This is a genomic window from Halochromatium salexigens (assembly GCF_016653295.1).
In the GTDB taxonomy this organism is placed as follows: domain Bacteria; phylum Pseudomonadota; class Gammaproteobacteria; order Chromatiales; family Chromatiaceae; genus Lamprobacter; species Lamprobacter salexigens.
Genome location: NZ_NHSF01000008.1, coordinates 1 through 53,285, shown reverse-complemented (window position 1 = coordinate 53,285; position 53,285 = coordinate 1). Strand labels below are relative to the sequence as shown.

At 63.0% G+C, this 53,285-nt stretch carries 67 protein-coding genes, 1 tRNA gene, 1 pseudogene and 1 riboswitch (1 of these 70 running past the window's edge); of the genes and pseudogenes, 15 read left to right on the top strand and 54 right to left on the bottom strand.

Going from position 1 to position 53,285, the window contains the following annotated elements:
• The 4 genes from gcvPA to CCR82_RS00870 all read right to left on the bottom strand — a co-directional run.
• Positions 1-269 carry the start of an aminomethyl-transferring glycine dehydrogenase subunit GcvPA gene (gcvPA, locus tag CCR82_RS00885; RefSeq protein WP_201243315.1) on the bottom strand. It extends 1,105 nt beyond the left edge of the window, so only the first 269 of its 1,374 coding nucleotides appear in the window; its start codon is at positions 267-269; the stop codon falls past the left edge of the window.
• A gap of 3 nt (positions 270-272) precedes the next feature.
• Positions 273-665: a glycine cleavage system protein GcvH gene (gene gcvH / locus CCR82_RS00880; protein ID WP_201243314.1), complete on the bottom strand. Its 393-nt coding sequence runs from the start codon at positions 663-665 to the stop codon at positions 273-275.
• A gap of 137 nt (positions 666-802) precedes the next feature.
• Positions 803-1,894, bottom strand: a complete 1,092-nt coding sequence (gcvT, locus tag CCR82_RS00875) for a glycine cleavage system aminomethyltransferase GcvT (RefSeq protein ID WP_201243313.1) — start codon at positions 1,892-1,894, stop codon at positions 803-805.
• A 213-nt stretch (positions 1,895-2,107) separates the two neighbouring features.
• Positions 2,108-2,198: riboswitch (glycine riboswitch) on the bottom strand.
• Positions 2,199-2,344: 146 nt separating this feature from the next.
• Positions 2,345-2,890, bottom strand: coding sequence for a zinc ribbon-containing protein (locus CCR82_RS00870; RefSeq protein WP_338073065.1), 546 nt, complete (start codon positions 2,888-2,890; stop codon positions 2,345-2,347).
• A 171-nt stretch (positions 2,891-3,061) separates the two neighbouring features.
• On the opposite strand from CCR82_RS00870, the gene leuS reads away from it, so the two are divergent.
• Genes leuS through CCR82_RS00835 form a run of 7 tightly spaced genes read left to right on the top strand, consistent with a single transcriptional unit; the run spans position 3,062 to position 10,208 of the window.
• On the top strand, positions 3,062-5,689 hold the full coding sequence (gene leuS / locus CCR82_RS00865; RefSeq protein WP_201243362.1) for a leucine--tRNA ligase: 2,628 nt from the start codon (positions 3,062-3,064) through the stop codon (positions 5,687-5,689).
• A gap of 26 nt (positions 5,690-5,715) precedes the next feature.
• Positions 5,716-6,210 (top strand): LPS-assembly lipoprotein LptE, encoded by a 495-nt coding sequence (locus tag CCR82_RS00860; protein ID WP_201243311.1) that lies wholly within the window; start codon positions 5,716-5,718, stop codon positions 6,208-6,210.
• Between the two features lie 2 nt (positions 6,211-6,212).
• Complete coding sequence (gene holA / locus CCR82_RS00855; protein ID WP_201243310.1) at positions 6,213-7,289, top strand: DNA polymerase III subunit delta; 1,077 nt, start codon at positions 6,213-6,215, stop codon at positions 7,287-7,289.
• A gap of 49 nt (positions 7,290-7,338) precedes the next feature.
• Positions 7,339-8,616, top strand: a complete 1,278-nt coding sequence (locus tag CCR82_RS00850) for a glutamate-5-semialdehyde dehydrogenase (RefSeq protein ID WP_201243309.1) — start codon at positions 7,339-7,341, stop codon at positions 8,614-8,616.
• Positions 8,617-8,649: 33 nt separating this feature from the next.
• Positions 8,650-9,297, top strand: coding sequence for a nicotinate-nucleotide adenylyltransferase (gene nadD / locus CCR82_RS00845; RefSeq protein WP_201243308.1), 648 nt, complete (start codon positions 8,650-8,652; stop codon positions 9,295-9,297).
• A gap of 31 nt (positions 9,298-9,328) precedes the next feature.
• Positions 9,329-9,694 (top strand): ribosome silencing factor, encoded by a 366-nt coding sequence (rsfS, locus tag CCR82_RS00840; RefSeq protein WP_201243307.1) that lies wholly within the window; start codon positions 9,329-9,331, stop codon positions 9,692-9,694.
• Entirely contained in the window at positions 9,681-10,208 is a 528-nt protein-coding gene (locus CCR82_RS00835) for a dihydrofolate reductase (protein WP_338073064.1), read from the top strand. The genes rsfS and CCR82_RS00835 overlap by 14 nt, the downstream gene beginning before the upstream one ends.
• 37 nt (positions 10,209-10,245) lie before the next feature.
• Here the strand turns inward: CCR82_RS00835 and CCR82_RS00830 are convergent, their stop codons facing one another.
• The 13 genes from CCR82_RS00830 to cutA form a co-directional block, all read right to left on the bottom strand.
• Positions 10,246-11,079 carry a symmetrical bis(5'-nucleosyl)-tetraphosphatase gene (locus CCR82_RS00830; protein WP_201243306.1) on the bottom strand — a complete coding sequence of 278 codons (834 nt, stop codon included), beginning with the start codon at positions 11,077-11,079 and terminating at the stop codon, positions 10,246-10,248.
• A 25-nt stretch (positions 11,080-11,104) separates the two neighbouring features.
• The gene (gene apaG, locus CCR82_RS00825) at positions 11,105-11,491 is read right to left on the bottom strand and encodes a Co2+/Mg2+ efflux facilitator ApaG/CorD (RefSeq protein ID WP_201243305.1); all 387 of its coding nucleotides are present in this window, start codon (positions 11,489-11,491) and stop codon (positions 11,105-11,107) included.
• 63 nt (positions 11,492-11,554) lie between these two features.
• Positions 11,555-12,331, bottom strand: a complete 777-nt coding sequence (gene lpxA / locus CCR82_RS00820) for an acyl-ACP--UDP-N-acetylglucosamine O-acyltransferase (protein WP_201243304.1) — start codon at positions 12,329-12,331, stop codon at positions 11,555-11,557.
• A 35-nt stretch (positions 12,332-12,366) separates the two neighbouring features.
• Positions 12,367-13,956: a bifunctional phosphoribosylaminoimidazolecarboxamide formyltransferase/IMP cyclohydrolase gene (gene purH / locus CCR82_RS00815; protein WP_201243303.1), complete on the bottom strand. Its 1,590-nt coding sequence runs from the start codon at positions 13,954-13,956 to the stop codon at positions 12,367-12,369.
• A 47-nt stretch (positions 13,957-14,003) separates the two neighbouring features.
• Entirely contained in the window at positions 14,004-14,282 is a 279-nt protein-coding gene (locus tag CCR82_RS00810) for a helix-turn-helix domain-containing protein (RefSeq protein WP_201243302.1), read from the bottom strand.
• Entirely contained in the window at positions 14,283-15,443 is a 1,161-nt protein-coding gene (gene dusB, locus CCR82_RS00805) for a tRNA dihydrouridine synthase DusB (RefSeq protein WP_338073063.1), read from the bottom strand.
• Positions 15,433-16,329 (bottom strand): 50S ribosomal protein L11 methyltransferase, encoded by an 897-nt coding sequence (prmA, locus tag CCR82_RS00800; protein ID WP_201243301.1) that lies wholly within the window; start codon positions 16,327-16,329, stop codon positions 15,433-15,435. Before prmA ends, dusB begins: the two co-directional genes overlap by 11 nt.
• A 32-nt stretch (positions 16,330-16,361) precedes the next feature.
• Positions 16,362-17,702, bottom strand: a complete 1,341-nt coding sequence (accC, locus tag CCR82_RS00795) for an acetyl-CoA carboxylase biotin carboxylase subunit (RefSeq protein ID WP_201243300.1) — start codon at positions 17,700-17,702, stop codon at positions 16,362-16,364.
• The gene (accB, locus tag CCR82_RS00790) at positions 17,699-18,148 is read right to left on the bottom strand and encodes an acetyl-CoA carboxylase biotin carboxyl carrier protein (protein ID WP_201243299.1); all 450 of its coding nucleotides are present in this window, start codon (positions 18,146-18,148) and stop codon (positions 17,699-17,701) included. Before accB ends, accC begins: the two co-directional genes overlap by 4 nt.
• A gap of 52 nt (positions 18,149-18,200) precedes the next feature.
• Entirely contained in the window at positions 18,201-18,647 is a 447-nt protein-coding gene (gene aroQ / locus CCR82_RS00785) for a type II 3-dehydroquinate dehydratase (RefSeq protein WP_201243298.1), read from the bottom strand.
• A gap of 190 nt (positions 18,648-18,837) precedes the next feature.
• Complete coding sequence (locus CCR82_RS00780) at positions 18,838-19,404, bottom strand: TlpA family protein disulfide reductase (RefSeq protein ID WP_201243297.1); 567 nt, start codon at positions 19,402-19,404, stop codon at positions 18,838-18,840.
• Positions 19,401-21,761 carry a protein-disulfide reductase DsbD gene (dsbD, locus tag CCR82_RS00775; RefSeq protein WP_242513149.1) on the bottom strand — a complete coding sequence of 787 codons (2,361 nt, stop codon included), beginning with the start codon at positions 21,759-21,761 and terminating at the stop codon, positions 19,401-19,403. The genes CCR82_RS00780 and dsbD overlap by 4 nt, the downstream gene beginning before the upstream one ends.
• A gap of 95 nt (positions 21,762-21,856) precedes the next feature.
• Positions 21,857-22,204 carry a divalent-cation tolerance protein CutA gene (gene cutA, locus CCR82_RS00770; RefSeq protein ID WP_201243295.1) on the bottom strand — a complete coding sequence of 116 codons (348 nt, stop codon included), beginning with the start codon at positions 22,202-22,204 and terminating at the stop codon, positions 21,857-21,859.
• Between the two features lie 196 nt (positions 22,205-22,400).
• On the opposite strand from cutA, the gene CCR82_RS00765 reads away from it, so the two are divergent.
• The 6 genes from CCR82_RS00765 (at position 22,401) to CCR82_RS00740 (ending at position 27,031) form a co-directional block, all read left to right on the top strand.
• Complete coding sequence (locus CCR82_RS00765; RefSeq protein ID WP_242513148.1) at positions 22,401-22,829, top strand: FxsA family protein; 429 nt, start codon at positions 22,401-22,403, stop codon at positions 22,827-22,829.
• A gap of 226 nt (positions 22,830-23,055) precedes the next feature.
• Positions 23,056-23,346 (top strand): co-chaperone GroES, encoded by a 291-nt coding sequence (gene groES, locus CCR82_RS00760; protein ID WP_201243294.1) that lies wholly within the window; start codon positions 23,056-23,058, stop codon positions 23,344-23,346.
• Between the two features lie 68 nt (positions 23,347-23,414).
• Positions 23,415-25,058, top strand: a complete 1,644-nt coding sequence (gene groL / locus CCR82_RS00755) for a chaperonin GroEL (RefSeq protein ID WP_201243293.1) — start codon at positions 23,415-23,417, stop codon at positions 25,056-25,058.
• A gap of 159 nt (positions 25,059-25,217) precedes the next feature.
• A complete protein-coding gene (locus tag CCR82_RS00750; protein WP_201243292.1) occupies positions 25,218-26,087 on the top strand; it encodes a serine hydrolase in 870 nt (289 codons plus the stop codon).
• 14 nt (positions 26,088-26,101) lie between these two features.
• Positions 26,102-26,866 (top strand): type III pantothenate kinase, encoded by a 765-nt coding sequence (locus CCR82_RS00745; RefSeq protein WP_201243291.1) that lies wholly within the window; start codon positions 26,102-26,104, stop codon positions 26,864-26,866.
• A gap of 89 nt (positions 26,867-26,955) precedes the next feature.
• Positions 26,956-27,031: transfer RNA gene (locus CCR82_RS00740), tRNA-Thr, on the top strand.
• Positions 27,032-27,856: 825 nt separating this feature from the next.
• Here the strand turns inward: CCR82_RS00740 and CCR82_RS00735 are convergent.
• The 20 genes and pseudogenes from CCR82_RS00735 to CCR82_RS00650 form a co-directional block, all read right to left on the bottom strand.
• Positions 27,857-28,147 (bottom strand): hypothetical protein, encoded by a 291-nt coding sequence (locus tag CCR82_RS00735; protein WP_201243290.1) that lies wholly within the window; start codon positions 28,145-28,147, stop codon positions 27,857-27,859.
• A 5-nt stretch (positions 28,148-28,152) separates the two neighbouring features.
• Positions 28,153-28,614: a hypothetical protein gene (locus CCR82_RS00730; protein ID WP_201243289.1), complete on the bottom strand. Its 462-nt coding sequence runs from the start codon at positions 28,612-28,614 to the stop codon at positions 28,153-28,155.
• A 319-nt stretch (positions 28,615-28,933) separates the two neighbouring features.
• On the bottom strand, positions 28,934-29,569 hold the full coding sequence (locus CCR82_RS00725; protein ID WP_201243288.1) for a hypothetical protein: 636 nt from the start codon (positions 29,567-29,569) through the stop codon (positions 28,934-28,936).
• A 1-nt stretch (position 29,570) separates the two neighbouring features.
• A complete protein-coding gene (locus CCR82_RS00720; protein WP_201243287.1) occupies positions 29,571-29,939 on the bottom strand; it encodes a hypothetical protein in 369 nt (122 codons plus the stop codon).
• A gap of 224 nt (positions 29,940-30,163) precedes the next feature.
• Positions 30,164-30,758 (bottom strand): annotated as a pseudogene (locus tag CCR82_RS18340) (ISAs1 family transposase); the annotation flags it as partial.
• Between the two features lies 1 nt (position 30,759).
• The coding region (locus CCR82_RS18335) for an ISAs1 family transposase (protein ID WP_242513146.1) at positions 30,760-31,201 on the bottom strand (442 nt) is incomplete at its 3' end.
• Between the two features lie 37 nt (positions 31,202-31,238).
• A complete protein-coding gene (locus CCR82_RS00710) occupies positions 31,239-32,600 on the bottom strand; it encodes a capsular polysaccharide export protein, LipB/KpsS family (RefSeq protein WP_242513145.1) in 1,362 nt (453 codons plus the stop codon).
• A 5-nt stretch (positions 32,601-32,605) separates the two neighbouring features.
• On the bottom strand, positions 32,606-33,790 hold the full coding sequence (locus tag CCR82_RS00705) for a glycosyltransferase (RefSeq protein WP_201243285.1): 1,185 nt from the start codon (positions 33,788-33,790) through the stop codon (positions 32,606-32,608).
• 9 nt (positions 33,791-33,799) lie between these two features.
• Positions 33,800-34,132, bottom strand: a complete 333-nt coding sequence (locus CCR82_RS00700; RefSeq protein WP_201243284.1) for a glycosyltransferase — start codon at positions 34,130-34,132, stop codon at positions 33,800-33,802.
• Positions 34,133-34,162: 30 nt separating this feature from the next.
• Complete coding sequence (locus tag CCR82_RS00695) at positions 34,163-34,366, bottom strand: hypothetical protein (RefSeq protein ID WP_201243283.1); 204 nt, start codon at positions 34,364-34,366, stop codon at positions 34,163-34,165.
• A 99-nt stretch (positions 34,367-34,465) separates the two neighbouring features.
• Positions 34,466-34,636, bottom strand: a complete 171-nt coding sequence (locus tag CCR82_RS00690; RefSeq protein WP_207190885.1) for a hypothetical protein — start codon at positions 34,634-34,636, stop codon at positions 34,466-34,468.
• A gap of 307 nt (positions 34,637-34,943) precedes the next feature.
• A complete protein-coding gene (locus tag CCR82_RS00685; protein ID WP_201243282.1) occupies positions 34,944-35,369 on the bottom strand; it encodes a helix-turn-helix domain-containing protein in 426 nt (141 codons plus the stop codon).
• On the bottom strand, positions 35,369-35,668 hold the full coding sequence (locus CCR82_RS00680; RefSeq protein ID WP_201243281.1) for a type II toxin-antitoxin system HigB family toxin: 300 nt from the start codon (positions 35,666-35,668) through the stop codon (positions 35,369-35,371). Before CCR82_RS00680 ends, CCR82_RS00685 begins: the two co-directional genes overlap by 1 nt.
• 144 nt (positions 35,669-35,812) lie before the next feature.
• Positions 35,813-36,850, bottom strand: a complete 1,038-nt coding sequence (locus CCR82_RS00675; RefSeq protein WP_201243280.1) for a hypothetical protein — start codon at positions 36,848-36,850, stop codon at positions 35,813-35,815.
• Positions 36,851-36,880: 30 nt separating this feature from the next.
• Entirely contained in the window at positions 36,881-37,795 is a 915-nt protein-coding gene (locus CCR82_RS00670; RefSeq protein ID WP_242513144.1) for a KpsE/RkpR family capsule polysaccharide export protein, read from the bottom strand.
• A gap of 159 nt (positions 37,796-37,954) precedes the next feature.
• A complete protein-coding gene (locus CCR82_RS00665) occupies positions 37,955-38,683 on the bottom strand; it encodes an ABC transporter ATP-binding protein (RefSeq protein WP_201243279.1) in 729 nt (242 codons plus the stop codon).
• Entirely contained in the window at positions 38,680-39,465 is a 786-nt protein-coding gene (locus tag CCR82_RS00660) for an ABC transporter permease (RefSeq protein WP_338073062.1), read from the bottom strand. The genes CCR82_RS00665 and CCR82_RS00660 overlap by 4 nt, the downstream gene beginning before the upstream one ends.
• Positions 39,462-40,865, bottom strand: coding sequence for a polysaccharide biosynthesis/export family protein (locus CCR82_RS00655; RefSeq protein WP_242513143.1), 1,404 nt, complete (start codon positions 40,863-40,865; stop codon positions 39,462-39,464). The genes CCR82_RS00660 and CCR82_RS00655 overlap by 4 nt, the downstream gene beginning before the upstream one ends.
• A 12-nt stretch (positions 40,866-40,877) precedes the next feature.
• Positions 40,878-41,129, bottom strand: a complete 252-nt coding sequence (locus tag CCR82_RS18330; RefSeq protein WP_242513142.1) for a hypothetical protein — start codon at positions 41,127-41,129, stop codon at positions 40,878-40,880.
• On the bottom strand, positions 41,126-41,506 hold the full coding sequence (locus tag CCR82_RS00650; protein ID WP_201243278.1) for an RT0821/Lpp0805 family surface protein: 381 nt from the start codon (positions 41,504-41,506) through the stop codon (positions 41,126-41,128). Before CCR82_RS00650 ends, CCR82_RS18330 begins: the two co-directional genes overlap by 4 nt.
• A 54-nt stretch (positions 41,507-41,560) precedes the next feature.
• On the opposite strand from CCR82_RS00650, the gene CCR82_RS00645 reads away from it, so the two are divergent.
• A complete protein-coding gene (locus CCR82_RS00645) occupies positions 41,561-41,992 on the top strand; it encodes a hypothetical protein (protein ID WP_242513141.1) in 432 nt (143 codons plus the stop codon).
• On the opposite strand, the gene CCR82_RS18325 is transcribed toward CCR82_RS00645, so the two are convergent.
• Entirely contained in the window at positions 41,978-42,661 is a 684-nt protein-coding gene (locus tag CCR82_RS18325) for a capsular polysaccharide export protein, LipB/KpsS family (protein WP_242513140.1), read from the bottom strand. The genes CCR82_RS00645 and CCR82_RS18325 overlap by 15 nt on opposite strands.
• Positions 42,579-42,839, bottom strand: coding sequence for a capsular polysaccharide export protein, LipB/KpsS family (locus CCR82_RS18850; protein WP_338073070.1), 261 nt, complete (start codon positions 42,837-42,839; stop codon positions 42,579-42,581). Before CCR82_RS18850 ends, CCR82_RS18325 begins: the two co-directional genes overlap by 83 nt.
• 43 nt (positions 42,840-42,882) lie before the next feature.
• Between CCR82_RS18850 and CCR82_RS18320 the strand changes: the two genes are divergently transcribed.
• A complete protein-coding gene (locus tag CCR82_RS18320) occupies positions 42,883-43,113 on the top strand; it encodes a hypothetical protein (RefSeq protein ID WP_242513139.1) in 231 nt (76 codons plus the stop codon).
• Between the two features lie 288 nt (positions 43,114-43,401).
• Here CCR82_RS18320 and CCR82_RS19205 read toward each other — a convergent pair whose 3' ends face one another.
• From CCR82_RS19205 to CCR82_RS00575, 15 genes are all read right to left on the bottom strand, one after another.
• Entirely contained in the window at positions 43,402-43,554 is a 153-nt protein-coding gene (locus CCR82_RS19205) for a helix-turn-helix domain-containing protein (protein ID WP_201243277.1), read from the bottom strand.
• A gap of 136 nt (positions 43,555-43,690) precedes the next feature.
• Positions 43,691-43,936, bottom strand: a complete 246-nt coding sequence (locus CCR82_RS00630; protein ID WP_201243276.1) for a hypothetical protein — start codon at positions 43,934-43,936, stop codon at positions 43,691-43,693.
• Between the two features lie 103 nt (positions 43,937-44,039).
• A complete protein-coding gene (locus tag CCR82_RS00625; RefSeq protein ID WP_201243275.1) occupies positions 44,040-44,276 on the bottom strand; it encodes a hypothetical protein in 237 nt (78 codons plus the stop codon).
• Between the two features lie 420 nt (positions 44,277-44,696).
• Positions 44,697-44,825 (bottom strand): hypothetical protein, encoded by a 129-nt coding sequence (locus tag CCR82_RS18845; protein WP_276570511.1) that lies wholly within the window; start codon positions 44,823-44,825, stop codon positions 44,697-44,699.
• A 9-nt stretch (positions 44,826-44,834) separates the two neighbouring features.
• Entirely contained in the window at positions 44,835-45,002 is a 168-nt protein-coding gene (locus CCR82_RS00620; RefSeq protein WP_201243398.1) for a hypothetical protein, read from the bottom strand.
• A gap of 5 nt (positions 45,003-45,007) precedes the next feature.
• The gene (locus CCR82_RS00615) at positions 45,008-46,009 is read right to left on the bottom strand and encodes a hypothetical protein (RefSeq protein WP_201243274.1); all 1,002 of its coding nucleotides are present in this window, start codon (positions 46,007-46,009) and stop codon (positions 45,008-45,010) included.
• A gap of 128 nt (positions 46,010-46,137) precedes the next feature.
• Positions 46,138-47,016 (bottom strand): DUF2887 domain-containing protein, encoded by an 879-nt coding sequence (locus CCR82_RS00610; RefSeq protein WP_201243273.1) that lies wholly within the window; start codon positions 47,014-47,016, stop codon positions 46,138-46,140.
• A gap of 192 nt (positions 47,017-47,208) precedes the next feature.
• Entirely contained in the window at positions 47,209-47,823 is a 615-nt protein-coding gene (locus CCR82_RS18315; RefSeq protein WP_242513138.1) for an RpnC/YadD family protein, read from the bottom strand.
• A gap of 92 nt (positions 47,824-47,915) precedes the next feature.
• Positions 47,916-48,272: an Rpn family recombination-promoting nuclease/putative transposase gene (locus CCR82_RS18310; protein WP_242513137.1), complete on the bottom strand. Its 357-nt coding sequence runs from the start codon at positions 48,270-48,272 to the stop codon at positions 47,916-47,918.
• A 55-nt stretch (positions 48,273-48,327) separates the two neighbouring features.
• Complete coding sequence (locus tag CCR82_RS00600; RefSeq protein WP_201243272.1) at positions 48,328-49,344, bottom strand: RpnC/YadD family protein; 1,017 nt, start codon at positions 49,342-49,344, stop codon at positions 48,328-48,330.
• A gap of 70 nt (positions 49,345-49,414) precedes the next feature.
• Entirely contained in the window at positions 49,415-50,314 is a 900-nt protein-coding gene (locus CCR82_RS00595; protein ID WP_201243271.1) for a hypothetical protein, read from the bottom strand.
• Positions 50,315-50,540: 226 nt separating this feature from the next.
• On the bottom strand, positions 50,541-51,524 hold the full coding sequence (locus CCR82_RS00590; protein ID WP_201243270.1) for an Rpn family recombination-promoting nuclease/putative transposase: 984 nt from the start codon (positions 51,522-51,524) through the stop codon (positions 50,541-50,543).
• A gap of 168 nt (positions 51,525-51,692) precedes the next feature.
• The gene (locus CCR82_RS00585; RefSeq protein WP_201243269.1) at positions 51,693-52,280 is read right to left on the bottom strand and encodes an ImmA/IrrE family metallo-endopeptidase; all 588 of its coding nucleotides are present in this window, start codon (positions 52,278-52,280) and stop codon (positions 51,693-51,695) included.
• Entirely contained in the window at positions 52,277-52,732 is a 456-nt protein-coding gene (locus CCR82_RS00580; RefSeq protein ID WP_201243268.1) for a hypothetical protein, read from the bottom strand. Before CCR82_RS00580 ends, CCR82_RS00585 begins: the two co-directional genes overlap by 4 nt.
• A 32-nt stretch (positions 52,733-52,764) precedes the next feature.
• The gene (locus tag CCR82_RS00575) at positions 52,765-53,136 is read right to left on the bottom strand and encodes a hypothetical protein (protein ID WP_207190890.1); all 372 of its coding nucleotides are present in this window, start codon (positions 53,134-53,136) and stop codon (positions 52,765-52,767) included.
• Positions 53,137-53,285: the final 149 nt, after the last annotated feature.

The window sequence follows — 53,285 nt, the reverse complement described above, 5'->3', positions numbered from 1 at the left end:
TCACCCCGGGTGGTGATCTGCCACACCGCCGCTGGGATGTGATGATCATAGGCGCCGGCGCCGATGAAACAGGTCGGCTCGCCGTCGATGCGTGCACGCGCCTGCAGGAGCTGGGTCACCTCCATCTCGCTCAGACCGGATGGGACGCCAGCGAGTTCTTTGGCGCGGAGTTCCTTAGGGATTTCATCGAACAGCGCGTCGATGCTGTCGACGCCGATGACGTCGAGCATGCCGGTGATGTCCTCGTCGGTGTGCGGGATGAAGGGCATGGTTCAGTCCTCATCCGCCAGGAGCTGCTCGTAGCCGCCGGCGTCCATCAGGTTGTCGAGTTGACTCGGCTCCGAGAGCTTGAGCTGGAAGATCCAACCGTCGCCGTAGGCATCATCATTGATCGTCTCGGGCGCGCCGTCGAGGGCCTCATTGGCAGCGGTGACTTCGCCCGCCAGCGGACTATAGATATCCGAGGCGGCCTTGACCGATTCAACCACCGCGCAGGCGTCCTTGACGGCGAGTTGTTTGCCGATCTCGGGTAGCTCGACGAAGACCAGATCGCCCAGCGCCTCCTGTGCGTGATCGGTGATGCCGACGGTCACGGTACCGTCGCCGTTGTCTTTCACCCATTCATGGGATTCGGTGTACTTGAGTTCAGTTGGAATGCTGCTCATCGGGGACTCCTGCGGGATCGCGTGGCTATGACGCTGTGGCCGTTGTGAATTGGGTTCGAGGGCATGCGCCTGCGAGCCCTTGGTTGGTGCTGTCTGACTTAGGTTGAGTGTTTTGACACCGTGACGGGTGACTGGCGCTAGAGTGCGATGCGTGCCTTACCATGGCGCACGAACGGTGGCTCGACGACCCGCGCGGGCACTGCCTTGCCGCGAATCTCGACCGCACATTGATCGCCGATCCCGGGTTTGACCCGCGCCAGTGCGATGCTGCGCTGCAAGGTCGGCGAGAAGCCGCCGGAGGTGACCTCGCCGACGGGCTGGTCGTCAACCAGCACCGGTTGATGACTCCTCAGCACACCACGCCCGGTCAGCAGCAGGCCGACGAACTGGTCCAGCTCACCCGTTGCCTGCTGTGTCTCGAGTGCCGCGCGTCCGATGAAGTCGCGTTCCCGGGGCTCGAAGGCGACGGTCCAGTCGAGGCCGGACTCGAGCGGTCCGATCTCTTCGGTCATGTCTTGGCCGTAGAGGTTCATCCCGGCCTCCAGGCGCAGGGTATCGCGGGCACCGAGCCCGCAGGGAACGACGCCAGCAGCAAGGAGGGCTCGCCACAGGTCGAGGACCTCGGCGGCCGGAAGCATGATCTCGAAGCCATCCTCGCCGGTATAGCCGGTGCGCCCGACCAGCCAGTCGCCCTGCTCGGTGGCGAAGAAGGGTTTCAGCGCCAGCACGGGTTCGCGCAGCGCCTCCGGCAGCAGTGGCACAGCCTTGGCGCGCGCTTGCGGGCCTTGCACCGCGAGCATGGCCAGATCGTCACGGCTGTTGATGCCGACCGAGGCACCTTGAATACAAGCATGCATCCAGGCCAGATCCTTGTCCGCAGTGGCGGCATTGACCACCGCTCGATAGCGGTTCGGGCCCAGGTAGTAGCAGATCAGATCGTCGATGACGCCGCCATCGGCATTGAGCATGCAGCTGTAGAGCGCCTTGCCTGGCTGCTTGAGCTTGGCGACATCGTTGGCCAACAGCCGTTGCAAGAAAGCCAGCGCATCGGCGCCCTGGATGTCGACCGGGCGCATGTGCGAGACGTCGAAGACGCCGGCCTGCTGGCGCACCGCATGATGCTCGTCGAGTTGGGAGCCATAGTGCAACGGCATGTCCCAGCCGCCGAACGGCACAATGCGAGCGCCAAGACGCTCATGTTCCGGGAAGAGGGGGGTTCTGGATCCCATGCGGCACTCCGGTTGGCGGCCGCGTGTGCATCGACGGCGCGCGATTGAGACAAACGAGCAAACAGTACAGCCTAGACTGCATCTGCCGCCCCTCTGTCCTGAACCTGAGAGTTTGCGTCGAGCGCCCCGCAGGCTCGCGGGTCGCGAGCCGAGCGTGGCGCTGAGCGCTGCCCCGTCGGTGGGCCGCTGCTGCGGCCGCTCTCCAGAGTTGGTCTGAATCCCGCAGTCCTTTTGCCTGAGCGATTCCGGGCGGATGTTGCGCCTTCGGCGCCGGTCGAGGACCGGTCTCTCCTGCGGGAAATATGACCAATGGGATTAATATACCCCCCTGAGGGGCTGGTTCCAAGGTCGGAGTGCAGATTCGAGACCAGCATCGATCCCAGCGCGGCCTTTTCTGTCGAGTCCGCAAGCAATGATCGATCGCGATTCTGATGCGGCTCGAGAGCCGTTTCAGCCCCCCGTCTTGGGTTGGGATGGCGAAGGAACCCGTTGGAAGGTCAGGCCGCCGCATTCTGAGCAGGCAGGAATACGCCCAGCGCGGGTGAAACGGGTCTCAGCGCCGCACTTGTCACAAACCAAGGTGCCGGGGCCAGTGATCTGCCCGGCTTGATAGAGCGAAGCCTGGCGCGCGCGCTCCGACCATTGCTCCAATTGCAGGCGGGTCTGATCGGCCACGCTGGTGAAGGCCTCGAACATGCGCTGCTCGGTCAGCTCGAGGTCGAAACGCCACCAGGCGCGCAGATCCTCGCCAGTCTCGGCTAAATAATGCGCGGCATCCTCGATGTCGCGCTCGATGTACTCGGCGACCTTGTGCGCCTCCTCGCGGCTCAGCTCGCCGAGTTCGACCATGTTCTCGCGCGCCCTAGCGAGCATGGTCTGTAGTTTTGGGGTCGCCTCCTCGGCCTCGTTCACCGCATCGCGGGCCTGCTCGAGCATCTGCTCATAGGCCTTGACGAGCCGGTCTTCGCTCTTGGGGTGTTCTTCGTTACTCATCATGTACCTCATCCCGGATTGGCCTCAGTCAACTGACTCTCGTGCGAGCGGTTGCCTACGAGGTCATCTTAGCCCATGTCGACGCTCCTAGCTTTCATGGACGGTTCACAAGTGCAGCCCGATTCAGGCTTAGGGTATCCTGAGGCGATCACCAACCCGCTCAGCCAAACCATGATGCAGACCGAGTACGAGCCGCGCGCCATCGAGCAGGAGGCGCAGCGTCATTGGGAGACCACGCAGGCCTTCAAGGCCGTCGAGGACCCGTCCCGCGAGAAGTTCTACTGCCTGTCGATGTTTCCGTACCCCTCGGGGCGGTTGCACATGGGGCATGTACGCAACTACACCATCGGCGACGTGATCGCGCGCCATCAGCGCATGCTCGGCAAGAACGTGCTGCAGCCGATGGGCTGGGATGCCTTTGGGCTGCCAGCGGAGAACGCGGCGATCAAGCACGGCATCCCGCCGTCGTGCTGGACGCGCGAGAACATCGAAGCGATGAAGGCGCAGCTCAAGCGCCTTGGCTTCGGTTACGACTGGGAGCGCGAGCTGGCCACCTGCGATGTCGACTACTACCGCTGGGAGCAGTGGCTGTTCACCCGGCTGATGGAGAAGGGGCTGGCCTACCGCGCGACCGCAACCGTGAACTGGGACCCGGTCGATCAGACTGTGCTCGCCAACGAGCAGGTCATCGACGGTCGCGGCTGGCGCTCTGGCGCGCTGGTCGAGAAGCGCGAGATCGAGCAATGGTTCATCCGCATCACCGCCTATGCGCAGGAACTGCTGGATTCGATCGACGGTCTCGACGGCTGGCCAGAACGAGTGCGCGCGATGCAGCGCAACTGGATCGGCCGCTCCGAGGGCGTGCACATGCGCTTTGGCATCGCCGGCGGCGATGAGACGCTCGATATCTTCACTACCCGGCCGGATACGGTGATGGGCGTGACCTACGTCGCCGCCGCCGCCGAGCATCCGCTCGCGCAGCGTGCAGCTCAGAACAATCCCGAGCTGGCGACCTTCATCGATGAGTGCCGCCAGGGCGGCATCTCCGAGGCCGAACTCGAGACCATGGAGAAGAAGGGCCATCGCCTCGGCATCGACGCCCTGCATCCGATCACCGGCCAAGCGGTGCCGATCTTCGCCGCCAACTTCGTGCTCATGAGCTATGGCACTGGTGCCGTGATGGCGGTGCCGGCGCATGATCAGCGCGATTGGGAGTTCGCCGAGCGTTACGGCATCCCCAAGCGCCAGGTGGTGTTCGCGGCCGAGGGCGAGGAGTTTGGGATCGACTCTCACGCCTTCACCGATAAGGGCATCCTGCATGACTCCGACCCCTTCGATGGGCTGACCTCGGAGGAGGCCTTCGACGCCGTCGCCGACTGGCTCGAAACCCATGGCAAGGGCGGGCGCCAGGTCAACTTCCGCCTGCGCGACTGGGGTGTGTCGCGCCAGCGCTACTGGGGCTGCCCGGTGCCGGTGGTGCGCACCGCCGAGGGTGGCGTGCGGCCCGAGACCGAGCTGCCGGTGCGTCTGCCGGAAGACCTGGTCGTCGACGGTTCCGGCTCGCCGCTGAAGAAGCGGCCGGCGTTCTCCGAGCTGCCCAATGGTGAGACGCGCGAGACCGACACCTTCGATACCTTCGTCGAGTCGAGCTGGTACTACGCACGCTACTGCTCGCCGGGCTGCGACACCGCCATGCTCGACGAGCGCGCCAAGTATTGGCTGCCGGTGGATCAGTATATCGGCGGCATCGAGCATGCGGTCCTGCATCTGCTCTACGCCCGCTTCTTCCACAAGCTCCTGCGCGATGAAGGCCTGGTCGACTGCGACGAGCCTTTCGCCCGGCTGCTGACCCAGGGCATGGTGGTCGCCGAGACCTGGTATCGCGAGGACGCCGAGGGCCGGCGCGAGTGGTTCAATCCGGCCGATGTCGAGGTCGAGCGTGACGAGAAGGGCAAGGTCACTGGCGCCGTGCTCAAGGCCGATGGACAGCCGGTGCAGTTCGGTGGCATCGAGAAGATGTCGAAGTCGAAGAACAATGGCGTCGACCCAGAGGCGATGATCGAGCGCTACGGCGTCGATACGGTGCGCCTGTACGTGATGTTCACCTCGCCGCCGGATCAGTCGCTGGAGTGGAACGATGAGGCTGTTGAAGGCGCCTATCGCTTTCTCAAGCGGCTCTGGACCCTGGCTGCGACCCACGCTGAGGGGGTGCGCGGTGCTGCCGAAGCGCAGGCCTCTGCTGGGGGTGGCTTGGCCGAGGGCGTTGCGGCTAAAGGAGCCTCTGCCGGAGGCACGGCGCGGTCGCTCGATGACGCTCAGAGCGATGCCCTTCGAGACGTGCATACAGCGCTCAAGAAGGCTCTGTTCGACTACGAGCGCCAGCAGTTCAATACCGTCGTCTCGGCCTGCATGACCATCGTCAACATCCTCTCGAAGCTCGACGAGAGTGCGGCAGCGCAGATGGTTCGTCGCGAAGGGCTGAGCATCACGCTGCGCCTGCTGGCGCCGATTGCTCCGCACATCACCCATCATCTGTGGCGCGAACTCGGGCTCGGTGACGACATCCTGCAGGCGCCCTGGCCGCAGGTCGACGAAGACGCGCTCGCGCAGGATCAGATCACCTATGTAGTCCAGGTCAACGGCAAGGTGCGTGGCAAGATCGAGCTGCCGGCCACAGCCGAGCGCGCCGAGGTCGAAGCTGCCGCGCTGGCGAATGAAAACGTGCAGCGCTTCATCGGTGAGGCGACGGTGCGCAAGGTCATCGTGGTGCCGAACAAGCTCGTGAACCTGGTCGCCAAATGAGCGACCAAAGCGTCCGATGGCCTTGGATGGCGACGCTGCTGCTGAGCCTGGTCTGCGCTTTGATGATCGCCAGCTGCGGCTACCGCCTGCGTGGTGCTGTCGAGATCCCGCCGGGTCTGGAGCCGGTCCATATCCAGACGGGCGGTTTGGTCGGACAGGCCGTCGATGATCGCTTGCGGGGCAGTGGGGTGCCGGTGACGCCTGTCGCAAACGACGCCGGGCTCATCCTGCGCATCCTCGATCAATCGCGCGGCTCGCGGGTCGTGGCGGTGGATCGCGGTGGCAAGGCGCTCGCCTTTGCGCTCGAGCTGCGCGTCCGGTTCGATGCTATCGATGCCACCGGTGAGCCGCTGATCCCACCGCAGAGCCTGACCTTGGAACGCACCTTCGACGACAACCCCGACGTGGCGGTCCTTGGCAAGCAACTGGAGTCGGACATCATCTACCAGGATTTGATGAGTGATGCCGCCGATCAGGTGCTGCTGCGGTTGCGCGCCGCGCTCGCCGCCCGTGCGCGCTAGCCATGCCGATCGCTCCCACCCAGCTCGATCAACGCCTCGCGCAGGGGCTCGCGCCGGTCTATCTGCTCGTCGGTAGCGAGCCGCTGCAGCTCGGCGAGGCCGCCGATGCGGTGCGCGCCGCCGCGCGCCAGCACGGCTTCAGCGAGCGCGAGGTCTTGGAGACCGGTCCGGAGTTCGCCTGGTCGTCGCTGGCCGGGGCGTTCGGTTCGCTCTCGCTGTTCGCCGAGCGGCGCATGATCGAACTGCGTCTCGCCACGCCCAAGGCCGGCAGCAAGGCCGATGCGGTCGGGCGCGAGGGGTCGGAGGCCATCCGCCGCTGCGTGGATCAGCCGAGCGCCGATGTGCTGCTCTTGATCCTCGCCCCGGGGCTCGACTGGAAGGGCCTGAAGGCGACCTGGGTGCAGGCCATCGAGCGCGTCGGCGTGGTCGTGCAGGTGCGCGAGCCCCAGGGGCGCCAGCTCAACCAATGGCTCGAGGGGCGCTTGCGGCGCGCCGGCTTCGTCCCCAGTACCGAGGCGCTGGCCCTGCTGGCCGAGCGGGTCGAGGGCAACCTGCTGGCCGCCGATCAGGAGATCACCAAGCTGGCGCTGGCGCTGACACCAGGGCCGCTCGACGCCGAGGGCCTGCTGGCGGCGGTGGCCGACAGTGCCCGCTATGGGGTGTTCGATCTTGTCGATGCGGCGCTCGCTGGCGATCGCGCCCGGGTCGCGCGGGTGCTCGAGGGGCTGCGCGCCGAGGGTACCGCCGAGCCGCTGGTACTCTGGGCGCTGGCGCGCGAGGTGCGCAAGCTGGCCGCGCTCGCCTTCGCCCGCGCCCGCGCCAAACGCCAGCCCCTGGGGCCGCTGCTCAAGGCGCATCAGGTCTGGGAGTCACGCCGCCCGCTGGTGATGGCGGCACTGGAACGGTTGCCACTGACTCACCTCTGGGCGTTGCTGAGCTGCTGCGCCGAGGCCGATCTGGCGATCAAGGGACGCGCCGACGGCGAGCCCTGGCAACGGCTCGGCGCCATCGCCGAGGGGCTCGCCGCCGCGCCCGCGGAGGCGCGGATTGTGGCTGGCGAGCGCGTGAAACATTGTTAAACTATCGGGTTTTGCGCGCTGGTGCGCATTCAACTCGCCTCCTACTGCCATGAAGACCGAGACCAAGATCACCGAGGTGGCCGCCTATGTCGCGGATGTTGGGCGTCGCGCGCGCGCTGCGGCGCGGGCCATGGCGCGCGCCGAGACTGGCGCCAAGAATGCCGCGTTGCAGGCGATCGCGGCCGATCTCGACGGCCACCGCGACAGCTTGGCCACGGCCAACGCCGCCGACCTCGAAGCCGGCGCGGCGAAGGGGCTGGACGCAGCCTTGCTCGATCGCCTGGAGCTGACGCCAGCGCGCATCGACGCGATGATCGCCGGGCTCGAGCAGATCGCCGCGCTGCCCGATCCGATCGGCGCCATCACGGATCTGGACTATCGCCCTTCCGGCATCCAGGTCGGGCGCATGCGGGTACCGCTCGGCGTCATCGGCATCATCTACGAGTCGCGTCCGAACGTCACCGCCGATGCCGCCGCGCTCTGCCTCAAGACCGGCAACGCCACGTTGCTGCGCGGTGGCTCCGAGGCCTTTCAATCCAATCAGACCATCGCCGCGAGCATTCAGCGCGGCTTGCAGGTCGCCGGGCTGCCCGCCGATGGGGTGCAGGTGATCGCCACCACCGACCGGGCTGCGGTCGGCGCCATGATCAGCCATCCCGAATACATCGATGTCATCATCCCGCGCGGCGGCAAGGGGCTGATCGAACGCATCAGTCGCGAGGCGCGGGTGCCGGTGATCAAGCATCTCGATGGTGTCTGCCATGTCTACATCGACGACAAGGCCGATCCCGACAAGGCGGTGGCGATCGCGGTGAACGCCAAGACCCAGCGCTACGGCACCTGCAACACCATGGAGACCCTGCTGGTGGCCGAGGCGGTCGCGCGGCCGCTGCTCTCGCGCATCGGCACGGCTCTTGGAGCCAAAGGGGTCGAGATCCGTGGCTGTGAGCGTACCCGCGAGATCCTCGCCGACGCGCGTCCGGCAACCGATGCCGACTGGGGCACCGAGTACCTGGCACCGATCCTCTCGGTGCGCGTGGTCTCGGGCATGGACACGGCGATCGGGCACATCGAGGCGCACGGCTCGCACCACACCGACACCATCGTCACCGAGGACTACAGCCGCGCCCGACGCTTCTTGCGCGAGGTCGATTCCAGCTCGGTGATGGTCAATGCCTCGACCCGCTTTGCCGATGGCTTCGAGTACGGACTCGGCGCCGAGATCGGCATCAGCACCGACAAGTTCCACGCGCGCGGGCCGGTCGGGCTCGAGGGGCTGACCTCGCAGAAGTTCGTGGTGCTTGGCGATGGTCAGATCCGTGAGTAGCCATTATTCCGGCATCGAGGCCGCTGGCGGTCGATGATCGGTCTCTTCGGCGGTACCTTCGATCCGGTGCACCACGGTCATCTGCGCGTGGCGCTGGATGTGATCCAGCATTTGGACCTCGCGCAACTGCGCCTGCTGCCGCTGGCCGCTGCCGTGCATCGGCGACAGCCCATCGCCTCGCCGCAGCAGCGCATGGCGATGCTGCAGGCGGCAGTTCACGATGAGCCGCTCTTGATGGCCGACGATCGGGAGCTGACCCGTGGTGGTCCCTCGTACACGATCGACACGCTGTGCTCGTTTCGCGAGGAGTTGGGTGCGACGGCGCCGCTCTGTCTGTTGGTCGGCGCCGATGCGTTCGTCGGATTGTCGGATTGGCACCGGCCGCTGGATATCCTCGAGCGCGCGCATCTGATCGTGATGCAGCGCCCGGGCGCCCCGACCGCGCGCGATGCCTGGTTGCGCGATCAGGTCGAGCAACGCCGCACCGATGATCCGACGGTCTTGCGTGATCATGCCGGGGGGCATATCTATTTCCAAACGGTGACGCAACTCGACATCTCGGCGACCCGCATCCGCCGGCTGCTGGCGCAGGGGATGAGCCCGCGCTATCTGCTGCCGGATGCCGTCTTGGCGATGGCCCGCGAACACAGTTGCTATGCTGTTCAACAGGCTTCGGCCTGACCCACGCTCACCGCTCCCGAAGAGGATGTTAATGCAGCTAGAGCACTTGAAAGACCTCGTGGTCGAGGTTCTGAACGACATGAAGGCCCGCGACATCAGTGTGATGGATGTGCGCGGCAAGACCTCGGTGACTGATTACATGATCGTCGCCTCTGGCACTTCGGATCGGCATGTAAAGGCCATCGCCGAGACGGTCGCTTACAGGGCCAAGGAGGCCGGCGAGGCCCCGCTCGGCAGCGAAGGGGTGCAGGAAGGGGAATGGGCGCTGGTCGATCTGAATGGGGTAGTGGTGCATCTGATGCTGCCCAAGGTGCGCGACTTCTACAGCCTGGAGCGGCTCTGGAGCGCGCCCTCGCTGGTGACACGCTCGAGCGCGGCCGCGAGTGCCTCTGTCTAATCTCCGTCCTCGGATCACCCTCATCGCGGCGATGGCGCGTGGGCGCGTCATCGGCCGGGACAATGCCATGCCCTGGCATCTGCCCGCCGATCTCACGCACTTCAAGCACCAGACACTGGACAAGCCCATCATCATGGGCCGACGGACTTGGGAATCCCTTCCCGGCCTGCTGCCGCGACGGCGTCACATCGTCATCTCGGCCGATCCCGGATTTCGACGGATGCTCACGCATGCCGAGACCGCACGTTCTCCCGAGAGCGCGTTGGAGCAGACCGCTGCGGCGCCCGAGGTGATGATCGTCGGCGGCGCCAGCATCTATCGGGCCTTCCTGCCGCTCGCCAATCGCATGCTGTTGACCCTGATCGATGCCGAGATCGATGGCGACACCCGTTTCCCGGCCTGGTCGCCCTCTGAGTGGCAAGAGACCGCGCGCCGACACCGCCCGCGCGATGCTGCGAATCCTTATGACCTCGATTTCGTGACGCTAGCGCGTGCCGCGGGCCTTGGCGCTTGAAGCGGGTCGCTTGCCTTGAGCCCTGAGCCCTCAGGCTTCAACCGGGCTCCTGATAGCCGGCGCAGTCGAGTTCGATCAGCTTCAAGGGCTTCTTGCGTCGCACCCGGACCGCGCTGAGCCGCCCCCCCCAAAGGCAGCCGCTATCGAGCGCCCAGCAGTTGTTCTCGGCAAGGAAGCCGATGGTCGACCAATGACCAAACAGGAGTCGGTCGTCGCGCGTGCGCCGGTCTGGCACGCTGAACCAGGGTAGGGCATGCGGCGGGGCCTGCTCGAGACCGCCTTTCTCCTTGAGCAGTAGCTCGCCGTCGGCCGTGCACCAGCGCAGGCGGGTGAAGCAGTTGGTGATGAAACGCAGCCGATCCATGCCAGCGAGTTCATCGCTCCAACGGCTCGGTTCGTTGCCGTAGAGCTGTTGCAAGAAGGCGAGATGGTCTGGCCCTCGCAGCACGTCTTCGAGTTCGCGCGCGCAGGTCTGTGCCTGGGCCAGATCCCACTGCGGCGGCAGGCCCGCATGGAGCATGGTGAATCCCTTCTTCTCGCTGTGATGCAGCAGCGGTCGATGGCGCAGCCAATGCAGCAGCTCATCGCGGTCCGGCGCGGCGAGGATCGCATCCAGCGTGTCCTTCTTGCTCAAACGGGCGTCGGCGAGCGCCACCGCGAGCAGATGTAGATCGTGATTCCCGAGCACGACCACCGCTCGCTCGCCAAGGGCCTTGATCCAGCGCACCACCGCGAGCGAGTCCGGCCCGCGATTGACCAGATCGCCGACACACCAGAGTGTGTCCTCGGTCGGATCGAAGTCGGCCTTATCGAGCAGGCGGCGCAGTTCGTCGTAACAGCCTTGAATGTCGCCGATGGCGTAGGTGGACATGAGCTTGAGTGGGCGTGTGCATGCGTTAGTGTAAAGCGCTGCGATCACCGAGCGAGAACGGACGGATGACGGCGTCGAAGCGGGTGCCGTCATCGGCGATCATGTCATAGCTCCCATGCATGCTGCCAAGGGGCGTCGCGATCTGGGTGCCGCTGGTGTACTCGAAGCGCTCGCCGGGCTGCAGATAGGGTTGCTCGCCGACCACGCCAGCCCCCCGCACCTCCTGGGTCTTGCCGTTGGCATCGGTGACGATCCAATGGCGGTTCAACAGCTTGGCCGGGACCTCGCCGGTGTTGCTGATGGTGATGGTGTAGGCAAAGGTGAAACGGCTGCCATCCGGATCGGATTGCTCCGGCAGATAGCGTGTCAATGCTTGGACGTCGATCTGGTAGCGTGCGTCGTGATGATCCATGGTGCGAGCCTTCGTGGATGAGAACAGGGGCAGAGGCGGCGAGACGGCAAGAGGATAGAACGATCAACCGAAGCCAGTCACGCCGCGCTCGGAGGCGCGGATGAATGCGATGATCGCCTCGGTGTCGTCGCTCGGATAACGCTGCTGGGCCTCGGCGAGCCCGTCCGCCAACCGGCGCCCGGAGCGGAAGATGAGCCGATACACGGCCTTGATGCGGGCACGCTGCTCGGATGAAAAGCCATGGCGCTTCAAACCCACCAAATTCAGGCCGACGATGACCGCACGCTGGCCGTTGGCGAGGACGAAGGGCGGTAGATCCTTGGTGACGCCGGTGAGGCCGCCAATCATGGTGTAGGCGCCGATGCGGGCGAATTGATGCACGGCGACCTGGCCCGAGACGAAGCAGTGGTGGGCCACTTCGACATGCCCAGCCAGGGTCGCGGTATTGGCGAGGATATTGTCGTCGCCGACCAGGCAATCATGGCCGGCATGGCTGTAGGCCATGAAATAGTTGCGATGGCCGATGTGCGTGCCCCGCTCGCTTTTGAGCCCGCAGCTGATGTTGACGCCTTCGCGAAAGCAGTTGTCGCTGCCAATGACCAAGGGCCGCGCACGCTCCGGCGTGAAGCTCAGATCCTGCGGTTCGCTGCCAAGCGTGGCGCCATGACAGACGCGATTGCGCGCGCCGAGCCGGGTGCCGCCGTAGATACGCACACTGCTCTCGATGCGGCACTCGGCGCCGATCACGGCGCCGGTCTCGATCAGCGACCAGGGACCGATCTCGGCGCTCGGATGGACCTCGGCGCCGGCCTCGATGATCGCGCTCGGGTGCACCGCCATCGGTTGGGTCCGGACTCCGTGCTCGTTGGCCGGGATCAGTGCCGGAAATGGCGCATGCCGGTGAACAGCATGGCGATCTCGTGCTCATCGGCGGCGGCGATGACCTCCTCATCGCGCATCGAGCCGCCGGGCTGGATGACGGCGCGGATGCCGGCGGCAGCGGCCTGATCGAGCCCGTCGCGGAACGGGAAGAAGGCATCGGAGGCCAGCACCGCGCCGTTGACCTCCAGTCCAGCCTGCTCGGCCTTGATGCTGGCGATGCGGGCGGAGTTGATGCGGCTCATCTGGCCGGCACCGACGCCAATGCTCATGCCATCGCGGGCATAGACGATGGCGTTGGATTTGACGAACTTGGCCACCCGCCAGGCGAACAGTAAATCTTGGCGTTCCGCCTCGCTGGGCTCACGCTGGGTCACGGTCTTGATCGCGCTGCTCAGCTCCAGGTCGGTCGCTTGCACCAAGAGCCCGCCGCGCACGCGTTTGAAGTCGCGATAGCCTTGGCGTTCCACGGGCCAGGGACCACAGCGCAGCAGGCGCACATTCTTCTTCGCCGCGACCGCCGCAATGGCCTCGTCGCTGACCTCCGGGGCGATGATCACTTCGACGAACTGGCGCGCGACGATGGCCGCTGCGGTCTCGCCATCGAGTCGCCGATTGAAGGCGATGATGCCGCCAAAGGCCGATTCTGGATCGGTGCTGAAGGCGCGCTCATAGGCCTCGAGCAGGTGCTCGCCGAGGGCGACGCCACAGGGGTTGGCGTGTTTGACGATCACGCAGGCCGGTGCTTCGTCGAACTGCTTGACGCATTCGAGTGCGGCGTCGGTATCGGCGATGTTGTTGTAGCTTAGCGCCTTGCCCTGGAGCTGCTCGGCGGTGGCGACGCTCGCCTCGCAGCCGCCACGCCCGACATAGAAGGCCGCCGTCTGATGCGGGTTCTCGCCGTAGCGCAGGGCTTGGCGCTTGCGGAACTGCAGGTTGAGGGTGCGCGGCAGCGCCTCTGTCTGGGCCTGGGGTTGGGCCTGCGCATCCTCTGGCTGCTCGATGAGGGCGCCCAAATAGTTGGCGATGGCGCCGTCGTAATGGGCCGTGTGCTCGAACGCGCGCACCGCCAGATCGAAGCGGGTCTGGTCATCGACCGCGCCGCCATTCGCGGCCATGGCATCGAGCACGCGCGGGTAATCGGCTGGATCGCAGAGCACGGTGACATCGCGATGGTTCTTGGCCGCCGCACGGATCAGCGTCGGCCCGCCGATATCGATGTGCTCGATCGCGGTTGGCAGGTCGCAGTCGGGGCGGGCGACGGTGTCCTCGAACGGATAGAGATTCACCACCACCAGATCGATCGGTCGGATCTCGTTCTCGCGCATCACCGGGTCATCTTCGCCACGGCGCCCGAGGATGCCGCCATGGATGCGCGGATGCAGGGTCTTCACGCGCCCATCCATCATCTCCGGGAAGCCGGTGTATTCGGCGACCTCGAGCACGGGGATATCCTGCTCGATGAGCAGCCGGGCGGTGCCGCCGGTGGAGAGGATTTCCACTCCCTGCTTGCTCAACGCGGCGGCAAAGGCGGCGAGGTCGGTCTTGTCGGAGACGCTGATCAGCGCCCGCTTGATTGGTTTCATTCATCATTCTCCAAGTGCGGCTCGCGCTCGCCGTCAGGGGTGCGCGGCTAAGGCGCGTCGGCGCGATGCTTGAGTTTCTTGCGCAGGGTGCCACGGCTGATGCCGAGGATCGCCGCGGCTGCGGATTGGTTGCCCTTGGTGTGCTCGAGCACAGCCTCGATCAACGGCTGCTCGACCTCGTTCATGACCAAGCGATAGAGTCCATGGATCTCATGATTGCCCATGCTGTCGAGGTAACTGCGTAAGGCGCCGAGCACGCATTCGCGCAGCAGCTCAGTGCGGTGCGACTCCGCTTCCGGCACCGCAAAGCCTTCTCCATCATTCATTCAATGGCTCCCGCCAGTTCGAGATGATGCCGCGCAGGGGCGCTCTGTGGCCGCGTCGGCGTCCTGTTGAAAGTATTCGCGCAGCAGCGCCTGTTGCTCCGCCGCCGCCGTGGCCGTCATCAAACGCGACCGCCAATGCTCGGCCCCGGTCTCGGGGCCGAGCGCGCGCAGGTACCAGCCGATGTGCTTGCGTGCGATCAACACACCACGCGGCTCGCCGTAAAACCGGTAGAGCCGATCCAGATGCTCCATCAAGATCGCCCCGATCCAAGCGCTCGAAGGTGCGCTTGGCACCTCGCGGGTCGGGGCCGAGGGCGTATCGCTGGGTCTGTCGTTGGGTCTGCTGCTGGGCCGGTGCTCAGGGCCGGCGATGGCGCGTAGCGCCGTCGCCATGGCGCCGAAGATCCACGGCCGGCCGAGCGCGGCACGTCCGATCATAATAGCATCGGCGCCGGTCGCGTTCAGCACCTGCAGCGCCTTGGCCGGGCTGTCGATGTCGCCGTTGGCCACCAACGGCAGCGCGCACTGAGCGCGGATGCCGGCCAGGCTCTCGAATTCGGCCTCGCCGCGATAGCCGCAGGCGCGGGTGCGCCCGTGCACGCTGATGAGGCTAATCCCGCTGGCCTCGGCGATGGCGGCGATGCGCGGCAGATTGCGCGTGTGCGGCGACCAGCCGGTGCGTGTCTTCAGTGTCACCGGTACCTCGACGGCGCGCACCACCGCCTCGAGGAGGCGCCCGACCAAGACCTCGTCGCGCAACAGCGCCGAGCCGGCGGCAATCTTGCACACCTTCCTCGCCGGGCAGCCGAGATTGATATCGATCAGCTCGGCGCCGCGGTCGACGTTATCGCGCGCGGCCTCGGCCATCTGCTGTGGATCGGCGCCGGCGATCTGCACCGCGATGGGACGGGGCTCGCCTTGGTGATCGCGGCGCTCGCGACTCTTGCGGGTGCCGCGCAAGGCAGGATTGGCGGAGACCATCTCGGATACCGCCAGGCCAGCACCGAGCGCTCGACAGAGGGTGCGGAAGGGTTGATCGGTGACCCCGGCCATGGGCGCGAGGAACAGCCGATTGGGGATGCTGACCGAACCGATCCGAAGGGGCGCCAGGAGCATGGCGGCCTGGGCAGCGGTCCGGTCCGGCGTGGAGTCAGTCGACACCCCGTCGCCGACCGCTGATCAGTATCCAGTCCTCGCGCTGCTGTGCCGGCTCGAGCGCGAAGTCGGCGCCATAGGCGTTGCCGATGGCCTCGGCCTGATGCGCGAGGATGCCCGAGAGGGCGAGCCGCCCCGCCGGCTTGGTCAGCCGCGCCAGCGTCGGCGCGAGTTCCAACAGCGGGCCGGCGAGGATATTCGCGACCAGCAGATCCGCCGCCTCCTGTGGCATCTGCTCGGGCGGGTGGACGCTGAGCCGATCGGCGACGGCATTGACCGTCGCGTTCTCGAGCGTCGCCTCCAAGGCTTGCGGGTCGTGATCGATGGCGATGGCACGGGCCGCGCCGAGTTTGAGCGCGGCGATGGCGAGGATGCCCGAGCCGCAGCCGACATCGATCAGGGTGCGGCCGGCGAGCGGCGCGCGATCGAGCCATTCGAGACAGAGCGCGGTGGTCGCATGATGACCGGTGCCAAACGCGAGCCCGGGGTCGAGATCGATGATGACGGCGTTGGGTGCCTCAACGCGCTGGCCGCGCGGACAGACCCAGAGCCGTTCCCCAAATCGCTGCGGATGCAGATCCTCGAGCCAGACTCGCTCCCAGGGGCGGTCATCGAGCCGATGCAGACGCGGTGGCACCAGGCATTGGGCGGCTAGCGCGTCCGCCGAGGCCTCGGCCTGCATGCTGCCGTTTGGATCATCCTCGAACAGGGCGGTGATGCGCAGTTGGCGCCAAAGCGGCGTCGCGCCGGGGGCCGGCTCCAGCACCTCATCGAGCCCTTCGCCGCCGCCCTCGTCCAGGGTCACCGCGAGCGCGCCGGCGTTCTCCAGCGCGGCTTCGAGCAGCGCTGCGTGGTCACGGTCCGCCAGCAGTTCGAGTTCGATCCAGGCCATGGGGGAGGTCGGCAAGGTAGCGGTGGCAGCGGTCAGAGACCGAGCTTCTTTTCCAGATAGTGGATATTGATGCCACCCTGCTGGAAGGCGGCGTCCTTCAACAACTGTCGATGTAGCGGGATATTGGTGTCGATGCCCTCGATGATGGTCTCGCGCAGGGCGTTGGTCATGCGCGCGAGCGCCGCCTCCCGGTCCTCGCCGTGCGCGACGAGCTTACCGATCATCGAATCGTAGTAGGGCGGGACCACATAGCCGGCGTAGATGTGGGTATCGATGCGCACGCCGGGGCCGCCGGGGGCGTGGAACTCTTCGATCCGCCCCGGGCTCGGCATGAAGGTCTCGGGATGCTCGGCATTGAGCCGGCATTCGATCGCATGGCCGCGCGGGACGATATCGCCCTGGCTGTAGCGCAGGCGCTCGCCGCCGGCGACCAGGATCTGCTCCTTGATCACATCGATGCCGGTGATCATCTCGGTCACCGGATGCTCGACCTGCACCCGGGTGTTCATCTCGATGAAGTAGAACTCCTCGTCCTGATAGAGGAACTCGAAGGTACCCAGCCCCCGATAGCCGAGGGTGCTGCAGGCCTCGGCGCAGCGCCGGCCGATGCGCTCGCGCTGCTCGGGGGTGATGCCAGGGGCCGGTGCCTCCTCGATCACCTTCTGATGGCGGCGCTGCATCGAGCAGTCGCGCTCGCACAGATGGATGGCGTTGCCGTAGCTGTCGGCGAGCACCTGGAACTCCACATGACGCGGATTCTCCAGGTACTTCTCCATGTAGACGACATCGTTGCCGAAGGCCGCGCCCGCCTCGGCCTTGGTCAGCGAGATCGCGTTCAGCAGGGTCGCATCGGAGTGCACCACGCGCATGCCGCGCCCGCCACCGCCACCGGCGGCCTTGATGATGACCGGGTAACCGATCTCGCGCGCCAGTTGCAGCGTGTGCTTGGCATCATCGTCGAGCGGACCGTCGGAGCCGGGCACACAGGGCACGCCGGCCTGCTTCATGGCGCGGATCGCCGAGACCTTGTCGCCCATGAGCCGAATCGTGTCCGGCTTGGGGCCGATGAAGATGAAGCCGGAGCGCTCGACGCGCTCGGCGAAATCGGCATTCTCCGAGAGAAAGCCGTAGCCTGGATGGATGGCGACGGTGTCGGTGACCTCGGCGGCGCTGATGATCGCCGGGATGTGCAGATAGCTGTCGCGCGATTGCGCCGGGCCGATGCAGACCGATTCATCGGCCAGCAGCACATGCTTGAGTTCACGATCGGCGTCGGAATGCACGGCGACGGTCTTGATGCCGAGTTCGCGGCAGGCGCGCTGGATGCGCAGCGCGATCTCGCCGCGATTGGCAATGAGGATCTTCTCGATCATTCGATCACGAACAGCGGTTGGTTGTATTCGACGGGCTGGCCGTTCTCGACCATGATCTTCTTGACCACGCCAGCCCGCTCGGACTCGATCTGGTTGAGGATCTTCATCGCCTCGATGATGCAGAGGATGTCGCCGACCTTGACCTCCTGGCCCTCCTCGACGAACGCCTTGGCGCCCGGCGAAGGCGAGCGATAGAAGGTGCCGACCATCGGCGAGCGCGCGATGCAGGCGTCGTCGATCTCGGGACTGCTCGGTGGCACCGGCACGGGGGCCGCCGCACTGGTGCCCGCGCCGGGGGCAGGGGCCGGTGCTGGCATCATGAACTGAGGTGCTCCACTGCCATGGCGGCTGATGCGCACGGATTCTTCGCCCTCGTGAATCTCGATCTCAGCGACGTTCGACTCATCGAGCAATTCGATCAGCTTTTTGACCTTGCGGATGTCCATGACAGGTGTTCTTCTCGCCGTGGATGAATGCGTATGTGCCTGAATGCCGACCTCAGCGGGCCGCCCCGAGCCGCGCCAGGGCCGCCGTCAGCGCCAGGCTGTAGCTCTGTGTGCCCAGCCCGCTGATGACGCCCTCGGCGATATCCGAGAAATACGACTGAGCCCGGAACGGCTCGCGTGCATGCACATTGGACAGGTGCAACTCGATGAACGGAATGCGCACCGCCAGCAGCGCGTCTCGCAGCGCGATGCTGGTATGGGTGAAGGCGGCTGGGTTGAACAGGATGAAGGCGACGCCCTCGCGGCCCGCGCGGTGGATCGCATCGATCAGCGTATGCTCGGCATTGCTCTGGAGCATCTGCAGTTCATGGCCCGCGGCTTCAGCGGTCGCGATCAACTCCTCGCCGATGTGCTCCAACCCGTGGTGCCCGTAGAGATCGGGCTCGCGCGTGCCGAGCAGGTTCAGGTTCGGTCCGTTCAAGCAAAGGATCTTGACCATAACAGCGGGCGAAAACGCATCTATCGGCAGCGAACCGTCGAAAACAAGGTCGTTCAGGCATTCTTGGATCGTCAGCCGACAGGGTACGGCATCAGGCGCCAATTTACAAAGGCGTTATCGCCCTCTCGTCGGCGAAGACCCCGGGATCGACGCCGTTGGATGCCTGTTACAGGCTTGTTCTGGCTGGCGTTCAGCCCGTCTCGGGCAGCAGCGGTTCGACCTCGCTCTCGAGCAGCGCGTCGTCGAGTTCGCCGAGGTAACTGAAGACCTGGCGCCCGAGGGCATCGAAGACCATGGTGAACGGCAGCCCGCCGATGCGATTGCCGAGCCCGCGCGTGAGGGCGATGCTCTCGCGCTCACCGAGCAAGATCGGATAGCGCACCGGGTGGTCCTCGAGAAAGCTGGCGACCGCGTCCGCCTGGTCGATGGCGATCCCCACGACCTGAAGTCCCCGGTCGCCGTGGATCTGCTGCCACTCATCGAGCAACGGCATCTCACGCACGCAGGGCGGGCACCAGGTAGCCCAGAAATTCAGCACCACCACCTTGCCCGCCCAACGACGGCTGTTGAGCGCCTGGTCCTGGAACGGCGCGAGCTGCTGCTCGGGGAGGGTGTCGAGTACGCCTTGAAGAGCGCCACCGCGATGCTGTTCGGCGGCGTGCTGCTCGTGCTCGAGCCAGCGTTCGCCGAACACCGCCAGCCCGATGCTGACCGAGCCGGCCAGCACCGTGACCGCGAGGACCTTGGCGGCCTTCATCGGTCGAACCCGTTCAGGTGCGCGGCGAACTCCTCGGCCGGCACGAAGCCGACCAAGCGCCAACCGCGTTGCTCTTGCCCCTCGGCGTCGAAGAACAACATCGCCGGTGGTCCCGGGATGCCGAAGCGCTCCTGCATCAGCGCCTTATCGGCAGCATCGTTGGCGGTGACATCGGCCTGGAGCAGCACATAGCGCTCCATCGCCTGTTGCACGGCCGGGTCCGGGAAGGTGTAGCGCTCCATCTCCTTGCAGGACACGCACCAATCGGCGTAGAAGTCGAGCATCACCGGCTTGCCCTGGGCCTGCGCCTCGGCGACCGCCTGATCCAGATCGGTCACGGTCTTGATCGGCTCGAACTGCGGATGCGCGGCCACCGCCCCCTGTCCGCCCGCCGCCGGCGCCAGGCCGCGCAGCGGTTGGAGGGTGTCCTTGCCACCGGCGGCAGCGCCGATCAGCATCAGCACGCCATAGAGCAGCAGGGCCACGCCGAGCGACTTCCACAGCTTGGACCAGCCGCTGGCCTCCGGCCCATGCTGGGTGAGGGCGCCGAGGTAGACACCGGAGCTGATCAACAGCAGCCCCCAGAGCACCATGGCGACGGCGGCCGGGATCACCCGCTCGACCAGCAGCACGGCCACCGCCAGCAGCAGCACCCCGAACACCGCCTTGACCGCGTCCATCCAGACCCCGGCGCGCGGCAGCAGCTTGCCGGCCGAGGTGCCGATGGCGAGCAAGGGCGCGCCCATGCCGAGACCGAGGCCGAGCAGGGCGAAGAAGCCGAGCACCGCATCGCCGGTCTTGCCGATGAAGATCAGCGCGCCCATCAGCGGCGGCGCCACGCAGGGGCCGACGATCAGCGCCGAGAGCGCGCCCATGATCGCCGCGCCGGTCAGCGTGCCGCCCTGCTGCTTGTTGCTGAGCTGGGTGAGCTTGGTCTGGACACTGCTCGGCAATTGCAGATCGTAGAAGCCGAACATCGACAGCGAGAGCGCGACGAAGATGGCGGCGAAGGCGCCGAGCACCCAGGCATTCTGGAAGGTCGCCTGCAGATTGGCGCCGAACAGCCCGGCGATGACACCAACGATGGCATAGGTGAGCGCCATCGCCAGCACATAGGCGAGTGAGAGGAAGAAGGCCTTGCGCGTGGTGAGGCTGTCACCCTGGCCGGCGATGATGCCGGAGAGGATCGGGATCATCGGGAACACGCAGGGCGTGAACGCGAGCAGCAGACCGAGCACGAAGAAGATGGCCAGGGCGCCGAGGATGCCGGTATTGGCGAGGCGCGCGGCGATCTGATCCTGCTCCGAGACGCGCTCCGGCGGGGCCGAGGCGCTCGCAGCCGTGCGCTGGCTGGCGGGGTTTGGATCGTCTGGGTCGGTCTGCGTGAGGGCGACCGTGGTCACCGCCGGCGGTAGCGCGAGTTGCCGCTGATCGGTCACGGGCGGGTAGCAGATGCCGCGCTCGGCGCAGCCCTGGTAGGTGGCGACCAGGGTGATCTCGGTCGCCTCCTCGCTGCCGCGCAGCAGCGGCACGCTGAGTTCGACATCACCATGATAGATGGCGACATCACCAATCGTGCCGTCGGGGCGCACGGTCTCGGACTTGATCTCGGCCGGTGGCAGTTCATAGCGGCCGAGCTGCACGCCCTCGGCATCCTCGAGCCTGAGGTCGATCTTCTCTTCGTAGAGATAGGTCTCAGGGGCGATGCGCCAGCGTAATGCGAGGGTTTGAGGATCTTCGACGCGGGCATCGAGCTGGAACGCCTCCTCGGCCGGGAGGATGTCGTCCTCGAAACCAAGACCGAGCGACTGGCTGGCGGTACTGCTCTGAGCGCTCGATCGCTCATCGGCCGTTTGTGAGGTCGAGGAGGTGTCCTCGGCCACTGGCGATTGCGCCGTTAACGCGTCAGTGCGGGTTATGTCGGCGCCCGTTTCGCCGCCAGCAGGGCCATCCGCGGCTTGCTCGAGTGCGGCGAGTTGCGGCATCTCCAGCAGGAGGCTCTGACGCTGCGGCGGATAGCAGAACCCGACGTCGGCGCAGCCTTGAGACTGGGCCTCGATACGAATGACTTCGCCGACATCCTCGCTGTGTTCGAGCGGTATCTCGGCCTCGACGCGGTCGCGGTAGATCGTCACCTCACCAAAAAACGGATCATTCTTGGTTTTCGCCGGCGGCAGTTCGGCCGAGCCCAGTTTGATCCCCGGCGTCTTGCTCTCGAAGCGGAACTTGGCGCCATACAGGTAATAACCAGGCGCAATATCCCAGCTCACACTGATCTGTTCCGGGCTTTGCGCGGCGCCGCTGATGCGGAACGCCTGATCCGGCTGAAGGAAGTCATCCTCAGCCATGCTTGCCATGGGCAGGGCGAGTCCAATGGCGAGCAGTAGCAGAAAGCTGAGGCCACGCTGGACGTGGTTCAGAAAAGAGTGGCGCCGATGGCGCCCCAGGCCTGTCAGAGGTGGTTGTTCGCGGTACATTGGCGGACCCAATCCAGATAGTGCGTGTTGCCGGCAGTGATCGGGTGGCTGATCACCTCGGGGACGTCATAGGGGTGGAGTGTCTCGATCCGTGCCGCAAGGGCAGCGACGCGAGCCTTGGTGGTTTTGATGAGCAACAGCACCTCGGCGTCGGTCTCGATCCGCGCCTGCCAGCGATAGACCGAGACCAGTCCTGGCAGCACATTGACGCAGGCGGCGAGATGCTCGGCGACGAGCGTCTTTGCTAGCGACTGCGCCGTTTTGGCATCGGGACACGTACAGTAGCTGAGATAGACCGGTTCGGGGTCGGGGCGAGTTCCCATGGCGCTGAATCGGTGAAGCTGAATCTGAGAAAAGGGGAATGACCTGAGCCGATGCGCGCCTGGCGCGCACGGGATACATAGCCTAACGGAAACCGAGCGCCGGAGCTGCGGTGGTTTGAATCGGAGAAATCCGCACAAAACTGCGGGAAATGGCGTCGGCTCGACGACAAACCAACGCCCAACTAGTGAGACCAGAATGATGTGGCTTTTTCTTCTTCTCTTTGTCATGGCGCCGCTGATCGAGTTGTACTTCCTGATCCAGGTCGGCTCGGTCATCGGTGCGCTTCCCACGATCCTGCTGTCGATCCTGACCGCGGTGATCGGCGGCTATCTAGTGCGTATGCAGGGCCTGGCGGTGCTCATGCGCGTGCGCTCGACCATGGATCGCGGTGAGACGCCGGCACTCGAACTCTTGGATGGGGCCGTGCTCCTACTCTGCGGCTTCGCGTTGATGCTGCCGGGGTTCATCACCGATACGGTCGGTTTCGCCTTGCTGGTGCCCGCTCTGCGGCAAGCACTGATTCGCCGTTATGTCCGGACCGTGCCGGTCGAGAGTGAGATGATCCTGCGCCAGCAGGAGGCGCGGCGTCGAACCATCGAAGGCGACTGGCGACGCGACGACTGAGGTCGCTTCCACACTGATTGGCCGTTGCGGCATGCACGAAAGTGCAACTACCCCTTGACACAGCGCGGCTGCCGCTTATTATTAGCACTCGCTCGATATGAGTGCTAACACCCGATCGCAATGGTTGGTTGTGCACGGCACCGACAGTTCGACACCGGCGTCGGGCAACGTCCGTCCCGGTCTTTCACCTAAACACCACATTGAACGACCCTGAGGGCTACCGCAAATGAAGATTCGTCCCTTGCATGACCGCATCGTGGTCCGTCGCATGGAAGAGGAGCGCACCTCCGCTGGCGGCATCGTGATCCCGGACTCGGCCACCGAGAAGCCAATCCAGGGTGAGGTCATCGCCGTTGGTAACGGCAAGATCATGGATAACGGCGACACCCGCGCCCTTGACGTCAAGGTCGGCGACAAGGTGCTCTTCGGTAAGTATTCCGGCACCGAGGTCAAGCTCGATGGCGAGGACTTCCTCGTCATGCGCGAAGAAGACGTCATGGGCGTCATCGAAAGCTAAGCTTCGCGCCTGCCGTCTCTTATTAAGATCCATTCGCATTTAAAAGATTTGACCGAGGATATATCGCGATGAGCGCAAAAGAAGTCAAGTTCGGCCTCGATGCCCGCACCCATATGGTCGAGGGTGTCAACATCCTGGCCAATGCCGTTAAGGTCACCCTTGGCCCTAAAGGCCGCAACGTGGTGCTGGAGAAGTCCTTCGGCGCCCCGACCGTCACCAAAGACGGTGTCAGCGTCGCTAAGGAAATCGAGCTGAACGACAAGTTCGAAAACATGGGCGCGCAGATGCTCAAGGAAGTCGCCTCCCAAACCAGCGACCTCGCCGGTGACGGCACCACCACCGCCACTGTCTTGGCTCAAGCCATGGTGCGCGAGGGCATGAAGGCGGTCGCCGCGGGCATGAATCCAATGGACCTGAAGCGCGGGATCGACAAGGGCGTCGAGGCGGCGATTGCCGAGCTGAAGAACCTGTCTAAGCCGTGCTCGAACAACAAGGAGATCGCTCAGGTCGGCACCATCTCGGCTAACTCCGATGAGTCGATCGGCGAGATCATCGCCGAGGCCATGGAGAAGGTCGGCAAGGAAGGTGTCATCACGGTCGAGGAAGGCAAGTCGCTGCACAACGAGCTCGATGTCGTCGAGGGCATGCAGTTCGACCGCGGCTACCTGTCGCCGTACTTCGTCAACAACCAGCAGAGCCAGACCGCCGAGCTGGAAGAGCCTTTCATCCTGCTGCACGACAAGAAGATCTCGAATATTCGTGATCTGCTACCGGTGCTCGAGGCTGTCGCCAAGGCCGGTCGTCCGCTGATGATCGTCGCCGAGGACATCGAGGGCGAGGCCTTGGCCACGCTGGTCGTCAACTCCATCCGCGGCATCATTAAGGTCTGCGCCGTTAAGGCGCCTGGCTTCGGCGATCGTCGTAAGGCCATGTTGCAGGACATTGCCATTCTCACCGGCGGTACCGTGATCTCCGAGGAAGTCGGTCTGTCGCTCGAGAAGGCCACCCTCAACGAACTCGGTTCGGCCAAGCGCGTTCAGATCAGCAAGGATGAGACCACCGTTATCGACGGTGCTGGCTCCGATTCCGAGATCAAGAGCCGCTGTGATCAGATCCGTGCTCAGGTCGAGGAGACCTCCTCCGACTATGACCGCGAGAAGCTGCAAGAACGCCTGGCCAAGCTGGCCGGTGGTGTTGCCGTGATCAAGGTCGGTGCCGCGACCGAGATCGAGATGAAGGAGAAAAAGGCGCGCGTCGAAGACGCCCTGCACGCCACCCGCGCTGCGGTTGAAGAGGGCATTGTCGCTGGTGGTGGTGTTGCCTTGGTGCGCACCCTGACCAAGATCCGTGGCTTGGCTGGCAGCAACCACGATCAGGAGACCGGCATCAATATCGCGCTGCGTGCGATGGAAGAGCCGCTGCGCCAGATTGTCATGAATGCTGGTGACGAAGCATCCGTCGTACTGAACAAAGTGGCCGAAGGTGAAGGCAACTACGGCTACAACGCCACGACCGGCGAGTACGGCGATTTGGTCTCCATGGGTATCCTCGACCCGACCAAGGTCACCCGCACCGCGCTGCAGAATGCAGCCTCGATCGCGGCACTAATGATCACCACGGAGGCCATGGTGGCCGAGGAGCCGAAGGACGAGCCAGCCATGCCGGCGGGTGGCGACATGGGCGGCATGGGCGGCATGGGCGGCATGATGTAAGCCCAACGCTACCGCGGCTGCCGCTGTCCTCTGGGCTAACGCAGCCTCTGTTGCCAATAGAAGGCCCCGCTTCGGCGGGGCCTTTTGCATCTGTGCAATCTGCCGTACTCTTAAGCGCTCCGCTCTTGCCTCCAATCAATTTTCGCGGGACTGTCGCAGATGCCTTCTCGTTGTCTCTCTCGGTTTATCATGTTCGTTGTGCTATTACTATGTGCGCAAGGAGGACAGGCGGCAGGGCCAGAGATCCACTCGGGCGTAGCCTTGATCATCGATCATGAAGGCAATCGACTGTTCGAGCGCAATGCCACCGAGGTTCGACCGATTGCCTCGATCACCAAACTGATGACAGCCATGGTTGTGATCGACGCCGAGGTGCCACTCGAGGACCGCATCACCATCACCGAGGCCGATCGCGACCGGCTGCGTTGGAGCCGCTCGCGGCTGCTCATCGACGAGGCCACCCTGTCACGCCTTGAGCTGTTGCACACCGCCTTAATGTCGTCCGATAACCGTGCGGCGGCGGCCCTAGGGCGCACAACCTTCGCCGGCGGCACGCCAGCCTTCATCTCGGCCATGAACGAGAAGGCGAGGGCGCTCGGGATGCATCAAACCACCTTTGCCGACGCCAGCGGGCTTGACAGCGACAACCAGTCCACCGCCGAGGATCTGGTGCGCTTACTCAACGCCGCGGCGCGTTATCCACTGATTCGCGAAATCACCGCCACCGGCGAGACCAGCCTCCGCCCCCATGCCACTCGCCCACCCCTGCGGTATCGCAACACCAATCCACTCACCCGCGATGAGCGCTGGACGGTCGAACTCTCGAAGACCGGTTATCTCAACGAGGCCGGCCGCTGTTTAGTGATGCAGGCCGTGATCGAGAACCGGCGTGTCTACGCCATCTTTCTCAATGCCCAGGGCAAACTAACGCCGATGGGCGATGCCAACCGGCTGCGGCGTTGGCTTCAGGAAGCCGGCGAGCTGAAGACGAAAAGCCTGAGCGCGCATCAGAGCGCACACAAGGATTGAACCGGGTTGCAGCCGTGAAACTCCTCATCGAGATCGGCAATACCAGCCTCAAGTGGGCGTTGCTCGAGGGCACAGCACTTGGGCCGATGACCGCCGCGCGTCACTTCGGCGCACTGCCCATCGATGTGCTTGCCAACTGGGAAACACTTGCGCGGATTGAACGCGTGCTGGTCGCCAGCGTCGGCCCCGAGTCGGTGCTGGAAGCCGTGCGTGCCACCGTGGAAGCGTACTGGCAATGCCCGCTGCAACGGATCGAGCCCGTAGCGCAAGCGCATGCGGTGCGGGTCGCTTACGCCGATCCCAGACGCTTGGGCGTGGACCGTTTTTTGGCCTTGATTGGCGCCTACTGGCTTGAACCGGAACCAGTTGAGTCAGGGCGTGCGCCCGAGCCTGAACGCGGGATGCTGATTATCGATGCTGGCACGGCGATCACTTTCGACGGATTGCTCGCCGATGGCACCCATCGCGGCGGTCAGATCCTGCCCGGCATCACCATGCTGCGCGACAGTCTGCTCCAAGGGACCCGTCTGTCGCCCCATCACACTCAAGACCGGACGGAGCGCTGGGGCCAAGACACCGGCCCTGCGATCACGGCTGCCAGCCTGCATGCGCCGGCCGCACTTGGCGAGCGTCTGCGCGAGACGTTTAAACATGAAACCGGCCGTGCACCTAGGGTCATCCTTACCGGTGGCGACGCTGAGCGCCTCGCCCCGTTGTTTCAGGCTCCGGTTCAGCTGCAACCTGATCTGGTTTTGCATGGCCTCGCGCGTTTTGGCTGAGTTGAGATTCCAGCCTGCCAGTCTCCATGCATTGAGTCGCGCCCTAACCTAGCTTACACTCTCGGGTTCTGGATATTCTCATACGCATCGCTGGCGTAGCTCAGTTGGCAGAGCAGCTGATTTGTAATCAGCAGGTCGTCGGTTCGAATCCGTCCGCCAGCTCCATAAAATCAGGGGCTTGCAGCCAGTTGCCTTGTCCCTGTTTCGTCCCGACTCGATTTTGTCCCTACTGTGTCCCTAGTTGCCGTCGGTCAGGGGTCGCTACCGGGAAGCGATCCCGGCTCGAATCTGAGCAACTGACGGCTCGAATCCGATCCACCATTGGTGGTTGGGATTTCCTCAGCCTGAGGGAATTGTCGCCGTCGGCGGTAATTTTTTACCGGCTCGAATCTGATCCACCATTGGTGGTCTAGGTTTGGACCATGCCCCGATTCAGCGAGCGGCCCGAACGGATCAGACCCCCGCGCCCCTGCTGGCGCTCGCTGCGATCAACCGCGCCGGGACCGCCTAGATTGATAGGCTCTGCCTATCGGGCATGGAAATTGGCGGGGTCAGAAAGACAACGGCTTAGCGAAAAGCATGCACGGATCGTACCCATAGACGCTGCCTATCGTCCCGGCATGCCCCGAGATCGCCGGAATCCCGGCTTCCGCCCCACCAAACGCACAAAGCGCACGGGGTGGGCTTGGCAAGGGGTCTGCTCGGCTCTGACCCCCTGACGGCTGTAGCGGCTTACTGACGAAGCTGTAGCAGCTCGCGCTCAAGCTGGATGATGCGATCCCGAGCCGATTCTAAGACGAAGCCCATAGCCTCATGCTGCGGGGTCATCTGTGCATCATCAGGCTTGGCACGGTGCCGCTGAACCTCCGGGACCATCTGAGAGGCTTCCCTTGGCCCTTCCCCCTCAACGCACAAAAGCGCACGGGGCGGGCTTCGCGATTGTTGATCCATGGGCCATCCCTGACCCTGTGCTGTCATGTCAGCATGTTGTCATGTCAGCCGCTCGACGAACCGCTTGTAGGGTCTGAAGGTCACGGCTCCATCAGAGTCAACGGTCAGGAATCCCCCGATGTACTTGCCCCGGACCTTGGTGCAAGCCGGGATCGAGAAGCACGTATCAGCGTAGCCCGTCGCATAGGCGGTCCGCTTCAGCTCGGTCCCTTCGATTGGGCAGTGCTCGACCTTGGCAAACGGTCCGATGCAATCCATCGGTCCACCAGGGCGCCAACCGATAGCCCCATTGGCGAAGGTGAACGGCTCACTGGCTAGGAATCGCTGCATACCCATCAGACTGCCCCCCACAGCTCGAAGCCTTCACCGTCATACAAGGTCGCGTTGCCGTGATCGTTGACGTGGAGCACGTAGCCGCTGAAGCCGTCGCCTTCGTGAAAGCCGGTCCAGTTTTCCGGTACGTCGTCGAGATCAGCGACACGTAGCAGCTCATCCTCTGCCTCCGCTTCGTCGATTAGGTCTGGGTCGATCCAGAATCCGAAGTCGGAGCCGTCGCCTTCGTGTGGGCCAAAGTAGCAGAACGCTGGCGCGTGATCGCTCAGGATGTCGGTCAGTTCTTCGAGCAAGCATCCTGCATCCTCTGAATCCCACCAGTCTGCGGAGTCGTCTTCCTGTGCATAGCTCGGGATCGGTCCGAAGGGTGCTGCACAGGGTGCAAGATCACGCACCGCGTCGAGAAAGGTCGGGATCAGGTCTTGAGTGCGCAGGGTGCCGTGAGAGATGGTGCCTATGGTCATTGTCGAGTCTCCTAAGTTGTTGGAGCACCGAGCGTTTGCTCGGCTCACCATAGGCGAGACGCTAACCTGACCATGGGCCATCCCACCCCCCGGGGGGCTACAGGACCCCGGCACCGCCCCCATGCACCGGAGTGCAATATGGCGCGCTCAGGGATGGCAGGCTGAGGGCCGATTTTTGGTTAGTCTGGGCTAATAGCACAGGGGTTTTTCGGCTTCTTCCGAAAATCCTAGGAGCGCGAGCCTCCGTGCCCGCCGTTTTTGCCAGTTTCGGCGAAAACTCAAATTGAGGCTTCCGAAGAAATCAACGGCTTGGGCCTCCTCACCCGTCCTCAACTTGAGGCTGAGTGAACAGCGCCAGCATCTCGTCGAGCAGCCCGACCAGGCACCCTCTGTGTGTCTGATAAGCCTCGAACGCCTCCGGGAAGCGGTTTTGTCGGCTTCGCTCGGGCAGGGTGGCCTCGTAGTCAGCAACCCACTCGTTGAAGCGAGCTTCAAACAGCCCCCCGGAGTCCCACAGATCAGCCTGCGAAAAAACCGGAGCGAGCCGCGATCGCAACTGATCGGGAAGCGAGCGCATGACCTTCACCCTGTGCTGCCCGTTGCCGTAGAACTCCCGGCTACGTCGGTCCATCGGCGCGTTGACGGTGTTATCCATGTATCGCAGCACGTCGCGTGCCTGCTCAATATGGTGTCCGCACAACCACAATGCGTGCGGGTCAAGCGATACATCCACCTCGGTCGTGCGTTGCCGGATCACGGCCTCTCGGGGTTGGCGCGGCCACATTCGATGTAGCTCTTGGTCTTCAGCCCATACCTTCTCGAATCGCTGATCACTGATGCTCTGAATTGCCGGGTCTTTCCAATTCAGCTTGGTCTGAATCCGCCGCTTGTATTGCTCGCGTTGCTCAGGTGAGAGCACAGGGGGATAGGCTGAGATTTCTTCCGCTGCAATCATCTCAATTCTCCTGTGCTTCTGGTGGAATCCACCAGGTTCGATAGGTCTGCTCGGCCCCGAGCCATTCGCGTTGCCGGGTCCATCCGAGTTGCTTTAGCGCTGGGCCAATCTCTGAGACGCTGGCGCGGTTGCCGCGTCCTCGGATGACGTACTTGGACCTGAGCAACTGGCGGAAGAACTCCATGTGTCTCGGCCTAGCCCGCTCGTCGTCCGGCATCGCATCGATCAGGTTCTGCAGCCTCTCAGCCATCGGGACACAGCGGATGCTGTACGTCTGGCGCTTGCGGTCCTGCTCGGCTTCGCGGGCTTGCTGTGCTTGCTGCTGAGTCTCTAAGAGCTTGTCGTGAAGTTGGTCGGCCCATGTTTGCATGATTGCAACTCCGTGATTGATGGTTTGTAACAGAATCGGGTCTCAGAAAATCCCGTCCATCCTGTCCAAATGGTGGATTTTTCGGCTGCACAGGGGGTGGTGGCTCGGAAAAGTGGACAGGTTGGACAGGATTTGACCCAATTCCGGTAAATCGCCCTAGAACGCTTCCTTAGGGGAAATTACCCGGATTGGGGTTACATCCCGTCCATGCCAGGGCAATCGCATCAAGCTTTGCTAATATTAGGATTGCTTGATACTCCTGTTTTCTCCTTGTTCTCGGGCCACTCAAAGAGCAGTTTTTCCAGGTAATCCTCGTTGCAAGCGGCCTTCAAGCGTTTGTTCTGCAGCCCCACCTTGGTGTCATCATTCTTCAGTCGTGAGAGCGCGAGGTGACGCAGCACGGCGAGGTTCTCACGCGCCACCGGCTGGCGCACACGGCACTCATCCTCGCGAAAGGCGATGTCGAGAGTCCAATGCAAGCCGTTTTCAACGCCCCAGTGGCCGCGCACGGCGTGGGCAAACCGGGTCGCGCTGGTGCCGATGCTGCCGATGAAATACCGGGTTTCGATCGCGACCTGGCCGTCGACCTCGCGGCGCGTGTCGACCAGGCCGATCATGTTCATCCCCTCCCACAACTTGCTGCGGGGCACCCCGGAGAGATCACCCAGGGTGCGGTAGCGACGCGTCTCGAAACGACCATGTCCGCGCTCGACGGTCTCCAGGAACGCCGAGTCGACATCTTCATAGTCCCTGGCATCGGCGTCGATGAACGCCTCCTCGACCTCGGCGGCCAGGGTTTCCTGGTTGCCCTTGAGCGACNCGACCTGGCCGAGCACCACGCGGTTCGCCGTTGCCCACGCGCTGACCAGATGCAACGCCGCCACCCCCTTGCCGCGGTCGTGCGAGCGGCGCAAGCACTTGCCATCCACGGCCACGATCTCATCGGGAATCAACGCCGCCACCGAGGCGCTCCACTGGCGAAAGCACGCGGCGAACTGCTCAGGGTCGATCAGCGCAAACACGCGCCCGAAGCAATCATGTGACGGGATACCATGAGGCAGCGTCAGAAACGTGCGCAGCCAGCTCTCCTTCGCCTTGGCGAACGTCGCCACCCCCACCCAACCGTCGGCACCGCTCAGGGCCGCCGCGATGGCGATGACCATCATCTCGCTGAGAAGATGCCGGCGCTGGATCTCACAACGCGGATCTTCCAAGGCAGCAAAATGACTTGCAATCGATCGTTCGACACTCAGGTCATCCATGGATGACATCCTCCCACCATCAAAACAAAGGCCGGGATCATCGGGGAAGTGGAATGCCTTGTCTAACAGTATCCGCTAATATGTTGATGCGATTGCCCTGGTAGACAGGCACCGGCTGGGGCTCGGTCGCGTCAGTCCGCTCGGCTGGGCTGGCTGAGTCGATTGAGTCGATCAAGTTGGCCGGGTCGGTCAGGCAGGCCGCATTGGCTGCATTGGCTGGACTCGCCAGGCTGGACCGTTCGTTCAGGCCAGCGGGGGCATCGCGCCCCCAGTGGACCAGGCCATCGCCCGGCTGGAACGCCTGTTTGGCCAGCGCGCGCGGGTCGCGCACGAAACACACCGCTTCCGGCGCCATGGCCAGGATCGGCTTGAGATGCGCGGCCTTCCAGCGGCGCATGCCCACGGCAATGACGCGCTTTGGCAAGCGGGCGACGCCCTCGCGCTGCAGCAGCAGCCAGTCGATGACCTCGAACAGGCTGCCGCGCTGGTGGCTGAAGGGGTTGAGATAGCGGCTGTAGTGCAGATAGGCGGCGGCGAAGAGCTCCAGCACACTGCGCTGACGGCTGCGACGGGGAAACGCCGGCTGGCGGTCGTCGGTCGCGCCCCAGCCGGCGTACCAGGGTTGGCCGAAGACGGTGACGGGTTTGCCGGCCAGCAGCGCCTCGAAGCCGAGCGTGGAGGAGACCACATAGACCTGATCCATGGCGGCGATCAGGGCGTGCGGGTTGTAGGGCTCGCGCAGGAGCCGGGTGCGGGCGTCCTCTTGCAGCTGGCTGAGGTAGCCGCGCTTGCGCCCGGAGCGGACCTCGGGGTGGGTCTTGATGTAGAGGGTGGCGTGCGGATGCTCAGCGCGGGCTGCGGCGACCATGGCGGCGAAGCTGTCGGCCGTGGCGCCGCCGAGCTGGACGCTCATGTCGCCAAAGGTTTGGTCGACGATGAGGATGCGTGGGGCGGCCGTCTCTGGCGCGAAGTCGGTCTGTGCTTGGTTGTATTTGCTGAGCCGATGCTGGAGCAGCAGGGCTTGGGCGCGGGCCGCCTGCTCGCCGATGTCGTCGGCCAGCACATCGGTGTTCGAGGCGAGCAGGGTTTCCAGCGCGGAGGGGCGGGTGCTGTCGTAGTAGATGCCCTCGTCGTCCACCACCAGCGCCAGCGGTGGGAAGCGATCGCCGGTGCCGTGGGAGCGGATGAAGCCGTCTTCTAGCGCCAGATAGGGCAGGCGGTGGCGGGCGGCATAGTCACGCGCGCGGGCGGTGTTGGGCTTGGCGCCCCAGCCGGCGATGGCATCGAGCGGTTGGCGGAAGCCGCGCCAGGTATGGGGGATGATCTCGGCGTCGAGGAGAGATTCGAGCGTTGGGATACGCTGGATGCCGCGGGAGAAGATGCCGATACGCTGTGGCATGGGGTTTATTCTGGTTGGGTTAGTTGGCTTTGCGATGAAGTCTGCAGCAGCCCTTCAAGCGGGTCGCAGGCAGCGCCCGCGCCTTGCTCCGCGCCGAGCAGCCGCGCGACCTGTTCTAGGCGTGCGCGCAGTTGGTCATCACCGAGTAGCGCTTGCAGGCTGCGGGCGACCCGCTCGGCGTCATACTGGCGCCTGGGTAGCACATGGGCGAGACCGCGCGCTTGGGCGCGTTGGGCGTTGTCGAATTGGTCGTCCGCGCTGGGGACCAGCAAGGACGGACGCGCATGCCTGAGCGACCAGCCGATGGTGCCGATGCCGCCGGAATGCACCACGGCCTCAACCCGCGGGAACAGTTGCGAGTATGGCAGATAGGCGGTGACGTGGAGATCATCCGCGCGTGGTAAGTCGGCGTGAAACGGCGTGGAGGCGACGATCAGGCTGCGTTTGCCGAGCGCGCGGCTGGCGCGCAGGCTGTCTTGAAAGAAGCGCCCGGGATGGCTGCGTGCGTTGCCACCCAGGGTGTAGAGGATGGGTGGGCTGCCGGCTTGGATGAAGTCGAGCGCGCGCTGTAGGCTGCGCGCTGTGCCAAGGAAATCAGGCTCTAGCCAGGTGAATCCGGTGATCTGGGTCGGCGCGGGAAAGGCGGCAGATGGATCTCGCAGGGCGGCGGCAGGGTCGGCCATGGCTGCAGCCTGATCGGGAATGGCAGATCCAGGATCAAGGAATACGGAATCCGGGTCGACTAAGGCGCCAGCCGGGGCAGCTGCCGAATGGGTCATGGCGCCAGCCGGGCCGAGCAAGACGGGCGAGCTGAGGAGCAGGTTGAGATCGTGTGAGTACAGCCCCTCGAAGCGGGGATGGCCGAGCTGCTTGAGCCCCAAGCGCGCTTGTTCGCGGCGGACGCTGCGGCTGTGCAGGGCGCTGTAGCCGCGCACCAGGCTGAGGCTGAGGGCCTCGATCGCCGGATGGCGCGCGCAGGCTTGCTGAAGGCCGTGCAGCAGCGGGAACAGGCAGGGGTTGGCGCGGGAGGCGAGCCCCAGTGGCGAGATGGCGCAATAGACCCAGGGGCACTGATGATGGCCCGCGACTAGGGGGCCAGAGAGCGCGAGCTGGTTGCCGAGAACGAGATCTGGCGGTGGTGTCTCTTGCAGCAGGGTCTCTAGTGCAACGCTGCTGAAGTCCCGATACATGCTGACCACTCACACCATTGTCGATATTGGAGCTTGGCACTTTCTGGTGGTATCGAATCTTTGGCAGCGTTGCACTAGCTCGAGCCGGAAGGCGTGCTCGGTTCCACCGAAGGCGTCATTGGAGATCCAAGAGCGGACGCGCGCTGCTGGTACGCGCGCGACATCGCTTCGGGGCTGATCCAGCGGGATCGCCTTCAGCCCAAGGCTGCGGGCGGACTCAAGGTGCCGTTGCTGGGTCGCCAGCAACACCGCATGACCGCGTTGCTGCAGTGCTTGCGCGACGGCGTACATGGGGATGATGTCGCCGAGCGAGCCTTTGGCGATGATCAGGATGCGCCCCAAGGTCGTGTTCCGTTAAGTCCGTTAATCCCGTTAAGCGCGCTTGGGGGCGGACTGTTCAAGGCTGGCGAGCCGCTGATTGTGCTCGGCGAAGTCGTCGATGAGCTGTTTGCTGAGCGCGGGTGGCAGGATTTGGTGTGAGGCGTAAAGCGGGGATTGCCCTGCACGCTGGCGATTGGCGGCCAGCATGTCTGAAAAGCGCATTCTGGGCCGGTAGCGATTGGCGGCCATCGTCATTGCGGAGCAGCGCCGCGTTGTGCTGATCGATGTCGCGCACGAAGTCTTCTGGATAGCCGGTGTAATGATGGCGCTTCACCGCTTGCATGTAGCCTGAGATCAGCACCTGATCCTGGCGGCGCACAAGGCGGGCCAGTCGTCGAGCGTGCCGCGATAATCCACCGCGTTCAGTGGATAATAGAGGCGGTCTCCAGCGCAGAGAGTGATCTTGAAGACCTCGGCGCCGGCCGACTGCAGATCACGCCGCAGACGCGAGAAGAAGGGGCCCATGGGCCCCTGAGTAGCAAAATTCGCTTTCTGTCAAAGGCTGACAGCACGATCTGACCTCCGTGTTGAAGGGGGGGGGGGAGCGGCATGCGGCAGTATACAAACGGCCGAGGCTGCCGTCGATGCCGCGTTGGTGCTCAATACCTAGGAGCGCTCGAGGGCCTCTTTCCAAGGGCTGTCGTCGTCGCGCTTCGGCGACGCGGTCTCGGCGATTTGGTTGTCGGCTGGCATGCAACACCAGATCCACCCCATGGGGGGCGCGCGGCTTTCGGGCTTTCGTGGTTGCCTTTGCCTGCCGCCGGAACTGCAATCACAAGAACACGGCAGCACTCACATTGAACCGCTTAGCCAGCTTTTTAGCGATCTCTTTGCTGATGCCGCGCCGGCCACTCAAGATGTCCGATATGCGACTCTGCGGGGCGCAGTCGGCAAGATCTTCCTGCTTCAACCCATGCTGGTCCATCAGGAAGCGTAGCACCTCTTTCGGCTCGGACTCCTGGATGGGGTAGTACAGCTCTTCATAGGCTGCAACTTGGTCGGCCAGATAGTCGAGCACGTCGGTCAGGGGGTGATGCTCGTTGTCACCGATCTCATCCAGTAACACCTCGATGGTCGCGCGCGCCTGGGTGTAGTCTTCCTCGGAGTGAACCGAGGTCACGCCGACCACTTCCTTGAACGGCATCCAGGCTCGAAGAATGGCTTGCGGTTCGGGCACCGTCTTATGGGTCAGGGCCATCAGTTTCTCCTGTTTCGCTTCCAGCCATCGCGGTCGTATTCTTCATGGGTGAGTACCCCGCGGATGTAGACCTTGTGCCGGTTGTAGTGGATCGCGGTGATCAACCGGTACTTATTGCCCCCGATGTTGAACACCGTCAGCCCACCTACGTAGTCGGCGCTTGCGAAAGTCGCGCGCAGGTGATTGAAGTTGTGAAAGATCTCTGTCTTCATGGTGCGATACCAAGCTTCCAGCGGATGCTTGGCGTCTGGGTGCTTTATCCAGAACTCGACCAGAATCGGCTTCGCGATCACATGCATAAAAGGCAGTATATACCAAGACGGTATATCGAGGAAAAGTTCGGGCTGTCGGCGGGCATGCGCGGAGTGTAGGGGATTCACGAAACCGTGGTATGTCCCCATTTATCGCCCCAAGGTCGTGTTCCGTTAAGTCCGTTAATCCCGTTAAGCGCGCTTGGTGGCGGACTGTTCAAGGCTGGCGAGACGCTGATCGAAGTCGACCAAGAACCCGGCGAGGATGGCCATGAGCTCGTCGGTGTCGACGGCGAGGGTCTTGAGGTCGATATAGGGTAATGCCTGGTAAGGCGGAAACTGCTCGCCTTGGGTGTAGTGCGCTGCGAGCCGCTGATTGTGCTCGGCGAAGTCCGCGATGAGCTGTTTGCTGAGCGCGGGTGGCAGGATCTGGTGTGACGTGTAGAGCGGGGATTGCTCAGCGCACAGGCGATTGGCGGCCAGGATGTCTGAAAAGCGCATTCTGGGCCGGTAGCGATTGGCCGCCAGCATCAGTTTGAGTTCGGCTGGCGAGGGGCTGGTGTTGACCGCCGGCTGGGGCTTCACCCAGTGCGGGCACTGGCCGATGAGCTGGTCGAGAAAATCGCCAGCGATGCCTTGCGGATGCCGTTGGGTTGCCTCGTACACCCTAACGACCAGATGGCCTGCGCCAAAGACCGCCTCGAACCAGCGCGCTCGATCGTCATAGCGGAGCAGCGCCGCGTTGTGCTGATCGATGTCGCGCACGAAGTCTTCCGGATAGCCGGTGTAATGATGGCGTTTCACCGCCTGCATGTAGCCTGAGATCAGCACCTGATCCTGGCGGCGCACGTAGTAGATCAGCTTGGCCTCGCAGCCTTGGGCGCCCAAGTCGTCGATCAAACGCTGATAGGCCTCGCGGCCGACGTAGGCGAAGAATTCCGATGAGATGAGGCCGCAGGGGGCCTTGGATGCACGCACGGCCGCAAGCAAGGCTTGATAGGCGGCGCCGTCATCGGAGACGGCGGCGGCATCGGCGGGATCGAGCAGCGAGCGGGACAAGAGGCCGGCATTGCCGGAGGTGATCTGAACTTTTTGGGCGCGGCTGAGATCGCTGATGGGGAGATAGTCGATGCCCGCCGACAACAGCGGCTGTCGATGACTAGCGAGGAACACCTGCAAAGCGGATGAGCCGCATTTCGGCATGCCCGCATGGATCCATACTGTTTTCATGATCGAGATACGGATGAGGTCGGCTTGCGCTCAGTCTTTATGATCACGAATGATGGCCATCAGCAGTTGCACCACGAAGCCAGCCAGCGCGGCGAGCAGCGCGAAGACGATGATGTTGTGCAGGCGCCGGGGACGATTTGAGTATTCCGGCAAGGTCGGCGTCTGCAGGATCGAGACCTGTTTGAGCGCGCGCGCGGCTTCCACTCGGGTGTTTTCGAGCGCGGACAGGGCCGTGGAGTACAGCTCGCTGGAGAACTTGACTTGCATGCTGAGCAGTTCGTACTCCGAGGAGAGTTGATTGAGCGCATCGCCCGAGGCGCGGGCCAGCCGGGCACGCTCGTGCTTGATCTGCTCCTGCGTGCCTTTGATGTCGCTTTGAACACGCAGCATCTCGGGGGAGCGGGCGCTCTGTGAAAGGCTGAGCGCGGCCTTGCGCGCCTGCAGATTGGCCAGCTCGCCCTCGAGACCGGCGACGACCGAACTGAGACTGGCAACGGTTTCGGGTGGCGAGACCAATCCGTGGGTGTTTTGATAATCGAGCAAGCGGCGGTTGTCATCGACCATGCGCAAGCGCGCGGCATCGACCTGCTGCTCAATGAACAGCACCTGCTCTTCGGCAAGCCGGTGCCCCATCGCGTTCATGTGTGCCTCGCCGCCTTCGATCAGCAAGGCCACGATGCGCTGCGCCGTGCACGCATCAAAGGCCTGCGCCGAGATCCTGAGCACCTGTGCGTACTCGTCGAGCTCAATCGATAGGAAGTCGAGCAGGTACTGATGCAGGACCTCGGTGGGCACATCCGGCGACGGTAACCGCGATAACCAGTCGATGCTCGAGTTGGCGTAATGCGCGCGCAGATCCAGCTCGGCATCCAGCCGGGCAAGCATGTCGGTCGAGCGCATGTAATCGCGCAGGATGAGCAGATCGTTGTTGGTCTGACCGCTCAAGATGGCGGATAAGCCGGCTTCTGATTGGGTGATCTGCGCGCTGAGCAGGACCACATTGGCGCGAGAGATAGCGATCGGTGGCGATGAAGGACCAGTAGAGGGCCGCGCCGATGATCGCCAGCAGGATCAGCGTCCAGATCGGATTGCGCCGGAGTGCGCTCACGCGGCTTGTCGGGCTGAGGTTTGCTGGCTTGCCTGCTTCGCCGCGCCCTTCGATCCGCGTTTGACGCTCTCGTTATAGGCATCGAGGCCCTCGTTGACGTCGTCGAACCAAACCGGCGCTTCGCCCTTGCGCAGCCAGAGCGCGGCTTGGCAGAGATCGCGCAGGATCTGCTCCTCGTGCGAGACCATGATGACGCTGGCCTTGCCGAGGCGCTCATGAAACACCTGCTTGGCCTTGGCCTTGAAGGCGGCATCGCCGGTGGCGGTGGCTTCGTCCGAGAGGTAGACGTCGAACTCGAAGGCCAGCGAGACGCCGAAGGCGAAGCGACTGCGCATGCCGCTGGAATAGGTCTTGATGGGCTCGTCGAAGGCCTTGCCGATCTCGGAGAAGTCTTGCATGAAGTCGATCACCTCCTTGATGCGATCGGTGTAGCCATGCACGCGGGCAAGAAACTTGAGATTCTGGCGCCCGGTCATCGAGCCCTGAAAGCCGCCCGCGACGCCGATCGGCCAGGACACGCGACAGCGGCGGATGACCTCGCCGCGATCCGGATGATCCTCGCCGCCGATCAGGCGCATCAGGGTGGATTTGCCAGCGCCATTGCGGCCGATGAGGGCGAGGCTGACACCTTTTTGCAGGGTGAAATTGACGTCTTTTAACAACCAGTCGACGGATTGGCGGGTCTGGTTGTGATAGCGCTTGTAGAGGTGCTTGACTTCGATCATTTTGCCTTCAGTCGTCGTTCAAAGCGTGCATGCAGAGCCAGGCCGAGGGCCAGGCTGACCAGAATCCAGCGCCAGAGATAGTCTAGGCTGACACCGGCGAGCATGTGGTAGCCCTCAAAGTATTGTGAGCGCAGCAGCTCCAGACCATGCACGATCGGATTGTAGAGCAAGTATTCCAAGATCGACGGCGGAAACCGTTGCAGTGGCAAGATGACGCCGGAGAGGATCAGCAGCGGGAACATACTCATCTTGACCAGACGCTCGAGATCCGGGACCAGCCGCACCACCACGGACACGACCAGGGCGCATCCCAGCCCCAGCAGCCACAGCGACAGCCAGAGAACAAAGACGCCGGGCACAGCATCCGGCAAGGCGTCGATACCGTTGAGCACGGCCAGCCCGACCAAGATCAGCAGGACGATGGTCTGCAGCAGCCCTTCCATAGCGTTGCGCACTAGCAGCGGGTCCACCGGCTTGATCTGGCGGTAGGCGAACAGGGCCTGATTGGCCTGGATGGCGCTCATGCCGCGCTGGATGGCGTTGCGCACCAGGAAAAACCCGGTCAGCCCGACGATCAGCCAGGGAACGAACTCCGCGCCAATGATCTCACGTGTGCGCCCGAGGAAGGTGCGCAGGCTGACCATGAAGGCGATAAAGGCAATCGGCTCACCGAGCAGCCAGAACCAGCCCATGCGGTCGCCGGTGGTGCGGGCCAACACCTCGCGCATGAAGAGTGCATGCCAGACGCTCCAGGTGACCTGCCAAGGCGAGCGGACACTCACAGATCCAGAACCACCCGAGCCGAGATCGCAAGCTGATACAGGATTTGGGTGAGTGTCTTCGCTAGCTCCAGATTCTTCACCGAGACCTTGGGTAAGACCAGGATTTCATCGCCGGGCTTGAGGGTTTGGTTCTCAGCGGGCACCACCTCGCCACTCTGGCGTGCCAACAGGATACTGTTGCGATCGGCGTTGCGGGTCAGCCCCCCGGCTCGGTCGATATAGTCTTTTACCCGCTGATTAGACCGATAGACCATGGCCTGTGGCACCAGCACTTCGCCGCTGACAAAGATGGAGTCGGAGCGCTCGGGGATGGTGATGATATCGCCATCCTGTAACAGGACATCACGAATCTCGCCGCCTTCGGCCACGACCAGCCGGCCGTTGGGCTCAAGCTCGCCTGCTCGGGTGACAAAGTTTTGGATCAGCTCTGCTTCCTTAGCGCGAATCTCGGCCTCTGCCACGGTCGAGGAGGAGGCGCCGAGGAAGGTGGTCTCGAGGCGGCGCAGACTGTCTTCAAGCGAGGCGCGCTGGCGTTCGGCCACGCGCTGGCGCTTGATGGAGATACTGTTCACATCCGCCAGCTCAGGGTCGACCGCGATACTATCGAGCAGCTCGAGCAAGTGGGCATCGCGCGGGACGGTGAACCGCGAGGGGCCAAAAAAGCGTCCTTCGACCTCGACCAAGATCACCGGATCGCGCTGATCGCGCTTGAAGACCAGCTCGTCTCCGGCGCGCACGGACTGGCGGCGCAGATCAGCGAGTGTGAGGTAGTCTTCAAAGGCCCCGCCGGGATCGCGCGTGCCGGAGTACAGGCCATGCGAGACGCCAGGGTTCAACGACACCCATTGCAAGAGCGTCTCAACGCTCGACTCCGCCGTGCTCAACTCATAGCGATGAGGCGCCGCCACCTCGCCGGAGACCGTGACCATGGCGCCGCGTCGACCGACGACGATGGTATCGCCCTCCTGAAATTGCACCGCTGGCAGGTCCCCATGGAGCAAAAAACGATAGAGGTCAAGGCCGGCGATGCGCTGGCCTTGGCGCAGGACCTCGATACGGCGAAAGCTGCCGCTGGCGGGATCGATACCACCGGCCTGGTGGAGAAAGTTGAGCGGCGAATCGCTAGGCGCGCCGGCATAACGGCCGGGCTGGCGCACGAAGCCGGTGACGAACACGGCGATGGGCTGTACGCCCTCCAGATTGGTGTAGACCGAGACGTTATCGATGAATATCTCGCCAATAGCCTGCTCGACCTGTCGATCGAGGTTGCCGGCATTCAAGCCCTGCACGAACACCGGCCCCACCTCGGGGATGAAGATGTTGCCGGCCACATCCACCGTCAGCACCTCATCCAGCTCCAAAGCGCCCCAGGCCCGCACGGTGATCTGATCGCCGGGCATGATCTGATAGTCTTAGTTCAAGCCGGCCGTGCGCAGCGTGCGGAAACCGCCGGTGAACAGATTGGCGCCAAAGGGTGGGATGTGGTCGGCTTCCTCGGCCGCCTCATCACGTTCGTCTGGCGTGTCGACCCGGGCGCTGATGCCTTGCCCCCAGAGCGCCTGGCTGAACAGGAGCAAGGCCAGGAGGAGCAAGGCCAGGTAGGGCAGCGCGAGGCGCGGATGAAACATGGCGGGAGGCTTGGCGTGATGCTTGGCGTGCATCATGGCGTGATCCCCATGAGTTCAGGCGAGGGCGCGGCCTCGAGGACCGCGCGGCCGTTCACCTGCAACAGGCGCACCGGCTGCCATTGCGCGGTGCCCGGATCGAAGCAGGTCAGCACAGGCTGTGGTTGGGAATGCGGGTACAGGGTCAAACGCCGGCAACGGCGCCCGCTCGCGGCGGCATAAGGTTGATGAAGAACGGCTAAGATACCCTGCCCCCAGGGACTTTCCGCGAGGCGGATCTCACGAGTGGCTGGCGCACTGTTCAGCAAGCTGTGGAACGACGCGTCCTCGGGAGCCAGCGCCTTGGGCTCGGCCCAGTTGGGCGCCGACATGTCGGTGAAGGTGGCACAACCGCCGAGCAGTGTGGCCGTTGCCAAGGTGAGGCCGCGCCGATACCACCTGTTGTCATTTTTCTGCCGTATCATCACGCAATGAAAGAATTTTTAGTGGGTCTCAGCCTCACGTTATTGCTGGTTCCGTTGGCCATTGTCGGTTTTCTGCTGCTTGCGGTGTATGGGCTCAGTGGTCAGCTAGAACGTGCGCGAGCGAGCGTGCGCGCACTCGACCATTTCGTCAACGCGTCCGTCTTCAACGGTTATGCTTGGGAGTCGGTCTCGTCCCATGCCTGGCGTGAGCGCGAGCGCAAGCGGTGGGCGCGTTGGGTGATTCGCTTTGCTGATCTATTTCAGCAAGATCATTGTCGGCGGGCGAATAAGCGAGAACAGCATGTGGTCGACTTGATCCTCAAGAAAGAACTCCACGCCCAGACCATTGGCCGAGCGAAACCGCCGCCGGGGTCAAAGCAGACACCGGCACCAAAACAGGCACCGGCGCCAAAGCCGCCGACATCAGGCGGCCTCTGACTCAGGTTTGACCGGGGTAAAGACGATCGGCGGGGTGAGCTTACCAGGTTCGAATTCGTGTGTGGGCAGCGGGAACGAGGGCGGCCAAGCTACACCACTATGGTTACCATAGGCGGGCAGGGCGCGATAGAAATGGCCGTTTGCCTGATTGTGCATCAGCAGCCATACGCGAAACTTCTCGAACAAGGCGCTGTCGACCGGCTCGCGTGTGTTCCAGAAGGTTTCCAACGGCCCCTGATGCGTGAGGCCGGGCATGTGGTAGATCGGCTCACCGAGTACACACACGGGCGTCTTATGGAGGATGGACGAGAGGCCAACGGTACTGTTGACGACCACGGTCCCGAGCGCCTGATCGAGCAGCGTCGGCAGGTGCACGTCGTGCACATAGAAGACGCGCTCTTGCAGCCCATAGCGCGGCAGGATTTCGCGCAGCCAGCGACCATACTCGCGGTAGCCGCGGTCGAGTGGATGATGCTTGAACACCAGACAGGTCTCGGCCGGCGCCTGCTCGGCAAAGGATGTCAGCACCCGGTGGATAAAGGTCTCGATCGATTCGAACGCTGAATGGACGTGGATCTGTACGTCGTTATGGGTTTGTAAGGGGACCAGGAAGAACGGTGGCAAACGCAACCCGTCGGTCGCGTTCAGACGCCGCGTAAACCATGGCATGGACGGCGGCAAACCAGAAGCCATACTTGACCGGTTGGCGTTGCGCTTTGGCAACTTCGGGCTGCGGTGGTCGATAAGCGCGGTAGTATGCGGGATCGCGTGGCAGGGAGGAAAAGCGATTCGCGCCCCCCTCCTCGACGGTAATGTAATCCGGGCGCAGATAGCCTTCCTCGAACACATAGAGGTTGACGCGCCGCGCGCGCGATCTCTGGTACCACGCAATGATAGTGGCGGCAGTCGCCAAAGAGCATGATGGCGTCGATCTGGTGGCAAGCCAGATAGTGCTCGAGGAAGGCGGGCCAGTCGTCGAGCGTGCCGCGGTAATCCACCGCGTTCAGTGGGTAATAGAGGCGGTCTCCAGCGCAGAGATTGATCTTGAAGACCTCGGCGCCGGCGGATTGCAGATCACGCCGCAGACGCGAGAAGAAGGGGCCCATGGGCCCCTGGAGTAGCAAAATTCGCTTTCTGTCAAAGGCTGACAGCACGAGCTGACCTCCGTGTTGAAGGGGGAAGCGGCATGCAGCAGTATACGAACGGTGGAGGCTGCCGTCGATGCCGCGTTGGTGCTCAATACCTAGGAGCGCTCGAGGGCCTCTTTCCAAGGGCTGTCGACGTCGCGCTTCGGCGACGCGGTCTCGGCGGTTTGGTTGTCGGCTGGCATGCAACACCAGCTTCACCGCATGGGGGTCGCGCGGCTTTCGGGCTTTCGTGGTTGCCTTTGCCTGCCGTCGGAACTGCAATCACAAGAACACGGCAGCGCTCATATTGAACCGCCTAGCCAGCTTTTTAGCGATCTCTTTGCTGATGCCGCGCCGGCCGCTCAAGATGTCCGATATGCGACTCTGCGGGGCGCAGTCGGCAAGATCCTCCTGCTTCAACCCATGCTGGTCCATCAGGAACCGAGGTCACGCCGACCACTTCCTTAAACGGAATCCAGGCTCGAAGAATGGCTTGCGGTTCGGGCACCGTTTTATGTGTCAGGGCCATCAGTTTCTCCTGTTTCGCTTCCAACCATCGCGGTCGTACGCTTCATGGTACAAATAACGCGTCAGCGATTTGGGTACTCAGTTCCGTCACTTCCGCCAATATCAGTGTGAACTCATATTTTTTTTCATTGGCCATCGGTTTGTAACTCCTCAGCGTGCGGACAACGCGCAACCGCCCTGCGAATATCCTTGGCATGATCCTCGGCCCTGCTTTTTCTAATCGCCAACCTTTGGTGAACGCCAGATCAATTGTTTCTCGAATATATTTGTTTGGGTGTTCGTCGGTCATGGCGATCTTCTCAAAGTCCCAACTCCATTTGCCCCGGCAACACCGCCGGGCTAGGGGGTTAGATCTACCTCCCTAGGCCGCACCGTCCCCGTTTAATCCACGTCTAAACCGGCTCAGGGACATCCATTTCCACCCGCAACGGCCGAATGCCGAGTTGCCAGAGGTCCGCGACGGCCGAATCCAGCGCTGATTCCAGGCAATTGGCCTCCCGATCAAAGGCCACATAGGTGCGTCCATCGCTCGCGCCGACACTCGCATCCGGGCAACGGCCGTAGATCGCGTCGATGGTCTCATCGCCAAGATCCGCCACTAAGAACGAGAATTCAAACACTTTCATCATCTACCCTCACAAGCCATGTTGACAGTGGTCGACCGCACGGCGTATCCGTGCAGCATGAGCTTCGGGATGGCTTGGGGTACTATGAAGATGAAACCGACAGCCATCCGGCGAGGATAACGGGCACAACAGTTTGCCCCAGATGTGCGCGTGACCGCTCGCTTTGATGCAGCGCCAGCCGCGCTCCTCAGCATAAGCAATGGCAGCACGAATCGCTTTGTGGGGATGTCTCTCCGTCACCCTAACCTCTCAACCCGACGCGCCGACCAAGCGCGCGTCAAATAGGTCGCCTCAATACACCGTCTGCTCGGCAATCCAGTCGCCGATGTGGTCTTTGACGTATTCGCCGATTTGGTGCAGGTCTTCCTGGGCTAGGGCCATGGGGGTGTCTCCGGGTGGCTTGCGGGCAAGGCGCGTTTTAGCCTACACCGCCCGCCTCAGCCCGGCTGCGGCGGCTGCCGGGGTGCTCGGGAAGCAGGTGCCGGCGCGGGCGTTGAGATGATCGATGACGCGATGGCGCTTGAGCCAGCGGGTGATGAGCGAGAACGCCAAAATTCACGATCAGTGAAAAATCGTCTCGGGGGTCTCAGCCGTGAGGATGCGACCCAACCAAGTGTCGAGTTGCTCAAGCTCGGCGGTTTCAATGCGCTCGCGATGCACTTGTGCCGCTTCGGGGCCGAATTTCTGGGCGAGCAGCCGCAGCAGTGTCCTGGCTTCGCCCTGCTTCACGCCCGTCAGTGATCCCGGCGCTGCTTGGCGAGCCATGCGGCGATGAGGTCGGGGTCAAGCCCCTTGAGCCGATCCTCAGCATCAAGCCCCTTGAGCCGATCCTCAGCATCAAGCCCCTTGAGCCGATCCTCAGCATCAAGCCCCTTGAGCCGTTGCTCGGGATCGAAGCGCTCAAGCACTGACTCCGGATCAAGCCCCTTGAGCCGTTGCTCGGGATCGAAGTGCTTGAGGACCGATTCGGGATCATGCTGGATGGCGTCTTCAATCAGCTTCTCATGCGTGTCGCGGATAAATTGCTCTAGGGTGTAGGCCATGGCCGATGCCTCGCGTCGGTAGAGTAAGTACAGGTGTTCGAGCAACTCCCAGTAACCCGGTTGCTTGGCGCTGGTCGGGCGCGCGCGGTAATGCTCCAGCCCCTGGCGCATCCGATCTCGCTCGCTGGCGAAGAGTTCCCAGGGGGCGTTGCGCGGGTGTTTTTCGATCCGGTTGAGCACGATCAGGCGGACCTGATGACCGCCCCAAGGCAGCTCATAAACGCCATCCCAAGCGGTGGGTTGCAGCACATGGCGGCGCGCGAGTCCCTCGGGATAGCGCGTGGCCACGGCATAGATCCCAAAGGCCTCGAGCGGATGTCGGTCGTCCTCGGCGTTCAGATTCACCTTGCGGTAGAGCACGTAATAGCCGATCAGCTCATCCAGCGACCAGACATCCAGCGCCTCGTGGTGGGACTTGTAGCTCAGTAGGTTGATGGCGCGCAGATTTTCTAGCCCATCGGGCAGCGGGTCGGGCAGACGCGCCCGCTTGCTTCCCGACGGGTCCCCGGACGCGACCTCTTCGATGATGGCCACATCCAGTTCCTGGCTGATCAGCGCCAGTTCCTGTTCGAGCTCCACGCGCCAGGGTGCGCCGGCAAACACGTCTACCAGCGCGATGCCAAAGGCCCGGTGCCACTCGCGCAAGCGCGCTTTGTCGGCTGTCTCTGCGGTGTTGGTGGGTTCGGTGGTCATGGGGAAAGTCTAGCAGCCCCGAGGCACGAACCGCAGGCTTTCCAAGGGCTGTCGTCGTCACGCTTGGGCGACGCGGTCTCGGCGCTGTGGGGATCGGCGGGCATGGCCTGAGGCTGAGTCACCTGCCCTCAATGCCGCTCGCTTTTCTCACCAAGGAGATCCTCAACACCGGAGGCATCGAAAATGCCATCCAGCCATGCGTCGAGCTGCGCCTCAGGCGCCGCAGTAATGCGCTGCTTGGCCCAAGTGGGCAGCGGGCCGAAGCGGCGCCTGAGCAGTCGGCAGAGCGTCCCGACCTTCGCCTCGGCCTTGCCCTTCTTCTCCCCGATCTTCTCGCCGATCTTCTCACCCTTAGCAAAGATCGACTGATAGGCCTTGGTCTCCTCAAGCGGGGTCACGAGATTCAACATGGTCCAGATCTCCTCATCGGTATAGTGGCTGAAGCGTTCAAAAAACCAGAATTCCAACACTTCTGACAACGTCTCGCGGGTGTCTGCATCAAGCGGCGCTTGTTGGATCGTCTGCCACAGCACCGGGGCGCGTTGCCTCAGCTCCGCATCGCTGTCGATGATCAGCGGCGCGAACACGGCGACATAGGGATTGTCGGGCTCGCGCGCGAGCCACTCGCGCAGGAAGCTGTCGAGGCTGATGCAGCGGATCGGCGAGCCTGGGGCATGCACCCAGTGGGGTCGGGCCGGAATATCCGCTGCGCGCAGAAACACCGCCATGCCGAGCACTTCGTACTCGGGGTGCTCCTCGCCATAGAGCCCGATCTTGGCGGCGAGGTTGTACAGGGACTTGTCGAGCGGCTGCGCCTGAAACTCGACCACATAGGCGGGACCTGCATGGCCGTCGGGCTCGACCAGCCCATCGAGGCGGCGCTCCAGGCTTTTGAGGGTCAGCGAGCAGACCTTGTAGGCGCCTTCGAGCTGCAGACCTCCGGTGAGCACTCGGAAGGCTTCCGGGCCGCTGCGCAGAAACAGATAGATCGGGTGGTCGGTCTTCATGCCCGGCAGGATAGAGGAACCGCTGTGCGCTCGGATAGCCTAGACGGCCATTCGCGTGATCTTGACCTCGATCACGTTCGCCCATCAAGACAAGAAAAGGTGGTCTGTCCCTGATTCTTCCCCCTGATTCTTCCCCGAAACCGTGGTACGTCCCCGTTTAAATGGGGGGCGGGAGCATCGACGCTGTGCGTCTCAGTGCGAGTCAGGCGAGCGTAGCGCCTCGACCTGCGCCATGCTCAGACCGGTGGCCTGGGCAATCTGCGCATCGTTGAGCAGGCCGAGGGCGATGAGGTTGCGCGCCGTGGCCTGAGCGGTTTCTTGACGCCCTTCCAGGCGTCCTTCTTGACGCCCTTCCAGACGTCCTCTCTGCAATCCAATCCGCTCGCCTTCCTGCCGCTCGCGTTCTGCCCAGTGCTGTAAGTTTTCGGCCAACATGGCGGTGTCCTCGACGAGTGAGTGGATATGTGTAAGGTCGATCTGCGCGCCCAAGCGCTGGAGGTGGCGCTTGAGCCAGCGGGTGATGAGCGCATCCAGCCGCGCCTTGTTCGGATCGGCCTGGATCAGGCGCACCAGTCGATCGACGGCCGCTTGCAGCGAGGCGCGTTCGCGGGAGGCGATCTCGACCCCGAACACAGCGCTCAGGGGGCTGTCGATCAGGCCCAGCTGCTCGGGCGTGTAGCGGCCTTCGTCGATCAGGTAGTAGCGCAGATGCGGCTGATAGGCGCGCAGGAACAGCGGTGGCGTAGGACGCACCAGCTCGTCGATGTCCTCGGCGGCACGCCAACGCTCAAGCCCATTGTAGAGCACGATCGGCAGAATCGGGGGGAGTCCTTGGGCCGGGGTGGTGACCTTGGTGACTGTCCATTTTCTACTTCCCGATCATCGCCCAACAGTGGCCCTCAAATCGGGAAGAAGTTGATGGACAGTTTCTTGGTCTTGAGCAGGTGCTGATAGAAGCAGGCGACATAGTGCAGCATGCGCAGCGGCATGGTCGGGTCGACGCTGGATTGGAATTCGATCAGCAGGTAGAGGAACAGCCGCTCGGTCACGCCCTGCCAGTGCACCTGCACCGACCACACCACGTCCTCGAAGCGCTCCTCGAACAGCGGGGTGATGTAGTTGCCGCTGTGGTTCTTCAGCGTCGAGAAATCCATCAGCGCGGCGATCTCGGGCGGGGCGAAGCCTTCGATGAGCTGCTGGACAAACTCGGGGTGGCTGAACAGTTCCTTGTAGCCGCTGTCGTAGTGCTTGGCCATCGGGGCGCTTTGGCTTTGGTCTCGGCTCCCTCGGTGTTCGGTGTTGAGCCGATCCTCAGTGGAAGATGGTCTCGGGGGTCTCGGCGCTGAGGATGCGGCCCAACCAAGTGTCGAGTTGCTCAAGCTCGGCGTTTTCAATGCGCTCGCGATGCACTTGCGCCGTTTCGGGACCGAATTTCTGATCGAGCAAGCGCAGCAGGGTCCTGGCTTCGCCCTGCTGCAGGCCCTGCTTCATGCCCTGCTTCATGCCCTGCTGCACGCCCTTCTTCATGCCCTGCTTCATACCCTTATCGATCCCAGCTTGTTCAACGGTGGTCACATACGGCATACGCTGTTGCTCCTCATAGGCATAGAGTGTTTGGCGAAAGTCGGCTTCGAGCGCCTTGGGCAGGCGGATCATCCAGTCGATGAGTCGAAATAGCTCCAGAATCCGTGCCTGCTCATAGCCGCGCTCGTACATCAGGCGGATCAGGTGGAATTTCCAGCCTTTGAGCGTCTCGGCATCCTTGGTGAGCTTGGCGCGGATCTGCGCCATGACCACCAGGGCGAAGACGTTGTCGCTGGCTTCCAGCTCAGCCCAGCGCTCGGGCGCGGCATAGTCCAAGAGTTTGACCATCGGAAAGCGGAAGTCAACGCAGCAGTCCCAGAGTGCGGTGCTGAACTGCTGCGGGCGAAAGCGGTGATCCGTATCGGCCAAGACCGCGAGGCTCGCCACCGGCACCTGGTAGCGGTCGCGGATCTTGTCGTGATAGGTGTACATCCGCTCGGCAAAGGCCGTTTCCGGCTCGCCTTGCACTTCGACATGGATCAGCACCCAGACCGCGGTCCCATCGCGCAAGGTGACGCCGACCAGCTTGTCGGCATAACGCCGGGTGGTCTTGGCCTCTTGCACCAGTTGCTGGAATTCCTTGTCGAGAAACTGCATGCCTTTGGACCAGTCGATCTCGGCATGCACGGCTGGGAACAGCAGCGCCAGAAACTCTGGAAAGAAGCGCTCCAGGGCCTCCTTCCAAGGGCTGTCATCGTCGCGCTTGGGCGACGCGGTCTCGGCGCTGTGGCTGTCGGCTGGCATGCGCGGAGTGTGGCGGATTCAGCAGCTGAGGTGTCACCGACCCGAAACCGTGGTACGTCGCCGTTTACGGTCAGTGATCCCGGCGCTGCTTGGCGAGCCATGCGGCGATGAGGTCGGGGTCAAGCCCCTTGAGCCGATCCTCAGCATCAAGCCCCTTGAGCCGTTGCTCGGGATCGAAGCGCTCAAGCACTGACTCCGGATCAAGCCCCTTGAGCCGTTGCTCGGGATCGAAGTGCTTGAGGACCGATTCGGGATCATGCTGGATGGCGTCTTCAATCAGCTTCTCATGCGTGTCGCGGATAAATTGCTCTAGGGTGTAGGCCATGGCCGATGCCTCGCGTCGATAGAGTAAGTACAGGTGTTCGAGCAACTCCCAGTAACCCGGTTGCTTGGCGCTGGTCGGGCGCGCGCGGTAATGCTCCAGCCCCTGGCGCATCCGATCCCGCTCGCTCGCGAAGAGTTCCCAGGGGGCGTTGCGCGGGTGTTTTTCGATCCGGTTGAGCACGATCAGACGGACCTGATGACCGCCCCAAGGCAGCTCATACACGCCATCCCAGGCGGTGGGTTGCAGCACATGGCTGCGCGCGAGTCCCTCGGGATAGCGCGTGGCCACGGCATAGAGCCCAAAGGCCTTGAGCGGATGCCGGTCGCCCTCGGCGTTCAGATTCACCTTGCGGTAGAGCACGTAGTAGCCGATCAGCTCATCCAGCGACCAGACATCCAGCGCCTCGTGGTGGGATTTGTAGCTCAGTAGGTTAATCGCGCGCAGATTTTCTAGCCCATCGGGCAGCGGGTCGGGCAGACGCGCCCGCTTGCTTCCCGACGGGTCCCCGGACGCGACCTCTTCGATGATGGCCACATCCAGTTCCTGGCTGATCAGCGCCAGTTCCTGTTCGAGCTCCACGCGCCAGGGTGCGCCGGCAAACACATCCACCAGCGCGATGCCAAAGGCCCGGTGCCACTCGCGCAAGCGCGCTTTGTCGGCTGTCTCTGTCTAGCAGCCCCGAGGCACGAACCGCAGGCCTTCCAAGGGCTGTCGTCGTCGCGCTTGGGCGACGCGGTCTCGGCGCTGTGGCTGTCGGCTGGCATGCGCGGAGTGTGGCGGATTCAGCAGCTGAGGTGTCACCGACCCGAAACCGTGGTACGTCCCCGTTTAATGGTTTAATGGGGGGTCGGGAGCATCGACGCTGTGCGTCTCAGTGCGAGTCAAGCGAGCGTAGCGCCTCGACCTGCGCCATGCTCAGGCCGGTGGCCTGGGCAATCTGCGCGTCGTTGAGCAGGCCGAGGGCGATGAGGTTGCGCGCCGTGGCCTGAGCGGTTTTTTGCATCCCGATCTGCTCACCTTTCTGCATCCCGATCTGCTCACCTTCCTGGCGCCCCTCCAAACGCCCTTCCTGACGCTCGCGCTGGGCCCAGGTTTCCAGGTTCTCGGCTAACATGGTCTTGTCCTCGACGAGTGAATGGATCTGTGTAAGGTCGATCTGCGCGCCCAAGCGCTGGAGGTGGCGCTTGAGCCAACGGGTGATGAGCCGATCCAGGCGCGTCTTATTGGGATCGGCCTGGATCAGGCGCACCAGTCGATCGACGGCCGCTTGCAGCGAGGCGCGCTTGCGGGAGGCGATCTCAACCCCGAACACAGCACTCAACGGACTGTCGATGAGGCCCAGCTGCTCGGGCGTGTAGCGGCCTTCGTCGATCAGGTGGTAGCGCAGATGCGGCTGATAGGCGCGCAGGAACGCCGGCGGCGTGGGGCGGACCAGCTCGTCGATGTCCTCGGCGGCCTGCCAGCGCTCGAGCCCATTGTAGAGCACGATCGGCAGGATCGGTGGGAGTCCTTGAGCGGGCGTGGTGACCTTGGTCTTGAGCAGGTGCTGATAGAAGCAGGCGACATAGTGGAGCATGCGCAGCGGCATGGTGGGGTCGACCGTGGATTGGAATTCGATCAGCAGGTAGAGGAACAGCCGCTCGGTCACGCCCTGCCAGTGCACGTGCACCGACCAGACGACGTCCTCGAAGCGTTCCTCGAACAGCGGGGTGATGTAGTTGCCGCTGTGGTTCTTCAGCGTGCTGAAGTCCATCAGGGCGGCGATCTCGGGCGGGGCGAAGCCTTCGATCAGCTGCTGGACGAACTCGGGATGGCTGAACAGCTCCTTGTAGCCGGTGTCGTGATGCTTGGCCATCGGTGCGTTGGAGGCTGAGTGGAGTGCTCATCGGGCGAGTGTAGCGCAGGCGAGTACCAGCTGGGATTTATCGCTCCGGCATCTCAGCGCCACCGGGTCACGAACGATGGGGTCGATTTCTTGATCATTTTCACAGGCTTGCAATGTGGCAAAAAATGAGCGAGGGGCCTACCTGTTAGGTTTTATTGCGCCTATGTTTCTCAAGCGGTATTTCATTGCAGGCTCGGAAACGTTGAACAAGGATGCCATTCTTTCGATAAACAAATCGACAGACATTCCACTGCCGCCTGTTTTTTTCTTGTATTGCGCAATGATTTCATTGCCATGTTTTTTTAGTAGCGAGACAGGCATTAATAACTGCGCAGCGAAGTTATTTGCTTCGTATTCCTTTGAGTCCCAATATGAATCTTTTCTGTTCAGTGTTTTCTTGGTGTCAATAAACTCACGGACACCAATCTCGGGATCAATGTGCTGAATTAAATGCCCAATCTCATGTGCAATGGTAAATCTTTTTCTAGGCTCGTAACTGCTTTCAAGAGGGTTTACCCAAATTCGCGCGTGATGATTGTGGATTGAAACAGAGCCAGCTGCGCTGATGTTTTCAAAGTCTACAGAGCTGTCTAACCTTGCGCCTACCAACTCGACAATTCGCTCGACGTTAATAGGAGGCACGACTTCAAAGCCATGATCTTTCTCTAGCCTAGCGAGAAAATCCTTGGCGGATAACTGATGGTATTTGGTAAACGCTAGGTTCATTTTGGCGCCTCTTCATCATCCGATAGCTGAGAAGAAAAATCAATTGCATCTTCCTTTTCTGAGGTGCGTAAATTGATTTCATCTTCCACACGGGCCTGAACCAACTTGTGCAGTGTATCAGAAACGCTTTTGTGCTCAAATAATTCTTTTACAAACCTATCTGATAGCACGGGGTCTCTATTCAAAGATTCAAAGAGATCCTGCATATTTTCACGAATCTCTTTCTCCTTGCTGATACCAAACCATTTTGAAAAATAGATTCCTGCACCAGTGACTATTATCGTCATTAAAACAAAAATGAATGTCGTGAAAACGATATATGTATTCGCGACAGCAATAACGTCCGACCCATTTTGAGGATTAAGCAAGGCGTTATTACTTTGAAATAAACCCCCTAGCAGCCCTGCCAGGAAGCCTCCGAATAGATTGATTGTGCTAAATAATGTCTTCATGACAGAGAGTCGTTTCAAACGTAACGCAATGCTCAGGGGTAGCAACAAGCAAAGCGCGGAGCGAGCGGTGGCGTAGGACGCACCAGCGCGTCGATGTCCTCGGCGGCCTGCCAGCGCTCGAGCCCATTGTAGAGCACGATCGGCAGAATCGGGTGCGCTGGGGCGAAGCCTTCGATCAGCTGCTGGACGAACTCGGGATGGCTGAACAGTTCCTTGTAGCCGCTGTCGTGGTGCTCCTTATCAATCCCAGCCTGTTCAACGGTCGTCACATACGGCATACGCTGTTGCTCCTCGTAGGCATAAAGTTCCTGACGGAAGTCCGCTTCCAGCGCCTCGGGTAAGCGGATCATCCAGTCGATGAGTCGAAATAGCTCTCCTCCATGGTCTTCGAGATCGATCCTCACTCCGAGGTTGCCGAAGGCCGCGTCTTGCCGAGGATCTTGAACAGCTCATCGAAATGGGCACTCACATGTTTCGGAGGCCTGTCCGGTGGTGGCGGCTCGCGGTGCGTCGGCGGTGTGCTTGCGGGCACACGGTTCGCTGCGGCCTGGGC

What these genes read in the sequence shown, in the direction of transcription:
- CCR82_RS18325 (WP_242513140.1), bottom strand. Translation starts at nt 42,661, where the DNA reads ATGCCATGGTTTACGCGGCGTCTGAACGCGACCGACGGGTTGCGTTTG.
- CCR82_RS00680 (WP_201243281.1), bottom strand. Translation starts at nt 35,668, where the DNA reads ATGCATGTGATCGCGAAGCCGATTCTGGTCGAGTTCTGGATAAAGCAC.
- CCR82_RS00585 (WP_201243269.1), bottom strand. Translation starts at nt 52,280, where the DNA reads ATGAACCTAGCGTTTACCAAATACCATCAGTTATCCGCCAAGGATTTT.
- accC (WP_201243300.1), bottom strand. Translation starts at nt 17,702, where the DNA reads ATGATCGAGAAGATCCTCATTGCCAATCGCGGCGAGATCGCGCTGCGC.
- purH (WP_201243303.1), bottom strand. Translation starts at nt 13,956, where the DNA reads ATGAAACCAATCAAGCGGGCGCTGATCAGCGTCTCCGACAAGACCGAC.
- lpxA (WP_201243304.1), bottom strand. Translation starts at nt 12,331, where the DNA reads ATGGCGGTGCACCCGAGCGCGATCATCGAGGCCGGCGCCGAGGTCCAT.
- CCR82_RS00850 (WP_201243309.1), top strand. Translation starts at nt 7,339, where the DNA reads ATGAAGACCGAGACCAAGATCACCGAGGTGGCCGCCTATGTCGCGGAT.
- CCR82_RS00615 (WP_201243274.1), bottom strand. Translation starts at nt 46,009, where the DNA reads ATGACCACCGAACCCACCAACACCGCAGAGACAGCCGACAAAGCGCGC.
- CCR82_RS00780 (WP_201243297.1), bottom strand. Translation starts at nt 19,404, where the DNA reads ATGAAGGCCGCCAAGGTCCTCGCGGTCACGGTGCTGGCCGGCTCGGTC.
- dsbD (WP_242513149.1), bottom strand. Translation starts at nt 21,761, where the DNA reads ATGGCAAGCATGGCTGAGGATGACTTCCTTCAGCCGGATCAGGCGTTC.
- CCR82_RS00725 (WP_201243288.1), bottom strand. Translation starts at nt 29,569, where the DNA reads ATGATTGCAGCGGAAGAAATCTCAGCCTATCCCCCTGTGCTCTCACCT.
- CCR82_RS00710 (WP_242513145.1), bottom strand. Translation starts at nt 32,600, where the DNA reads ATGCCACAGCGTATCGGCATCTTCTCCCGCGGCATCCAGCGTATCCCA.
- CCR82_RS00735 (WP_201243290.1), bottom strand. Translation starts at nt 28,147, where the DNA reads ATGCAGCGATTCCTAGCCAGTGAGCCGTTCACCTTCGCCAATGGGGCT.
- rsfS (WP_201243307.1), top strand. Translation starts at nt 9,329, where the DNA reads ATGCAGCTAGAGCACTTGAAAGACCTCGTGGTCGAGGTTCTGAACGAC.
- CCR82_RS00655 (WP_242513143.1), bottom strand. Translation starts at nt 40,865, where the DNA reads ATGCCCGGCGATCAGATCACCGTGCGGGCCTGGGGCGCTTTGGAGCTG.
- CCR82_RS00665 (WP_201243279.1), bottom strand. Translation starts at nt 38,683, where the DNA reads ATGATCGAAGTCAAGCACCTCTACAAGCGCTATCACAACCAGACCCGC.
- CCR82_RS00810 (WP_201243302.1), bottom strand. Translation starts at nt 14,282, where the DNA reads ATGAATGATGGAGAAGGCTTTGCGGTGCCGGAAGCGGAGTCGCACCGC.
- CCR82_RS00685 (WP_201243282.1), bottom strand. Translation starts at nt 35,369, where the DNA reads ATGGCCCTGACCCATAAGACGGTGCCCGAACCGCAAGCCATTCTTCGA.
- CCR82_RS00730 (WP_201243289.1), bottom strand. Translation starts at nt 28,614, where the DNA reads ATGACCATAGGCACCATCTCTCACGGCACCCTGCGCACTCAAGACCTG.
- prmA (WP_201243301.1), bottom strand. Translation starts at nt 16,329, where the DNA reads ATGGCCTGGATCGAACTCGAACTGCTGGCGGACCGTGACCACGCAGCG.
- CCR82_RS00675 (WP_201243280.1), bottom strand. Translation starts at nt 36,850, where the DNA reads ATGAAAACAGTATGGATCCATGCGGGCATGCCGAAATGCGGCTCATCC.
- CCR82_RS18330 (WP_242513142.1), bottom strand. Translation starts at nt 41,129, where the DNA reads ATGATGCACGCCAAGCATCACGCCAAGCCTCCCGCCATGTTTCATCCG.
- cutA (WP_201243295.1), bottom strand. Translation starts at nt 22,204, where the DNA reads ATGGGAACTCGCCCCGACCCCGAACCGGTCTATCTCAGCTACTGTACG.
- CCR82_RS00750 (WP_201243292.1), top strand. Translation starts at nt 25,218, where the DNA reads ATGCCTTCTCGTTGTCTCTCTCGGTTTATCATGTTCGTTGTGCTATTA.
- CCR82_RS00860 (WP_201243311.1), top strand. Translation starts at nt 5,716, where the DNA reads ATGGCGACGCTGCTGCTGAGCCTGGTCTGCGCTTTGATGATCGCCAGC.
- CCR82_RS00695 (WP_201243283.1), bottom strand. Translation starts at nt 34,366, where the DNA reads ATGACGATGGCCGCCAATCGCTACCGGCCCAGAATGCGCTTTTCAGAC.
- CCR82_RS00765 (WP_242513148.1), top strand. Translation starts at nt 22,401, where the DNA reads ATGATGTGGCTTTTTCTTCTTCTCTTTGTCATGGCGCCGCTGATCGAG.
- CCR82_RS00645 (WP_242513141.1), top strand. Translation starts at nt 41,561, where the DNA reads ATGAAAGAATTTTTAGTGGGTCTCAGCCTCACGTTATTGCTGGTTCCG.
- nadD (WP_201243308.1), top strand. Translation starts at nt 8,650, where the DNA reads ATGATCGGTCTCTTCGGCGGTACCTTCGATCCGGTGCACCACGGTCAT.
- CCR82_RS18320 (WP_242513139.1), top strand. Translation starts at nt 42,883, where the DNA reads ATGATAGTGGCGGCAGTCGCCAAAGAGCATGATGGCGTCGATCTGGTG.
- holA (WP_201243310.1), top strand. Translation starts at nt 6,213, where the DNA reads ATGCCGATCGCTCCCACCCAGCTCGATCAACGCCTCGCGCAGGGGCTC.
- CCR82_RS00610 (WP_201243273.1), bottom strand. Translation starts at nt 47,016, where the DNA reads ATGAAGACCGACCACCCGATCTATCTGTTTCTGCGCAGCGGCCCGGAA.
- CCR82_RS00630 (WP_201243276.1), bottom strand. Translation starts at nt 43,936, where the DNA reads ATGACCGACGAACACCCAAACAAATATATTCGAGAAACAATTGATCTG.
- CCR82_RS00720 (WP_201243287.1), bottom strand. Translation starts at nt 29,939, where the DNA reads ATGCAAACATGGGCCGACCAACTTCACGACAAGCTCTTAGAGACTCAG.
- groES (WP_201243294.1), top strand. Translation starts at nt 23,056, where the DNA reads ATGAAGATTCGTCCCTTGCATGACCGCATCGTGGTCCGTCGCATGGAA.
- CCR82_RS00705 (WP_201243285.1), bottom strand. Translation starts at nt 33,790, where the DNA reads ATGTATCGGGACTTCAGCAGCGTTGCACTAGAGACCCTGCTGCAAGAG.
- CCR82_RS00580 (WP_201243268.1), bottom strand. Translation starts at nt 52,732, where the DNA reads ATGAAGACATTATTTAGCACAATCAATCTATTCGGAGGCTTCCTGGCA.
- gcvT (WP_201243313.1), bottom strand. Translation starts at nt 1,894, where the DNA reads ATGGGATCCAGAACCCCCCTCTTCCCGGAACATGAGCGTCTTGGCGCT.
- gcvH (WP_201243314.1), bottom strand. Translation starts at nt 665, where the DNA reads ATGAGCAGCATTCCAACTGAACTCAAGTACACCGAATCCCATGAATGG.
- apaG (WP_201243305.1), bottom strand. Translation starts at nt 11,491, where the DNA reads ATGGATCATCACGACGCACGCTACCAGATCGACGTCCAAGCATTGACA.
- CCR82_RS00600 (WP_201243272.1), bottom strand. Translation starts at nt 49,344, where the DNA reads ATGCCAGCCGACAGCCACAGCGCCGAGACCGCGTCGCCCAAGCGCGAC.
- CCR82_RS00870 (WP_338073065.1), bottom strand. Translation starts at nt 2,890, where the DNA reads ATGATGAGTAACGAAGAACACCCCAAGAGCGAAGACCGGCTCGTCAAG.
- CCR82_RS00590 (WP_201243270.1), bottom strand. Translation starts at nt 51,524, where the DNA reads ATGGCCAAGCATCACGACACCGGCTACAAGGAGCTGTTCAGCCATCCC.
- groL (WP_201243293.1), top strand. Translation starts at nt 23,415, where the DNA reads ATGAGCGCAAAAGAAGTCAAGTTCGGCCTCGATGCCCGCACCCATATG.
- CCR82_RS00830 (WP_201243306.1), bottom strand. Translation starts at nt 11,079, where the DNA reads ATGTCCACCTACGCCATCGGCGACATTCAAGGCTGTTACGACGAACTG.
- leuS (WP_201243362.1), top strand. Translation starts at nt 3,062, where the DNA reads ATGCAGACCGAGTACGAGCCGCGCGCCATCGAGCAGGAGGCGCAGCGT.
- aroQ (WP_201243298.1), bottom strand. Translation starts at nt 18,647, where the DNA reads ATGGTCAAGATCCTTTGCTTGAACGGACCGAACCTGAACCTGCTCGGC.
- CCR82_RS00625 (WP_201243275.1), bottom strand. Translation starts at nt 44,276, where the DNA reads ATGATGAAAGTGTTTGAATTCTCGTTCTTAGTGGCGGATCTTGGCGAT.
- CCR82_RS19205 (WP_201243277.1), bottom strand. Translation starts at nt 43,554, where the DNA reads ATGGACCAGCATGGGTTGAAGCAGGAGGATCTTGCCGACTGCGCCCCG.
- CCR82_RS00690 (WP_207190885.1), bottom strand. Translation starts at nt 34,636, where the DNA reads ATGGGCCCCTTCTTCTCGCGTCTGCGGCGTGATCTGCAGTCGGCCGGC.
- CCR82_RS18310 (WP_242513137.1), bottom strand. Translation starts at nt 48,272, where the DNA reads ATGGCCAAGCACTACGACAGCGGCTACAAGGAACTGTTCAGCCACCCC.
- accB (WP_201243299.1), bottom strand. Translation starts at nt 18,148, where the DNA reads ATGGACATCCGCAAGGTCAAAAAGCTGATCGAATTGCTCGATGAGTCG.